Origin of the sequence: Nostoc sp. C117 (genome assembly GCF_043099735.1) — a bacterium.
Taxonomy (GTDB): Bacteria; Cyanobacteriota; Cyanobacteriia; order Cyanobacteriales; family Nostocaceae; genus Nostoc.
Genome location: NZ_CP170991.1, coordinates 5539972 through 5597642 on the forward strand (window position 1 = coordinate 5539972; position 57671 = coordinate 5597642).

Here is a 57671-nt window from a genome sequence, read left to right on the forward strand (position 1 = left end):
CCACAACTTCGCGCTTCAAAGTCGAAGCATCGATTAGCTGGGGCAAAATTTTGGCTGGGCGTAAATTGGCAAATAATCCCAAACCCGCACGTAGCCCCAGCAAACCTGCCTCTGGGCGTAAATTTGAAGGTAGAGAATCCCACTTGTAGCCACCAATGGCAGCGAGTAATACAGCATCACTATCGCGGCAAGTATCTAAAGTCGCAGAAGGCAGAGGTTCGCCTGTGGCGTCAATTGCTGCACCACCGATGAGAGCTTCTGGGAATTCAAACTGAATATCAAATTGCTTCCCTACGACTTTCAGCACATCTACCGCCACTGCCATAATTTCAGGGCCAATGCCATCGCCGGGTAATAGTGTAATGCGGTAGTTCTGGGTCATAGCTCGTTTCTATTGGGTAAATGCTTGCAGATCAAATATCATACCGAGCAAAACGTACCGATGGAGTTTTTAATTTATTTAGATGTTTGCTGCCTGAATCCCTGCGTCAGTAACCAAACACAATAACCCATTAGTTTACAAGCCCAGACAATACCGCTGATTTTGGCTAATTTTCAACCTGTTGACGTACTCAAAACTCAATTATCCTTTGTCACTGGATGTAGTTGTCTCCCTAATCAAGCTTTTAAACACTCATCCAATCATTTCATCAGTTGTAGTGTGATTTTTGAGAGTGCTTAGTGAGTTCAAACCTAAGCACAGAAGCTTTTATAGATAATTTCAAAAAAACTTTCTGAAACCCCTTGACACCTCTTGTAGTATTTTGTAGCATAAATGTAATGAAGCGAAAGACAAGCTTCTCAAGAGTCAAAGTGATGTTCTACATACAACTAAAGGACAGGCGTTGGAATAAACCAAAGTCCCCAATCAACAAAGCGGCTTCTACTTGCAAACCATTGGAAGTAGAGGCAAGAAACGAAAAAAATTCTCAGTTTGCACTGTTACAAACTACTGAATACATCAGGAATATCCAACAGATTTATTACCTAGAATTTCCGTTGCTTTCCTAAGATTTTCTAACAGTAAAAGCTAATTTATCTGAACCTTGAAAACTGAATAATAAATGGGCAAGTTCACCAACAAAACATGTGCCTAAAAACCAAAAATTTTAGGCACAGATTCCCAAAAATCGGGGTGTAGCTCAATTGGCTAGAGCGTTCCGTTGTCTGCGGAAATGTTGCGGGTTCAAGTCCCGTCACCCTGGTTGAAGTCCCGTAGGCGAATAGTTGAAGCCGTCAGCCTCTCAAGCTGAAGACTGCGAGTGCAAATCTCGTCGGGACTCCCAAACGGCTGAGTAGCCAAGTGGTTGAAGGCATTGGTCTGCAAAACCGACATCGTGAGTTCAAATCTCACCTCAGCCTCTGGTGTCGCAGTGTAGCTTAACGTAAAGCCCCTGGCTCATAACCGGGTCGATGCGGGTTCAAATCCCGCCACTGCTACCAAATGCAGGGATGGTGTAACGGCAACACCTCGTGACTCCAAATCCGATGTTCTGGGTTCAAATCCTAGTCCCTGCGTCAATCATGCCCCTGTAGACGAATGGTTAAGTCGCTGTTCTTTCAAACCAGAGATTGCGGGTTCAAGTCCCGTCAGGGGAATCATTATGGGTCGATGGCCGAGTCTGGTTGAAGGCGACAGTCTGTAAAACTGTTCTTTTTTGCACGCAGGTTCAAATCCTGCTCGACCCACTGTGGAGAGGTGGCTGAGTGGCTCAAAGCGTCCTCCTGCTAAGAGGAAGCGGATAGTTAATATCCGTCGCAGGTTCAAATCCTGTCCTCTCCGTTTTGAGAGTGTGGTGTAACTGGATAACATCTCAGTCTACGAAACTGAAGATTTGAGGGTTCAAATCCCTCCGCTCTCGTTACATGGGAGAGATGATGGAGTGGCTGATTCGAGTTGAATTAAACCAGTCCACTGGGTAAAATCCATCTCTCCTCTTTATCCTCCGGTAGCTCAGTTGGTAGTTAGCGCCTGTCTGAAGAACAGGAGGTCGTCGGTTCGATTCCGACCTGGGGGGCTTCGTTGCCTCATAGCTCAATGGCAGAGCAAGCGGCTGTTAACCGCGCGGTTGTAGGTTCAAGTCCTACTGAGGCAGCCTTGAAGAGGACAAGGGGACAAGGGGAGGGGGTGACAAGGGGAGATGATTTGCTCCCTCTTCTCCTTGTCTCCCTGTCCCCTTGTCCTCTCATTGCCGGGTGGACGAATTGGTAAGTCGCATCGCTCTGAACGATGAGGTTGCAGGTTCAAACCCTGCCCTGGCAATAAAGCCCTGTGGTGTAATTGGCAACATAGCGCCCTTTGAAGGCGAAGATTCCAGGTTCGAGTCCTGGCGGGGCTGCCAAACTTGCTCTTGTAGCCCAACTGGAAGAGGCTGCCGTCTCAAAAACGGTAAGTTGTGGGTTCGATTCCCACCAAGAGTACCAAAATTTGCTCCTGTAGCCCAATTGGAAGAGGTGGCAGACTTAAAATCTGTTTCGTTGTGGGTTCGACTCCCACCAGGAGTACCAACGGGGTGTAGCGCAGCTTGGTAGCGCGTCTGCTTTGGGAGCAGAATGTCGCAGGTTCAAATCCTGTCACCCCGATATGCCCCTGTGACGGAACTGGCATACGTGCTGGAATCAGAGTCCAGATTTTGCAGGTTCAAATCCTGTCAGGGGTACTAAGCTCTCGTGGCGGAATGGAAGACGCACTAGACCGAGGATCTAGTTTTTTGCAGGTTCAAATCCTGTCGGGAGTACCAAGTTTGCCCTTGTAGCCCAACGGAAGAGGCGCTTCGCTTAGAACGAAGAGGTTGCTGGTTCAAATCCAGTCAGGGGTATTGGTGAATATGCGGGGATGAAGCAAGAGTGGCTTGGAGGTCTCATAAGCCTCATATCAGCAGGTGCAATTCCTGCCCCCGTCACCAAAATTTAAGCTGGTGTAGCTCAATTGGCAGAGCAACTGACTTGTAATCAGTAGGTTGCAGGTTCAATTCCTGTTACCAGCTTGATTATAAATTACTGAGATAATTTGTAACTAGGAAATCCTATGAAAAAGTATGAAACGAATTGCGATCGCTCAAGACACCCTAAAAATTCTCGAAGCCGGTCACTACTTCTCTCCTGAAGGTAAGCAAATTAATATTGGCCGAGAATTAGTATCCTGTATTGCTGGGACGGAATACTACGAGCCGGAAACTCTTTCAGCGATCGCTCGAAATATTCTCTCAGGTAATTCTCAATTTGCAAAGACTGAATTTACAGTGAGAAATGAGACAACGCTTATGGGAGCCGAACGCACAACGCGATGTCTACGATGGGCTACGCCTAGGCAGAAATTTGAAAGAATTGGAGTTCTCAGTTTTGCTTCTGCTAAAAATCCTGGTGGTGGATTTCTCAAAGGCGCTCATGCTCAAGAAGAAAGCTTAACACGCAGTTCTGCACTGTACAAAAGCTTGTTGAAGTGTCGCGAATACTACGATTTTCATCGCGCTCATAAATCCTTGCTCTACTCAGATCACATCATTTACTCTCCTGGTTGTCCAGTATTCCGAAAAGATGATGGCACTCTGCTCGAAGAAGCTTATTTGGTCGATTTTATTACGAGTTGCGCTCCTAATACTGGTCAAATTTGGAGAAAAGAGCCTGAAAGTGTAGAAAAAATCAGAGAAATCTTGTATAAACGCGGTGAAAAATTATTATCTCTGGCTGCTTCTAAAGGTTGCGATGCCTTAATTTTAGGAGCTTGGGGATGCGGTGTTTTTAGGAACGATCCATCAATGGTTGCTCAGATGTTTGCAGACTTCTTATTAGTAAATGGTCAATTTTGGGGTAAATTTAAAAGCGTTCTATTTTCGGTTCTCGATTCGAGCAAAGAAAGCAGGACTTTCACAGAATTTCAAAGGCGATTTCCCTCGAATTCATAAAGATTTTTCCTCACGAATAGCAACCCCTAAAAGTAATTTTTGATTTTCAATAGTGCGGATATGGTGTAACGGTAGCATTCGAGTCTTCCAAACTCTAGGCACGAGTTCAAGTCTCGTTATCCGCTTTAAAAACTTGCGGGTGTGATGTAATCGGTAGCATCTGAGTACGCCATACTCAGTGCGTGGGTTCAAGTCCCTCCACTCGCTTGCGTAGTCCTGTAACTCAATTGGTAGAGTGTCTTCCTTACAAGAAGAATGTTGCGGGTTCAATTCCTGCCAGGACTACCAAATATTGGGAGTGTAGCTCAATGGAATAGAGCTTCGAGTTTCTACCTCGAAAGTTGTGGGTTCGAGTCCTACCACTCCCGCCTATGGGTCTGTAGCTTAATTGGTAAAGCGTCTAACTGGCTGTTAGAAGGTTGTCGGTTCGATTCCGACCAGTATCCACCAAATATGGGGTCATAGCTCAAATGGCTAGAGCGCCTGCCTTGCAAGCAGGAGGTTATGGGTTCAATTCCCATTGATTCCACTGATGGTGTCTGAAGCCAAAGTGGTCGAGGCGCTGGTTTGTGGAACCAGTCATAGCGGGTTCAAGCCCCGTCAGACGCCCCTCAATGGAAGATGCTGCTGAATGGACGGCAACTGGTCTTGAAAACCAGGGTATGGGCAACTGTAGGGGTTCGATTCCTCCATCTTCCTCTTTTTCCACCTGGAGCCGAAAAGCGAGGCGCTGTGCTGATAACACAGAAATAGGAGGGGCAGTACCTCCCTGGTGGATTTATATCTAAGTTTGGTGTTACAAGGTTTGCGATGTAATGCGATCGCACTTGCTCATTTTTTTATTCAAATTAACCAGGGTGGTTGGCATACCGGCTGTGCAGCGGGCTTTTAACCCGCAGAAATAGGTTCGACCCCTATACCACCCACTAAATAATTCAAAATTCAAAATGACGCGACGCTCGAAGACTCGCTATCGCTTCGCTATCGCGGACTCGCTAACGCTGCGCTAACAAAATTCAAAATTAATAAATGCAATTCTAGGGAGCCTTTTGACGATTGCTAATATACGTTAAGTTATGAATAGGAACTAGCGATCGCCAGTTGAGCATGTTGCAGTAGTATATCTTTATCCAGAGCTTGGACAGGGTATTGCGGTGTTGCTGCCAGTAGTTTCTCAATTCTTTCTTTAGCTGCTTCTAACACTGCTTCATTTAAGCTACCGTTACTCAGAGAATCGGCAAAATCTTCAGCAATCCGATAAGTTCTTTCAATAGATGATGAATTAATATTACGCGAGACAATAAATAGATCGCAGCCTGCATTAAATGACCGCGCTACAGTACCAGCTTTCATAAACATATCTGAAATAGCTTTCATATCCAAGTCATCAGAAACAACCACTCCCTTAAAGCCGAGTTCATCCCTCAGTAGAGTTTTAAGGATAACCTGGGAAAGAGTTCCTGGAACATCAGGATCTATCTTAGGAAATAAGATATGGACAGTCATAATTAAAGGAATCTGCACTTCGATTAAAGCTTTGAAAGGTATAAGTTCTCGAAGTCGCAGTTCTTCTAAAGTCAAATTGAGTATTGGTAGCTCTACATGAGAATCTTGACTGGTGTCTCCATGTCCGGGGAAATGCTTGGCGCATCCGATAATTCCTGACTCTTGCAATCCAAGGTAATAGTCATGGGCACCTTGAGCAGCAGTTTCGGGTGTGCTACCAAAGGCACGAGACCCAATCACAGGGTTATTGGGATGGGAAAAAATATCTGCTACAGGTGCCCAAGATATATTTATCCCCAGTGATTTGAGTTCTAATGCTGTGGCTTTTGCTACTTCGCGGGCGTGCGATCGCAACAAGAACGCATGAGGAAATCGGGTAATCGGTAACGGTGTGCGAACAACACGACCCCCTTCATGATCGAGAGTCATAAACATTGAATTACGTTCAGTATATTCTCGTATCTCATTGTTCAGTTCCTTGAATTTTTGTAGCCAAACCTCATAGGGACTCCCATCCAGAAAATTTTTAGCAAAAAATATTACTCCAATCGGCTTTACTTCACTGAGTATGCGTTTATCGTCATCGCTTAATGTACTACTGGAAATACCCAAAATCAGGTGATGTCCAAATCGCTTTAGCTCCTGCGATCGTGCCATAATCTTTTACCTTATAGTTGTGTAACAAACAACTGGGATGTTCAACTTAAAGCGCATAAAACCTCATCCTACACTTTTATGGAGCATGGGCAGAGCTCTAAGAAACAGTTCCCAATTATCTTTAATCTTTCGGCAAGTCTTTAAAAAATACTGATTTATAAAAACAGTCAGAATCTTTCTTTAGTCAAAATTTGCAGCAAAGCTGGTTTTCGATTTGTAGAAGATCTACTTTGTTTCTATAAAGAAATTACTCCTACTCATCAAGATTGTTTAATATTACAAATAGAATTTGCTTAGAACTAACTATCGGATGCAGCAGGATTTACTAGCAACTTCTGTACTGAAATTAAGGTAAGTTGTGCGATCGTGAATAACCGCTGATGAGAAGCAGCAAATAGCTTTTCATTTAATTTAGTATTCACATATGCAAATCTGTTGCAACAGTTAAAATACTTGATTATTAATTAACGTAGTCTTTATTTTTACATTGATTCTCTTTTTGCTGAAGGAAAGTAACCAGGAAATTAATTAGCGGTCTTTAACCAATGCCCAGAATTTTCCTCAAAGGAAATACACGGATTCTCAAAGAAATCAACTACTTTGAGACAACAGTTAATAACTACTTATTTCAATCAAAAGAATGACTTTTATTTCTCTACATCTGGTAGTCTAAAATCTAGATAAAATAAAGGCTGCGAAGCCATTGTCAACAAGGGTTATCTTGGTAGGTGTGCGCCAGGCAAAATTCCCTTTTACAGAAGTTTTTGGGGAAAGCGATCGCACAACGACTACTAAATGTAACGGATTGCAACGTATAATGAGAACGGCAAAACCATTAAGAAATATTGAAGGGCATTAGGGTTAAATGCGAGTAGCGATCGCGGGTGCTGGTCTAGCAGGACTTTCCTGCGCGAAATATCTCACAGACGCAGGTCACACTCCCATTGTCTTGGAAAGCCGGGACGTACTGGGTGGTCTGGTTGCGGCGTGGAAAGACTCTGACGGCGACTGGTACGAAACCGGGTTACACGCCTTCTTTGGGGCATACCCGAATATGCTCCAACTGCTTAAGGAGTTGGGCATTGAAGATAGACTCCAGTGGAAAGAACATACTTTGATTTTCAATCAACCGGACAAACCTGGAACACTCTCACGTTTTGATGTTCCAGATATTCCCTCACCTTTCAACGTGATTGCGTCAATTCTTCGCAACAAAGACATGTTGACTTGGGAGCAGAAAATTCGATTTGCAATTGGCCTACTACCAGCAGTGGTTAGGGGTCAAAAGTATGTTGAAGATATGGACAAATACAGCTTCTTAGAGTGGTTGAAAAGGCAAGGTGTTGACGAGCGAGTAACTAGTGACGTTTTTATCGCCGCATGTAAAGCACTCACCTTTATCAATCCCGATGAAGTTTCCGCAACGATTCTCTTAACTGCACTCAATCGCTTTCTGCAAGAACGATATGGCTCCAAGATTGCATTTTTGGATGGTTCTCCCACAGAACGGCTATGCAGCCCTATGGTCGATTACATCACAGAAAGAGGCGGAGAAGTGCGGTTAAATGCCCCGTTGAAAGAGATTTTGCTGAATGCCGATGGCACAGTGAAAGGATACTTGATTCGGGGGTTAAATGGGGCAGAAGATGAAATTTTCACGGCTGATTTTTATGTATCTGCCATGTCAGTTGACCCTCTGAAGGTGATGTTGCCTAAACCTTGGAAGCAAATGGAGTTTTTCCAGAAGCTAGAAGGCTTAGAAGGCGTCCCTGTGATTAACCTACATCTGTGGTTTGACCGGAAACTTACAGAAATCGATCACTTGCTATTTTCGCGATCGCCCCTCCTCAGCGTTTATGCTGATATGAGCAATACCTGCCGTGAATACGCCAACCCAGATCGGTCAATGCTGGAATTAGTTCTAGCACCGGCAAAAGATTGGATTGCCAAATCCGATGAGGAGATTGTGGCTGCAACAATTGCCGAGTTAGAAAAACTCTTTCCCGATCACTTTGGGGGAGACAATCCAGCAACATTGCTGAAATCTCATGTGGTGAAAACGCCGCGTTCAGTTTACAAAGCGACCCCTGGTCGTCAACAGTACCGTCCAGCACAAGTTACGCCGATTGCCAACTTCTATCTTGCCGGAAGTTATACCATGCAACGCTACTTAGGCAGTATGGAAGGTGCCGTACTTTCTGGTAAGCTGACAGCGCAGGCGATTTCTGAGGCCATCCCGCTAGCAAATCCCTCAAACCTGCAAACGCTCACCCGACCGCCTGCAACGAATGCTGCAACTGCCTGAATCCAAAGCGCGCATGAAAACGCTGGTCTCTGTGGACGAGTCCTACGAACTTTGTCGTCATCTCATAGCCAAGTATTCCACGACTTTTTACCTCAGCACTTTGCTCCTGAGCAAGGAAAAGCGTCCTGCTATTTGGGCAATTTATGCTTGGTGCCGTCGTTTAGATGAACTGGTAGATGGTCCTGCATCTGCCATTACCACGCCAGAAACCCTAGATCTATGGGAGAAGCAGCTAGAATCCATTTTTGCTGGACGCCCATTGGATAATTTCGATGTAGCTTTGGTAGATACTGTTCAACGCTTCCCGATGGACATTCAGCCCTTTCGGGATATGATTGCCGGTCAACGTATGGACTTATACCGCAGTCGCTATGAAACCTTCGATGAGCTATATCTCTACTGTTACCGTGTCGCCGGCACTGTAGGCTTGATGTCAACAGCAGTTATGGGGTTGGATACTAGCAACAATACAGCACCGTGGAACGGAGAACAACAGTTATATATTCCCACCGATGAAGAAATAGCCTTGGGAATTGCCAAGCAACTCACCAATATCTTGCGGGATGTCGGTGAAGATGCCCGACGTGGGCGAATTTATATTCCTTTAGAAGATTTAGCAAGATTTAACTATACCGAGCAAGACTTATTCGCGGGTATAGTGGACGATCGCTGGCGTTCGGTGATGCGCTTTCAAATCGATCGGGCAAGACAGTTTTATCGCAAAGCAGAAAAAGGAATCTCCTACCTATCTTCTGATGGTCGTTGGCCTGTGTGGGCGGCTCTGATGCATTACAGTGGGATTTTAACCGTAATTGAACGCAACGATTATAATGCCTTCACTCGACGCGCCTACGTGCCCCAGTGGCAAAAGTTATGTTCTTTGCCAGTGGCTTGGATGCGATCGCAAGTTCTTTAAGGAAGTTAGTCATTTGTCATTGGTCATTTGTAAATAACCAATGCCCAATGCCCAATCACAAATGACTATTGACTTCTCCAAATAAATCTGCTAATATTTTTATTCGTGACCCAGGAGAGGTGGCTGAGTGGTCGAAAGCGGCAGATTGCTAATCTGTTGTACGGCAGGCAACTCCGTACCGAGGGTTCGAATCCCTCCCTCTCCGTTTTCCAGATTTTGATACATACAGAGCATAACTGTGTGAGGCAAAAATACTAATATTAAGAGTAATAACTTTTACTCCTCCAGAGGGATGATATGATTTATCCTTTGGAGTCCTGAGAAAATCAAACTAATTTGCAAATCTAGTTTGAATACTACTTTTAGGCTCCTAAGTATTTTGAGGAGTGAAAGTAACCTATGCAAAGAATTATTCCAGCTTTAACCTTGAGTATAGCTACTCTAGCAAGTGGCTTAATCTTGGGTGCTTGTCAAGATTCTGGCGGAAAGAATCCTACAGCTAGCGGACTGAAAATTGGTTCTCTGTTGCCAACAACAGGTGATTTAGCATCCATAGGACAGCAGATGGCACCGGCTGTTCCCTTACTAGTTGAAACCGTCAATGCCTGTGGAGGCGTGAATGGTCAACCTGTTACCCTTGTTGCTGTAGATGACCAAACAGACCCCAAAGCAGGTGCTGCCGGTATGACTAAACTGGCATCTGTAGATAAGGTTGCAGGGGTTGTTGGCTCTTTTGCCAGCAGTGTTTCCACAGCAGCCGTCTCAATTGCTGTTCAAAATAAAGTTATGCTGATTTCACCAGGTAGCACCAGCCCTGTGTTTACCGAAAAAGCCAAAAAAGGTGACTTCAAAAGCTTTTGGGCGCGTACAGTCCCACCTGATAGCTACCAAGGACCAGCTTTAGCCGAAGTCGCCAAGAAAAGAAATTTGAAGCGAGTATCCACTATCGTGATTAACAACGACTACGGTGTGGGTTTTGAAAAAGCATTTGTCCAAGCTTTTGAAAAATTGGGTGGAACCATAGTCAACAAAAACAATCCTGTCCGCTACGACCCTAAAGCAACTACTTTTGAAACTGAAGCCACTGCTGCTTTTGCTGGTAAGCCGGATGGAGTTCTGGGAGTTTTTTACGTCGAAACCGGTAGCCTACTGCTCAAGTCAGCATATCAGCAAGGTGTGAGTAAAGGGGTGCAGGTAATGCTGACAGATGGCATGAAGTCAGATGAATTTCCGGCTCAAGTTGGCAAAACCAATGATGGTAAATACATTGTATCTGGAACGATTGGTACAGTACCTGGTTCTGATGGTAAAGCATTAGATGCTCTCAAAAAGCTCTGGAAAGAGAAAAAAGGTGGTTCACCAGGGGAATTTGCCCCCCAAACTTGGGATGCTGCTGCTTTGTTAGTTTTGGCGGCGCAAGCTGCTAAAGAAAATACGGGCGTTGGTATAGCTAGCAAAATCCGTGAAGTTGCTGATGGTCCTGGTACAGAAGTTACTGATGTCTGCGAGGGACTGAAGTTACTTAAAGAAGGTAAAGACATTAATTACCAGGGAGCTAGTGGCAACGTAGATGTTGATGCTAACGGTGATGTCGTCGGTGTTTACGATGTCTGGACAGTGGGAGATGATGGCAAAATCAAGGTAATTGACAAAGTTACCCCTAAATAGAAAGTTAGGAGTTAAGAGTTCAGAGTTATAAATATTAAAATTAAACTCATAACTCCTAACTCCTAACTGTTAAAAGCCTGTGAAGTTGTAACCAACACCTAACATCAAACCTATATCAGTTTGATCGAAAAATCCCGCATTCACAGCAGCTGTTGCCGTAAACTGAGAACTTAGAGGCACATCAATGCCACCAGATACTAAAAAAGCAAATTTGGAATTATCACCAGTTTTGTAAGCTGCACCCACTCCTACATAAGGCGCAATGGCTAAGGGTTCGCTAAAGGCATCTGCTGACTTAAACGAAAAATCGTAGGTGATGGGAACTAAAACTGTAGTATCGTTACCAAATACAGCTGATGGCCTCACCGATATAGAATTTGTCAGTCCAACTTTGCTGATGACTGCGAAGTTGCCATCGCCTAAAGCAGAGTCTCCACCACTCAAACCAATATTACCAGCAACGCCAATATAGCTACTACCGCCACGGGTAGCTGTACCTAGTTCAATATCTGATTGTGCCACTTTGGGAGCAGATGGTTGAGAAATAGGTTGAGAATTTGGTTGCCCAGACTCAGAATTAAGCATTGCAGAGGAAGTTGCCACTGTCCCTGGAATGGGTGTGAGGGTTAGACTGGCGTTTTCCTGTGTCGCAGTGTTGGGTAACTGCTGTATTTTAGTTACATTAGTTTCTGTAGATGGCTCAGTTGTTTCCGTAGAGAAATTTTGGCTTTCATTCTCCAATTTAGTACTTAACTGATTTGGAGACGCTACAGTTGCCGAAGACTCGGTTCCTGGCTGACTGTTTCCGATGTCGGCTGTTTGAGCAATTGCAGATAAGCCGCTACTCAGGACTGTAAGAGCAGCGATACCTGGTAACCAAAAAACACCTTTAAGAAAAATAGTACTCACGTTCACTCCTAAAACACTATTGCCACGAAAGATAAAGGTTTTTGTTGATTTAAGTCAACAAATTCGGGCAATACTCAAAATTTAACATCAAAAAATCGGTTTTTACATCCTGGGTTTATGGATTTATTTACTTAAAATTGAGTAGCAAAAAATTCAATATATATCGTCAAATACCCTGAATTTGACAGATGACAAAATTCTTCTGACTGTAGACAGTTTTATGATTTTTACACTTGACTTGCGTAAGATTTAAATCCTTAATTAAGACGTTAATAACTGTTGATTTTTCATTGATTTAATCTGAGAATTTTCCTTATGTAACAAAAAAATCTAAATATGAAGTTATGTTACGAAGCTTGCAAAAATATTTAGAAATTGTCTACAAGACAAACATAGCTCTAAGGTAGAACCTATAGGAGAGACTTGAGGCAAATATGATGAGCGGAAATAATATTCAAAGCTATCGCTATGTCTGTACCCTGACCTTCGGTGATATATACGGTCAAATAATTGTTTGGTTAATTACAATTACCATAAGTTTGGCATCAGCGTTGGCGCTAATGGGTGCCAAGAAACCAGTATATGCTTTAGCAACAGTAGGTCTCGTCGTTCTGCTATCGCTGCCTTTTTTACTGTTTGCGTTTGTGACTACATTGTTAAATCATATTGAATTAATTCCTGTAGGAGCGGGAACTAAAACGGAACCTATCCCAGGTAATGTGTCTCAGCAACAACCTGTACAAGTCGCTAGCTAAATAGTTAGGAGTCATTCAATTTTGGATTTTAGATTTTTCCTTCAATCTAAAATTTAAGATTGGCAGACTTATGAGTTATGAGTCACTCCATCTGCCCCTAACTTTTCATTCCTAACTGCAAAATTTGTAATCATATCCCTGTCTATAGGCAGGGATTTTTTTGTAGAGATGCGATCGCAGTTATTATAACTACCTGATTAATCGCATCTCTACAATAGAACAGCAGTGGTTTGCAGTCGAGGGCTAATTATGCTGGAACACGATGTGATTATTGTTGGTGGTGGATTGGCGGGATGTCGCGCTGCTGTGGAAATTGCCCGCACCGATCCCAGTTTAAATGTTGCTGTGGTTGCCAAAACCCACCCAATTCGATCGCACTCGGTGGCGGCTCAAGGTGGTATGGCTGCGTCGCTGAAAAATGTTGATTCGGAAGATAGCTGGGAAGCACATGCTTTTGATACTGTCAAGGGTTCTGATTATTTAGCAGACCAAGACGCTGTGGCCATTCTCACTCAGGAAGCGCCTGGCGTGGTAATTGACTTAGAACATATGGGCGTTTTATTTTCTCGTTTAGCGGATGGGCGCATTGCTCAACGGGCTTTCGGCGGACATTCTCATAACCGCACTTGCTACGCCGCAGACAAGACAGGTCATGCAATTTTGCACGAGTTGGTTAACAACCTACGGCGTTATGGAGTGCAAGTATATGAAGAGTGGTATGTGATGCGTCTCATTTTGTCAGAAAATGAGGCTAAGGGTGTGGTGATGTTTCATTTGTTAGATGGACATATTGAGGTGGTGCGGGCTAAGGCGGTAATGTTTGCCACGGGTGGCTATGGTCGCGTTTATAATACCACTTCCAATGATTACGCTTCTTCGGGTGATGGTTTGGCTATGACGGCGATCGCCGGTTTGCCTCTAGAAGATATGGAATTTGTCCAATTCCACCCCACTGGTTTGTATCCGGTAGGGGTGCTGATTTCGGAAGCAGTGCGCGGTGAAGGGGCTTATCTGATTAATTCCGAGGGCGATCGCTTTATGACCAACTATGCACCTAGTCGGATGGAATTGGCTCCTCGTGATATTACCTCAAGAGCGATCGCTTACGAAATTCGTGCCGGTCGTGGTATTCATGCCGATGGTAGTGCCGGAGGTCCTTTTGTCTATCTCGATTTGCGACACATGGGCAAAGAAAAAATTATGAGTCGCGTTCCCTTCTGCTGGGAAGAAGCCCATCGCCTAGTAGGTATTGACGCTGTAACTCAACCGATGCCAGTCCGCCCAACAATTCATTATTGTATGGGTGGTATCCCAGTGAACACCGATGGTCAAGTCCGCAGTAGTGGCGATGGTTTAGTTGAAGCTTTCTTTGCGGCTGGGGAAACAGCTTGTGTTTCCGTACATGGGGCGAATCGGTTGGGGAGTAATTCACTGTTAGAGTGTGTAGTTTATGGTAAACGAACTGGGGCGGCGATCGCCCAATTTGTGCAAAAACGTAAGTTCCCCTCTGTGGATGAACAACGCTACCTAAAAGAAGCCCAGCAAGAAATTCAAGCTTTACTAGAACAACCAGGAGAGTATCGCATTAACCAAGTCCGGCAAGCCTTCCAGGATTGTATGACTGATTACTGTGGCGTTTTCCGCACTGAGGCATTAATGAGTGAAGGGTTACAAAAATTAGCAGAAATCCAACAGCAATATCCGCAAATTTATTTAGATGATAAAGGTACTTGCTGGAATACCGAACTCGTGGAGGCTCTGGAACTGCGAAGTTTGATGGTAGTGGGGCAGACAATTTTGGCATCAGCCCTAAATCGTCAAGAAAGTCGGGGCGCACACTTCCGCGAAGATTATCCCCAGCGCGATGATGCTAACTTTCTCAAGCACACAATGGCTTACTATTCACCAGCGGGAATTGACACTCAATATCGCCCAGTGGCGATTACTATGTTTGAGCCGAAAGAGAGGAAATACTAGCCAAAGCTAAAAATCTTTCTATTAGTCCGTCAAGAATTGATGGATAAATTCCCTGTAGAGACAGCGATTTATCGCGTCTCTAGTATATTCTTTTACTTACTGTTGGGTAAAAAAATTGCACATAACCAAGAGAAATGTGCTACACAGCCGTTGAATATGGTAGCTTAATTCCATCGCTTGATGCGTTACAGACTATTTATTTACCCGTATCATTGCTGAGTACATGGCAGTTAACCGCCGAACGATTTGATCGATCTCCAAATCTAATATGCTGTAATCAATGACTGCCTGACGAATCGGTGTATGTCCTTGATTCACAGCTAACTCTTCTATCCGGGCTGTACGCAGTGCTTGCAGGTGCGGCTGGATTTTTTGCAATGTTTCTTCCAAGTCAGGTAAAGGCGGTGGGGGAATTTCCTGCTGTACTGAATCAGCTAACTGCTCTAACGCTAGCGAAATTTGGCGGACAAAGGTTTCTAATTCCGGGAGTGGTACTGTTGCTCGGAAATGTTCGAGATGTACTGCCAAAACTGTCACAGCGTTAGTAAAACGTCCCATGTACAGCAGCAGCGTCATTACTGGTTCTACTAATTCTTGATGCATTTGGGGTTCGCGCAGCAATCCTTGGAAGGAGGCTTGGGCATTGCCAATTGCTAGTCCAGTTTGTCGCCGTTGACTGATAATGCTAGAATCACGCTCCTTTGTACCCTGGTAAACAGCCATCACATCCTGAAAGTATTTGTGACATTCTCGTAGCGCTGTGGCGAGTTGACTGGGTAAGCGATCGTGTTCCCAGTTTGGCCATAAAAAGTAATGACTCGCAAAAGCTAGTCCCGCCCCAATTAATGTATTCAACACCCGAAAGCCAGCAAATTGCCAACTAATAGGATGACCAATATCGATAATCAGTAAGACAAATATTGAGAAGAAAACTACTGAATAACCATAGTTGAAACCGATCAGGGAAACACCAAAAAATACTGTCAGCAGAATGATGATGTCTAATACAGGCTTACTTGCGATAGTTGCAAGTATAACAGCAGCTAAGACAGCTCCCAAAATCGTCCCGCCAACTCGTTGGAAAAACCGTTTGAAAGTTGCACCCAAGTTTGGTTTCAGGACTAACATAATTGTCAGTGTTACCCAATAGCCCATTGGTAAATTTGTAACGCTGTATAATATCACGCCTACAGTTAGACTCACACCAATGCGGAGAGCATGGCGAAAGATTGCTGAGTCTAAGGTGAGGTTTTCTTTGAGTAAACTTAAGAGCGATCGCTGTTCTTCTTCAAATAAAAGAAGTCTATCTATATCTCGTTGACTCATTTTGCTGCGATCTGCCAGAGATTTAGCTGTCTGAGCTGTGTATTGCAATTGCTCAATCAGCTTTTTGAGCGTCAGCACCAGGTTAGTGAAAGCAACGAGGGTTGTGTAGTCGGTTTCACTCCCAGCAATTGCTTTTCTTTGCAGACTTTCTTGTTCTTTCAGTGCTTCAGAGATGCGCTTGAGATTTCCCAAGTCAACGCTAGCAGGTTTACGAGATATGACTTTGGCTATGGCTTGAAGAATGACTGATATTTCTGCGAGTGCATCGTCTACTAATTGCTGGACTGTATGATATTGCTGTTGTTGGAACTGAGTTTCTAGTAATTCTGTTAAGGCAATAACTAAACCAAGCAAGCGATCGCCATCCTGAATAAGCAGTAAAAATGGCTCATTTATCCAACTCCGAGACGACTGTCCAATCCGTAATGTACCTAAAGCAGTGCGTGCTGTTTCTAATGCTTTTCTAATTTCGAGAATATTTTCAGCTGTTGCTACTTTACCTACAAATGCCTGAATGTAGTTGGCGATCTCACAGAAGCACTCAGCCAAAGCTAGCCGGATTGGATCGTAAGGTCTAAAAGGCCACATTACTAAGGAGAGTAGCATCGCCCATCCACCTGCAATTAAGCATAGCAGCGATCGCATAAGTGCAACTTCCAAGTTTCCTGGCTGGGCGATCGTGGTAATAAATGATATCCCTACCACTAGTCCGACATTGGCACCAGCATTACCGTACAGTGAGGCAAAACCGGAAGCAAGTCCCCAGAGAAGTGTCAGCATTACAGCTAGTAATGGAACTTGAGCAACTAGAGTACCCACAAATACTGAAGCAGCTATTCCCAAAGTAGCCTGTGCCATCGTCTTCGCTTTGATCTGGTAAGGGCCACCAACATTGGCTAAGTTGACAAAGTGAGCCATTAAACCAACCAATAGTCCGCTTTCTCTTTGGTTGATGAGTTGCCCAATTAGCATGGGAACCCCCAACGCTAACGCAGCTCGTAAACCGTTCGATATTGCTGGTTTTCCTGGCTCTGACTGGAGCAAAAATCTGAAGAAATTACTTCGATTCAACTGCATTGTTTTTGTTATAAAAAGAGTGAACGTTCACTTACAAGTAAGAATCTTTGGGGAATCTACCCAACTCCTCATCCAGAAAAACCAGAGCCCATTAGTGACGAGAAACTTCAGATTGCACTCAGTAGTAACTTATCAAAGTGGAAAAAAGTAGTTAGTCCGTTGTCTGAAGACTCAACTAAAGTGCGTGTTGAAATTTTTCGCCTACAACTTCAAAACTTTCCGCTATGCCATCGAATTGATGAATCAGGTTGCACCTGGCTGTGACATTGCACTGCACCATCCTCGCTGGGAAAATGTTTGGCGAACAGTTAGAGTCTATCTAACAACTTGGGATATTGGCCATCAAATCTCCGATCGAGATATTCAGTTAGCAAAATATTTTGATAAAGCTTTTTCTGATTTTCCGGGAGCTAAGCTAGATCGCTAGGCATTGATGTAAAATCCTGGAGATAGTAAAAGGCGATTAACAGAGTTTCAATACAATGGCGCAAGATAGGAAGTCAACAGTTGTAATCACAGGTGCCTCTTCAGGGGTGGGTTTGTATGCTGCCAAAGCTCTTGTTGAAAGGGGGTGGTACGTTGTGATGGCCTGTAGAGATATAGCGAAGGCTCAACTTGCAGCCCAATCTGTGGGAATTCCCCACCAGGGGAGCTACACGATCATGCATATCGATCTTGGCTCATTGGAAAGCGTTCGACAGTTTGTGAATAACTTCCGGGCTAGTGGCAACTCCCTAGACGCTTTGGTGTGCAACGCCGCAATTTATATGCCTTTGTTAAAAGAGCCACTGCGAAGCCCAGAAGGATTTGAGTTAAGTGTTGCGACAAATCACCTGGGACATTTTCTTTTGTGCAACCTGATGCTTGAGGATCTGAAGAAGGCATCTTCAGAGCCAAGGCTGGTGATTTTAGGAACTGTCACCCATAATCCAGACGAGCTGGGTGGGAAAATTCCTCCGCGTCCAGACTTAGGCGATTTAGAGGGCTTTGCAGCCGGATTTAAAGAGCCAATTTCGATGATTGACGGCAAGAAATTTGAACCCGTGAAAGCCTACAAAGACAGCAAAGTATGCAATGTGTTGACCATGCGGGAATTGCATCGACTTTATCACGAATCAACCGGTATTATTTTCAGTTCTCTCTATCCGGGATGTGTTGCAGAAACGCCACTATTCCGAAACCACTATCCCCTGTTTCAGAAACTTTTCCCATTATTCCAGAAGTACATCACTGGAGGATATGTATCTCAGGAATTGGCGGGAGAACGAGTTGCAGCCGTTGTTGCCGATCCTGAATACAATCAATCTGGTGTCTATTGGAGTTGGGGAAATCGTCAGAAGAAAGATGGCAAATCCTTTGTGCAAAAGGTTTCTCCTCAAGCCCGCGATGATGAAAAAGGCGATCGCCTGTGGGAACTAAGTGCCAAGTTGGTTGGACTGGCATGATGGCATAGGATTTGGCGTTACCCTTGTGCATAATTGATCGATCAATCGATCCACTTTTTTCAATCAACATTATGTGCAGGGAACCAATGATTGAGGTGATTATTTAAGTCACCTCTGACTTTATTGATAACTATATTTCACTTCTACTTTTTCCTAGAAACTATAAACTCTGACATAATCCTTAGGAAAGGCAGAGAAGATAGTATAATAAGTCCTGATGGGAAAAAAATTTATTCATCTATAGCCTAATTACTAATGATGATAATGTTAATTTTTCCTTGTTCTATGTAGTGTTTTAGAGAACACTTTAAAATTGTTAACTAATGTCTCCAAAACTGTAGTTCCTCCTAAATTCTCGTTCAATAAGGAGGACTTTGAGAAATTTATTAGCTTCTATTCCCTATTTACCCAACCCTGTTTCCTTGCTGTCACGCTTGCACTGCGGGCATCACAAAAGTAAATTCAGGAATCAAACCGGATTCCTAATTTAATAAAATTATACTATCACCATCTCGATATTTGGCTATATTATGGTGCTAGTAGATTAAACTAAATCAGCTTTATAAAGAAAGTTGAATAAAAAATTCAGAATCAATTTAGTGGCAGATTCAGACTTGCCATTAAAGGAAACTAAATTGAAAATTTAGTGGTGTCTTAAACCCCTTGATTGATTCGCCAGTTCCTTAACCTTCTTCTGAATTCTGATTGCTGAGAGCTGAATTATTTCTTGACAAAATTCAACATCTTTACTGAGGCTGTTTAATTTTCAAAAAGCGAAGCTAGGAAATTCAGCGATCGCATCTTTGCAAGCAAGAAAGCGCATCTTTAATCATGCAACAAAAATAGCGATCGCCTGATTTTGCTTGTGATTCTGTATCTCAAGGTTTAAGGAAAAACAGTTATGCCAGTAGAAGAAGCATCGATTAATCTCATAAAAGATATAAATACCAATGGAGTTTCCTCTAACCCGCAAAATCTGACCAATATCAACGGCACGCTGTACTTCAGTGCCACCGACAGTAGTGGGGGCAATGAACTCTGGAAGAGTGATGGTACTGAAGGTGGTACTATTCGTGTTCAAGATATCTTCTCTGGTACGGGTAGCTCTAACCCGCAAAACCTGACAAATATCAACGGCACGCTCTACTTCAGTGCCACCGACATTAATGGGGGCAATGAACTCTGGAAGAGTGATGGTACTGAAGGTGGTACTGTTCGTGTCAAAGATATCTTCTCTGGTACAGGTAGCTCTAATCCGCAAAACCTGACAAATGTTAACGACACACTGTACTTCGTTGCCAGCGACAGCAGTGGGGGTCGGGAACTCTGGAAGAGTGATGGCACTGAGGCTGGTACTATTCGTGTTCAAGATATCGTCTCTGGTATGGGTAGCTCTAACCCAAAGTCTCTGACCAATGTCAACGGCACACTATACTTCGTTGCCTATGACAGCAGTGGTGGTTATGAATTGTGGAAGAGTGATGGCACTGAGGCTGGTACTGTCCGCGTTAAGGATATCTTCTCTGGTACGGGTAGCTCTAACCCGCAAAATCTGACAAATGTCAACGGCATCCTGTACTTCGTTGCCTATGATAGTAGTGGCGGCTATGAACTGTGGAAGAGTGATGGCACTGAGGCTGGTACTGTCTGCATCAAAGATATCTTCTCTGGCACAGGTAGTTCTAACCCGCAAAATCTCACAAATGTCAACGGCACGCTGTACTTCAGTGCCACTGACAGCAGTGGAGCTAATGAACTGTGGAAGAGTGATGGCACTGAGGCTGGTACTGTCCGCGTCAAGAATATCTTCTCTATAGGTAGCTCTTACCCGCAAAATCTAACCAATGTCAACGGCACACTCTACTTCAGTGCCACCGATAACAGTGGTGGTTATGAATTGTGGAAGAGTGATGGCACTGAGGCTGGTACTGTCCGTGTCAAGGATATCTTTTCTGGCACGGGTAGTTCTTACCCAAACTCTCTGACTAATGTCAATGGCACTCTGTACTTCAGTGCCACCGACAGCAGTGGTGGTACTGAACTTTGGAAGAGTGATGGTACTGAGGCTGGTACTGTCCGGGTTCAGGATATCTTCTCTGGCAAAGGTAGCTCTAACCCGCAAAATCTGACCAATGTTAACGGTGCGCTATACTTCAGAGCAACTGACAACAGCAGTGGCTCGGAACTGTGGAAGAGTGATGGCACCGAAATTGGTACTGTCCGCGTCAAGGATATTAATACTGCAACAATCTCCTCTCAACCATCTTTTCTGACCAATGTCAATGGCACACTATACTTCCGAGCCACTGACAACAGTAGTGGCTCGGAACTGTGGAAGAGTGATGGCAATGAGGCTGGTACTGTCCGCGTCAAGGATATCTTCCCTAGTATCGGTAGCTCTAACCCGCAAAATCTGACCAATGTCAACGACACGCTGTACTTCGTTGCCTATGACAGCAGTGGAGGGAATGAACTGTGGAAGAGTGATGGCACTGAAATTGGTACTGTCCGCGTTAAAGATATAGTTTCTGGCACAGGTAGCTCTGACCCGAACTTTCTGACAAATATTAACGGTATGCTGTACTTCGTTGCCACGGATAGCATTGGGGGTCGTGAACTGTGGAAGACTGATGGTACTGAGGCTGGTACTATCCGCATTAAGGATATTGTCTCTGGCACAGGTAGCTCTAGCCCGCAAAATCTGACAAATGTCAATGGCACTCTGTACTTCAGTGCCATTGATAGTACTGGGGGTCGGGAACTGTGGAAGAGTGATGGCACCGAAATTGGTACTGTCCGCGTTAAAGATATAGTTTCTGGCATAGGTAGCTCTTATCCACAAAAACTGACCAATGTCAACGGTACGCTATACTTTGTTGCCTATGACAGTACTGGAGATAATGAACTGTGGAAGAGTGATGGCACTGAGGCTGGTACTGTCCGCGTCAAGGATATCTTCGCTGGCACGGGTAGTTCTAATCCGCAAAATCTGACCAATGTCAACGGTATTTTATACTTCAGTGCTACCGACAGTACTGGAGACAATGAACTGTGGAAGAGTGATGGTACTGAGGCTGGTACTGTCCGCGTCAAGGATATCTTCTCTGGCACGGGTAGTTCTAACCCGCAAAATCTGACCAATGTCAACGGCACGCTGTACTTCGTTGCCTATGACAGCAGTGCGGGCAATGAACTGTGGAAGAGTGATGGCACTGAAACTGGTACTGTCCGCGTTAAGGATATCTTTTCTGGTATCGGTAGTTCTAACTCGCAAAATCTGACCAATGTCAATGGCATCCTATATTTTACTGCCACCGACAGCGATGGGGGCAATGAACTGTGGAAGAGTGATGGCACTGAGGCTGGTACTGTCCGCGTCCAAGATATCTTCTCTGGTATGGGTAGCTCATACGCTAACAACCTAACTTACGTCAATGACAAACTCTACTTTTTTGCTGACAACGGCAACACTGGACAAGAACTTTTTAACCTTGACCTGAACAGTACTCCCACTGACCTGAGTCTGAGTACCACCACTGTTAACGAGAATGTTCCTAGCAACACAATAATTGGCAACTTTAGCACAACTGACGCTGATACAGAAGATACCCACACCTATACCTTAGTTTCAGGTACAGACAGCACTGATAACAGCGGCTTCACGATTGTAGGTAATGAGTTACACGTTAATGTCTCACCCGATTACGAAACCAAGAATATCTACAACATCCGTTTACGCACCACAGATCGGGGTGGCTTATTCTACGAGAAAGCGATCGCCATTGCAGTCAACAATATTAATGATGCGCCAACACTGGAAAATCCCATTGCCGATCAAATAGCAACACAAGACAGCACCTTTAACTTCACTCTACCAGTAAATACCTTCGTAGATGCCGATGCCGGAGATAACCTCACCTATAGCGCCACCCTGGAAAATGATTACCTAATCCCCAGTTGGTTAACTTTGAACGGCACGACTTTCAGCGGTACTCCCACAAATGATAATGTTGGTAGCCTCAATATCAAAGTTATCGCTAGTGATGGAACGACAACTACCAGCGATGTTTTTACCCTGACAGTGGTTAATACCAATGATACTAGCGTCGTTAATAGCGACGGCATCACTACAAATGAATTAGATGGTAGTTCAGGTAATGAGACATTGTTCAGTGGTGTAACTAACGATGTATCTACCGGTGGAACTAGTCCACATAGCTTTAACCTGACTAATACCAGCACTGGAGGCTATGATATCATTACTGATTTTACTGTTGGCAATGATACTATCTTGGTTTCCAAGGCAGAATTTGGACTTAGCCAATCTCAGGATACGATACTTGATTCGAGTTTATTCCAACTTGGAACTAGTGCCACAACTGCAAGCGATCGCTTTATCTACGATCAAACTACTGGTAACCTATTCTTCGATCGAGATGGAGTTGGTGGTGCAGCACAAGTTCAAATAGCACAATTATCGAATCAGCCATTGCTTAGTAGTGCAGATATAACTGCGATCGCCTAACGCGACTAGATAGTTACTTTCATTGACTTCTACTCAGCAGAAATGTATAATTGATTCGCGTAGAAGGGGAGTAGCTGCTGGCTAAAAATTAAAAGCCAGTACATCTGAATCAACATACTGGCGATGAGCCTGGTTCAGGTGGCAAATAATAAAGTATTTGAAAGCGAGACCTTCACTAAGTTCACACCGAAAAGTGTAAACTTGGTGAGGTCTTTTTGGTTCTCATCAAGCTTCACATCGGTAAACGATTCTTCAGGAGCTTGAGAGAGTGTTAACAGCTTTTACCGCAGGTTTATTATTAATTACAGTTTCAGAACTAGGCGATAAAACATTTTTTATTGCTGTGATTTTGGCAATGCACCATCCCCGCCGCCTTGTATTTGTAGGCGTGACAGCTGCTTTAGCAGCAATGACAATTCTTTCCGTACTATTTGGCCAAGCAGTATCTTTGTTGCCAAAGTTTTATATTCATTATGCGGAAATAGCTTTATTTATCGCCTTTGGTCTCAAGTTGCTGTACGACGCTAGTAAGATGTCGGCTGCTGCTTGTGATAAAGAAGTTGTAGAAGAGGCAGAAGCCGCGGTAAAACAGGCAGATTTGCAGCTACCAAAGCAAAAAACTTCCTCTTCTATTTTAATTGAAGCCTTTGTCTTGACATTTATGGCAGAGTGGGGCGATCGCACCCAAATTGCCACCATTGCCTTAGCCGCAGGTAATAACCCAATTGGAGTCAGTATAGGTGCCATTTTAGGACACGCCATTTGTGCTGCGATCGCTGTTATCGGTGGCAAAATGATCGCCGGTCGCATTTCTGAGCGTCAACTCACCTTGATTGGCGGATGCCTGTTTTTGGTTTTTGGTGTCGTTGCTGCCATTGAAGGAGCGTGAGGGGCGGAGGGGATGAGGAGATGAGGGAGATGAGGGAGATGGGGGAGACAAGGAAATAAACAAAACTCCTAACTCTTAACTCTTAACTCAGCACTCCTAACGCCCAATGCCCATTACTTAGGTTTACTTTCCGCTGAAGGTGGGGGAGATACAGCAGGATTAGGAATGGGAGATGCAGTTGCGGCTTTTTTAATTTCGTCTCTGTATTGAGCGGGTGCTAAAGCTGCGGCACTCTCAAATAAAGGTTTTGCATCTGCGTTTTTGCCCTGTTGTTTCAGGAGCATGGCTTTGGCGACAACGGGGCGAAAATCCTTGGGATCTTTCTTAATTGCCCGATCGTATACAGAGGCAGCTTGAGCGTAGCGTTTCTGGGAAGCGTGAATAGAACCTAATAGCACTTCCACGGCTACTGTATCAACGCTTCCAGGCTGAATTGTATTTGCTTGGGCGGCGTTAGTGAGGGTTTCTTGCAGCAAACCAATGGCTGCTTCGGGGCGTTGCTGACTCATCAACAGAGCCACCATTCCTTGCAAAGCCTTCAAATCACCAGGTTTAGTATTCAAAACCGAGCGATAAGCTTGGGCGGCTCCTTCGCGATCGCCTCTTTGCTGTTTGACTTGAGCCAGTAGCACCGTATACCTGGAATCTTCGGGATTGAGTTTAGCTAGCTTTTCTAGAGATTCAATCACTGCTTGAATATCAGATGCTTTATCCTCACCTTTTTCTTTTTGACTGAGTAGTTGTAGCCGCAAGTCTATTAAGGCTTTGAGCGCAGTCTGATTTTCTGGTTCCCTTTGCAAAACCAGTTCATATCCCCGTACTTGGTCTTCTAGTTTTGATTTTTCGTCAGAGGAAGTCAAAGTACCTCTGGTGCTTGCGGTATTCTGGCTTGAGGATGGCGTATTATTAAATGCTCCAAACAGAGGAATCACTGAAACACCTACAAAAGCAAGAATTGCCACCACCAAGATAACTTGAACTATCCAGCGATTGCGCGGTTGAGACACAGTTTTGTCTTTCTCCTAAACTCTAATGACATTATGATTTACCTGAATTAGTGCTGAGTGCTGAGTAAGGGAAACTATTTCGTACTGATGTACGCAGGTATTTGCCCCGATTCTTATGGGCGGTTTTTTAACTCAGCACTCTTTGGGCTATCCACTTCTTGAAAATAGACATTCTGGTCAAAGTTTTGTAAAGTTAAAAATTTCCAAAACTTTGCGGAATACCGCTTATTGTCTGTGAATTTTATAACAATTAACTATCCACACTGCTAAAGTAAGTGATGACTTTAGGAGGAGCCGTCAAAATTGTCGCTATGATATGCTTCCGAAACTAGTGTGTGGGCGCTAGATTAGACTTTTAGTGTTTACACACTAAATTTAGCGCCTTTAGTATTGTTTAGAGTACTCTAGTGTGACTTTGTGAAAAGTAAATATACTTTCATCAACCACACAAATGCTCTTTCCAGCTGCCTTTGTAAAATCCCACAATGGGATGTGTCTCCGCCGCAAGGAGTTTTTATGAATTCCGACCTGATGCCGTTGCCTGAATCTTCCAATTCTTCTGCCTCTAATCAAGGCCCAAATAAAATAGAGGCAGCCGCTAATGTTAATACAGTAGCAGTCCAGCCCTCTAAAGTTGAAAATTCGTCTGTTAATCCCATTGAGACCGACTCAAATGGGAACTTAGTCAATCGACAGCAACCGATTCCGCCTCCCAGTGAGCCGATGCAATATCGAGCGATCGGGTTAGTCCGGGGTCGCTATCATGCTAGCAGCGAACAATTTACTCAAGGTACGCTCCTCACTACGGATGGTGTAGAGCTAAATGCCGTCCTTCTAGGGCGGATTATGAGTTTAGTCAAGAATCACTTAGACTTAGAAAAAGAACATTTGTGGGTGGTATATCCACGTACAAGGCAAGAAAACGATACTTTGCACATCCAAATAGTTGGAGTTTGGGAGCCAGAAAATCTGGCTAAAAACTTAACAGATGAAGATGAGCCAGATTCCGAGCCACAAGAGTTAGAAACGCCCGATGATGGCTTATCCGAAAACTCTGAACTCAATACAATTGCCGTAATACCCTCATCAGAAGTTGTAGATGGTGGTTTTTCTGTTCGTGGTGAGGTGGTATATCAGTCTTTTGATGCTAAGAGCTTGGTAGTCAAAATTAGGCAAGCTCCACGCAAACCAACTGACAAACCCAAATATTTTAAGTTGAAATTGAGGGGTGTGCTGACCACCAAAGCAGTAGGAAAATTCTGGGACTTCCAAGCTAAGCGAGAAGCTGATGTTTTAGTCGTAGAAAAAGCCGAGGCGATCGCTGACTTGCCCAAAAAGCGCAGACCACCATTCAAAGGTGGTCCTCGTGCTGGCGGTCCTGGTGGTGCTGGTGGTAGAAAACCATTCCCCCCCAGACGCAGTGGGGAAACCCCTCGTCCCATCAAGAAAACAGGCGCAGGTGGCGACACTTCTGTAGTGTCAAAACCTATACCTAAAACACCTGCTCCTAAACCGATCAAGCGACCGAAACCGACTGAAGAGTAGGGAATGGGGGATTAGGTATTGGGGATTAGGTATTGGGAATTAGATTAAATATCAGTTTCAACTAATTTTTCCCAGTCCCCAATCCCCATTCCCCAGGTCAAAAATCCGTCCAACGGTCTTGGGGTAAAAAGGAACGCTCCATCGGAATCGGAGAAACCGGTTCTGTAAGGGTGAACTTACCTGCTTCAATCCACTGTTTTAACTCTAGGGCGACTTGCCTAGAAAAAAACAAACTCGCTAATGGGGCAGAGCGTACTGCTTTGCCCTCAATGACGATCCGCCCAGATTTGAGTTGAGCATAGCTTACTAAGCCAAAGGTAGGACGAACACGGCGAGGAATAGAAAAGTCTACGATTGGGGCTACTAAGTCTTGATCTTGTATGGCACAGTGTTCAACTACTTGTTCGTTTAATACAGGGAGTGGTATGCCAACGCCTAACATCAATGAAGGTCCGTAGCTTTTGAAGTAACAACCCCGCACCCAATGAGCATCCATTTGTTTGGCATCGCCAATTAAAGCTAAGGTAGCCGAAGGGCCAATGGGCGTGCGATTAGCGAGACGCTTTTGTAGGGGAAAGTGCTGAGTGCCTTCCCAGGCGACATAACCAACACCACCGCCTAAAAAAATTCTTGTACCTATACCAATAAGTTGCAAATCTGGGTCGTTAATTAACGGGGAAATAGCACCGGGATTAGAGTAGACAGCATTCCCCAAGCGCGGTTGTAATGGCCCAAGATAAGTAAAGAGAGGGCGATCGCCACCATTCACACCAACAATAAAATTTTGATAAAGATTACGCGGATTAAATAAATAAAACTGATTAATCGTTTCGCTGGTAATTGTAGTTTCAAACGTCGCTCTGGGGTAACAATCTGTTACTTGTCCTTGCGCTCTCACATGTATAGATTTACCAGCGATCAAATCCTCGATGACATGACCGCCACCACGTTCTCGGAGTTCTTCTCCGTCCATTGCTTCTACAGCACAACTGGCACCCAAATATAAATCTACTGCCCCAAAACCAGAGTATGCGGGAACCCCATCTAGCCAGCAACGGCGAATTTTGATGGGCGGATCGGTGTGTCCAAGATTGATGATTGCACCACTTGATTCCATCGGCTCAAAGGTGCCAGTGGTAATTACATCAACTTCTTTAGCAACTTTAGCAACACCGATTTCTATAACTCGTGCTTTTAATTCTTCTACTGTCAGCACCACTGCACGTTGGCTGCTAATTTTGTCGTTAATTTCTGCAATTGTTCGCATCTTATCAGTGCTAACGCCTTTTTTGTCTTAATTCATACGATTCGATAGTCCAATACACTTATGTATGGAGTTTCTCTTCTATCCCCATCTATTCTGCTCTGAGAGTGTCTTAATTTGACTGACAAATTCCCAAATGGCGATCGCAAGCATTAGGGATTTCCAATAAAAAAATATTCCATCATTGTGTATGCAGAGGAGGTAGAGGAAGCAGAGGAAGCAGAGGAGAAAGAATCTGCCACTATGAAAATGGGATAATTTATTTTCTGGAAGTCCCTTAGGCTCACAAGAGCATAACAATTATTGGATAGACATTTGAAACCCATGTAGGTGGTTTTTTTTGTAGGTAAGAATTCTATAGGCTACATCAATAGCACCATAGATAGGGTGAAAATCCTCAAAAAAATTCAAATACTTTTTGCAGCGACAACTCTATATGTATCTAAATTATCTTATAAAATATCGTAAAATTACTTACAAAAAGGTCTTGCATTATCAATCAAATATATGTATCTTTAGGATACTTAAATGATTTTCCATCAACTCAAATAAATATTTCTGAATTCTTCTTCAACTGTTAATTAATTGAGTAAGAGACAATGACTACTTCCGAATTAACTCATCTTGAGCAGAAAAAGCAAATTAAAATATCTGAGCAACTTGAAAGTCTGTCTTCTCCCTCAGGAGAAAAAAAGTTATTTTCCTTGAAGGTAGTTGAGTATTTATTACTTGCAGCTTTGTTCTCTTCTGCTCTGTTTATTATTTTTTTTTCAACTGATAAAACAGTTGTAATTTATGGGACGATATCTCTAACTATTTTGTTCTTTTTGTTATTAATCAATAGACAATTTATTCAGGAATCGAAGAAGGCGGCTGATAAGTCGGATATTACCAAAAAAGCTGAACTCTATACTTACCTATTAACTAATAATAATTCTTGGGATAAAAATACTCTGACTTTGGCTAGAGGAAAGGCTTTACAGTACTGCCAAGACTTGATTGAGGATTATAAAAGTATTAGGAGTGTATCAAGAAACCTTTATTATAGCTTGCAGCTATTAACAGTTGTTTTATCAGGAGTCACACCAATTCTAGTTTTGGTAGACAAATTAGAAGCAGGACAAGCTTGGCTGAAGTGGCTACCTGTTCTCTGCCCTGCTCTGGCTTCTATAATCGCCAGTATAGTTACTTCTTTTCCTTTTCAAAAGAACTCTATTGCTGCTAATACAGCCGTTGAATTATTAGAAGCTGAACAAGAGAAATTTATATTGGGAGTGACTCAGCCTTATCGTTGCTATGATGTTTCTGATGAAATTCAACAGCAACAAAAAGCAAGTCAGGCTTTAGAATACTTTATTGTTCAAGTGAATAATATTCATCTGAACCAAGTGCAACAAGGGAGTGATACACAATCAGAAAAGAAAGAATCGGCTCCATCTAATGAGTCAAATAAAGACGTAACTAATTAGAAAAAAAGGGAGCATCCCAAAAGTGCAAAAACCTTGATAGCCCTCATCCCCTAACCCCTTCTCCCATGTTTGGGAGAAGGGGAAATAGAGTTATGTCTCCCCTCTCCCATGTTTGGGAGAGGGGCTGGGGGTGAGGGAAAAGATTTAAGCTTGCATTGGGATGCTCCCGAAAAAAACCTAATGAAAAACTCCATCCTCTTCTGGATGGAGTTTTTGGGTATCGGGCATGAGAAAGAAGCTACCAATCCCCAATCCCCATTAATCGTCTTTGGGTAAAGCATCATCAATTGGTCGGTCTGGGTTTTCTGATGTCCAATTATTATTTACTCTGGCAGATTCAGAAACTATGACAAACTCAGTTTCTTTGGGATGATGATTTCCCCATTCATCTAAAACATCTTTAATCAAAACTTCTTGCATCCAAATTTTAGCGACAACGGTTAAGGGTAATGCCAGAAATAATCCTAAAAACCCAAAGAAAGTTACGAAAAATAACTGGGAAATTAAAGTTATAGCTGGTAGTAACGAGACTTGATGCGCCATGACAACAGGCGTGATGAAATTACTTTCAGTTTGCTGAATAATAAAGTAAAGAATCAAAACAGCGATCGCTTTCCAAGGTTCATCTAAAAGAGCGATCGCCATTGCTGGTACAACACTCAATGTTGGTCCGAGGTTGGGAATTAAGTTCAAAAATCCTGCCAAAACTCCCAAAGCCAGTGCTGCTTTTACACCCAAAATGGATAAGCCAATTACACTCATCAATCCTACTACACCCATAGCAATCACAGCGCCTGTTACCCACCCCTCTAAAGAAACTTCGCATTGATCTAAAATCCCTTCGACTCGTCGCCGATAAAATGAAGGGAAAAGCCTTACAAATACTTTGCGATAAGCCACTGGATCGGCTAATAACATTCCTGTTAAAACCAATACTAGTAAAACTTTGAGGACAACTTCTAAAGAGCCAGATACAAAGGCGAAGGAATTTCCTAATACTCGATTTACAATAGGTTGTGCTTGTTGGATGAGGCTGTTGAAATCTGGGATGTAGGGTACCAATTCATTCGGAATGCGGGTTCTTAAGGCATCTAGCCAACTATTAAAGCGCCCAAATCCTTGGGGAACCCGATAGGTTAGTTCTTGAAACTGCTGGGCAAAGGGTGGCACAATTAGCCAGAAAAAACCTATAATTCCGGCAAAAAAGATAGCTACTGCTAGGAGGACGGCGAATCCACGTTTCATTCCATAACGTTGGAAGCGTTTCGCTAGCCGATTTAAGGTAGTGGCTAAAACAACTGCGGCAAACATCAGCAAAAGTACTTCCTTAATTTGCCACAGGATGTATAAAGAAAGAAGTATGGCGATTAAGCCAATCCATTGACCGAGATTCACAGGCTGACTCCCAATGGTTGGTAAAATGCAATTTTCTGGTAATTCAGCTAGGTTAGCTGATTTTAAGGACTTGTGCCCAGATGATTTGGGTTAAGTTTGTTTGTATGCTTGGAATCGCCAGAGGAGAGCGATCGCCAAAATTGCGATCGGCGATAAAATCATTATCAACGCATTAGTTGCAGTTGCCGGAATTGATAAACTAGGCGCTGCATATTTAATTAATATCGATAACAAAGCTGAGAGTAAAAGCAGTTTCAGAACCAATCCTAGTTGATTTTCCATAACAATTAAGGCATACAAATTTTTGTGGTACACGCTAATTTGCGCTGTACCGCCTAGTTTCTACAATAAACCTATAGATACAATCCTTTGCAACTTTCTTTGGAAAACGAGAAGGCTTTTTTACGTCAAACTCAACCAGCCAAAAACTTGTTCTACAGTCAGTTCTAATTCGATACCCTCAAGAATGGGTAATTTATCAGCACCTTCGTATAATTCCAGCCGTTGTCCCGGAAAAATCCCCAGCACACTTTCGTCTTCTGGGTTGATTAACCAGCCGAGTTCAGTACCATTGCGCGAACAATGCAATAATTTACTCAATACTTTGGTGAACCTTTGGTCTGGGGAAAGAATTTCAATTGCCCAGTCGGGATGAATTTCAAAGCGATTAACAATTCTGCCAGATGGAGTTTTCGGAATTCTATCCCAGCGAAACACAGACACATCAGGGACGATAGAAGCACCGCCGAAGGTGCAGCGAAGTTCTGGTAAAGCTAAAGCAACTTTTTGGCTTTCTGCCAATTTATTAATCACTTCAAATGACTTACCTCGAAGTAGACTATGTTCACCTTCAGGCATTGGTTTTTGAATGATTTCTCCGTTGATATAATCTGATGCTGGTTCAGTTTCCGGCAGTTTGAGGAACTCGTTTAAAGTTAGTTGGGGGTTAGTGGCGATCGCCATAAACAAATAGCATAGAGGGGAATATTTTAATTATGTGCATTAGCTTGCCTCTGAGACATTTTAGATTTTGGATTGTGAGATTACGTCCAACTCAGCCAACCAAAAACCTCTTCAGCTGTTAATTCCAACTCGATACCCTCAAGAATAGGTAATTGATCAGTACCTTCGTATAATTCCACTCGCTGTCCAGGAAACACTCCCAGCACACTTTCATCTTCTGGGTTGATTAACCAACCGAGTTCAGTACCATTGCGCGAACAATGAAATAATTTACTCAACACTTTTTTTAACCTTTGGTCTGGAGAGAGAATTTCAATTGCCCAGTCAGGATGAATATCAAAGCGTTTAGCGAGTCTGCCAGATGAAGTTTTAAGAATTCTATCCCAGCGAAACACCGCCAAATCAGGAACGATAGAAGCACCGCCAAAGGTACAACGCAGTTCTGAGAAAGCGTAAGCAATTTTTTGGCTTTCCGTTACGTTATTAATGACGTTACCAAGTTTCATCTGTAGTCGGCTATGTTCAGCTTGAGGCATTGGTTTTTGAATGATTTCTCCGTTGATAAAGTCTGATGCTGGTTCAGTTTCCGGCAGTTTGAGGAACTCGTCTAAAGTTAGTTGGGGTTGAATTGCGATCGCCATAAGCAAATAACATAAAGGAGAATATCTTAATTATGTGCATTAGCTTGCCTCGCATCCTTCGTTCCTGACAGGTGCAATTATATTTTTGCGAAACCCACGAGGCGTTGAACTTGGACGGATACATCAACAAAGGCTAGGGGGGAAATAGTACCTGTGGTTAATGTTAGTTCTGTTGTGTATTGCCCATTTTTTTAGTCTCGAAATACAAGCAACTGAGAATTTTTGAGATTGACAACCCAATATTCAGCAATGCCTGCTTCTGCATAGATGTCTTTTTTATCACCTAAGTCTTTGCTCAAGGTGGAGTGAGAAAATTCGATAATCCAGAAAATGTCTTCAGGGTAAGGGTGGTGTACTAAGTAGACCTCGCCTAAAGGTTTGACAATAGCCACATCGGGGACGGGTTCTGAGTCGTTGGGTAAGGTGATGGGTTTGGCATCGCGGATTTTTGCCCGTTTACCTAGCAGTGTGCGGAGATAAATAGCTTTAGTTTGATTTTAGTTGATTGCTAAGTTACAAAGATTTTTGCCTTCCCACCCTACTGACTAATTACGAATTACGAATTACGAATTAGCCTAGCCCTCAACCCGCCGCAACTCCTCCAATTCTTCTGCTGTGAGTGGATTATTTCCTGACTTCAGTGCTTCTATCCAGCGTAGCCGTCGCTGTATCACAAAGTAATCAAGGGCGCCACTGTCTACACCAACCTGAAAATCTTCTAATGCCCCTACCAAGTCGCCAGTCAGAACTCTAGCCAGCCCTCGACTGTCTTGATAGATTTTATTCTCAGGGTCTAAGGTAATAGCTTTTTCACCAAAGCGGAGAACAGCCTTAGCGTAGCCGTGTAAACAGCCAACCCAGCAGATGCTATTCCAAAATTCAGCAGAGTTTCTCAAACTGTCATCAAATATTTGGGCTTGCTTGAAAGCTTCCTGTGCTTCTTGAATTTTGCCTTCTCTCACCCAACTGAGCACAAGCGTTCTACGTCCTTAAATTCTGAACTCTCAGCCAACAACCCCATAAAATATTCCACAATCTCAGGGGTTAAATTACCATAGCCAAATAAATCGTAAATCTGCCTGTCCATTGCGAATGTAGTAACCAAGTCTTCTTCGCGCTGACGCTTGCTTACCTTGACTGTCCAATCTACAAAGCTTTCTAGTAACCGTTCTGCGAATAAAAACTCGCAAAAACTCTTGTGGACAAATTCCACGGAGCCGCCTCGATCCCCTGAAGCGGGTTTAATATAAAATGCCGTCAATAGATTATTGAGTAGCTTATCTTGTTGATTTTTTTCTGAAGCATTTTCCTGTCTGGCATCCTGAATTAACTTTGCTGCTGGGTTGTTGCTGTTTTTGAGCCGTGATTCTAGCATCGTTACTCTGGCAGATTCATTCCCCGACTGCACGACACACAAAGCGGCTTCCGTGAGAAACTGCCGCAAATCTTCACTCTCAAATCCAGTCAAGCGGGAGTTATCATTCTGGTTTTCACTGTCACGCTGTTTTTCTAGTACCCACTTCACTGATTCGTCGTAGATGCGGATTTTTGCTTTAATACGGTCTGCACCTTTAAACATTTCGGAGTTGAGACGGTTGTCTCGGTGCATCCGCGCTAGTAAATAGAGTAGTAAGGGTTCCCGTGCTAGGTTATCTTTGACTTCATCGGGGCAAGCCTGTAAAAATTCTTCAAACTCACTCTTGTTAACATGAGCCGCAACTGACCATTTTTCGAGCCATGTTTGCCGAAGCGAGTCATCCATTGGCTGAAGTTCGACGCGCTTCAGACTTTTAGTTTGTGAGAGGAAGCGCTCAATTCCTTGCAGCGCTAGGGGACGACCGGTAACTAAAAACTGATGATGACAAAGGCGGTCTTTTTGAAACTGTTCCACCTGTTCTAAAAATTCCCTCAAGCCGCCAGTTGCTCGTCCTTCTAGTAATAACTCGTCAAACCCATCCAGTAAAAATAAAAAGCGAGTATTTTTATCGGTCAGCCAGCCTGAATCACTGGTGACAAAATCAAGGTGTTGTAAATAGTTCTCTAGAGTATCAGTTAAGTTATCTTTTAGTACACGCAAGTCTCGCAACCGAATCAGAATTGGCGTAAAAGTGGGATGTAATTCGCGCTGTACCCAATCGGCAAACATCCGACAAAAGACACTCTTACCCCGTCCGGCTTCCCCCTGAATAAACAAAACTTGTTTGTGTTTTGTATCTGTATCATTCAATATTGCTTTAACCCATGCTTCTAATTCCAGATTTGCATCGTCTTTGGCATCCAGTTCTTTGACTTTCAACGGTACATACAAATCCCGGAAGGTAATATCGGTTTCATCAAAAACCTTTTCTTCTGGCTTTGGTTTAATTACCTGTTCCAAATAATCTGCAATATTCAGATTTTTCTCTAGCTTTTCTTTTCCTCCAGCGCTATACCACTTCCAAAGTTTTTCCGCTTTCTCGCCGACTTCTACCAATGCGTCTTGCATATATTCATCGGTATGACGCGCTACCCGTTCAGTTAAGGTTTTTGCTTGTGTTTCGGTTAATCCGGCTTCTTGCAAGCGTTGCTGTAAAATCTGATTAAATGATTCTGCTAGTTGAGATTCGTGGAAATAGAGAATGGCTTTTTTGACTTCCCGCTCATCAAATTCTTGCTCACCTAATTTCTGAATTTGCAACGCTAAAGCATGAGATGCGGGAAGGTTTGGATCGATTTTATTCAGTAATTCGGAATCTTGTTTGAGAATATCCTGAAAGCTATCTATGTAGGCAGCCTGACTAACTAGTAGGACACAGTTTTCTAAAGTTGGCTCTTTGTGGGTTGCATCAATAATGAACTTTAGGATAGTAATGGCGATGGGTGCAAAGGGAATTACTTCTTTGGTAATTTGACCGAGAGGAGAATTAAATACATCTAATAACGATGAAATCTGTTCTAGATATGGTTTGAAGTTTTGAATATTGGGTTTTTGCTCTTTAATTGCTTTTGCCAAGTCAAGCACGGCTTTAGCAGCTTCGGCTCCAGTTTTTGTTACCTCTACGCCTTGTCCCCAATTCAAATCCTGAATGTTTCGCAAAAACTTCCAGAGTTTCGTCATCGCCATAGACTATTCTCCAATACCATCAATTTGGTAAAAAGGCACGTGGTATTACTTAACTCAGAGTCAACCAGCCAAAAATTTGTTTAACTGTCAGTTCTAACTCGGTATCATTGAGTATAAGCAACTGATCGGCTATTGTATATAATTTCATTCCCTAGCTGGAAAAAGCTCTCAGGAGCCTATTACAGCATTTTTTATATATTTGACCATACTCTTGCTTTCTTCTTTGCGCCTTTGCGGCTTTGCGTGAGGAAAAAAGAGGGTTATAAATTTCACGCAGAGGCGCAGAGGCGCAGAGAGTTTTGAGAGTTTGTTGTCCACGAGTATCAAAGACTCGTTAATGAAGCTCAAAGCCTCATTAATGGAGTTCAAAGACTCATTAATGGAGTTCAAAGCCTCATTAATGGAGTTCAAAGGCTCATTAATGGAGTTCAAAGGTTCATTAATGGAGTTCAAAGGCTCTTTAATGGAGTTCAAAGACTCATTAATGGAGTTCAAAGCCTCATTAATGGAGTTCAAAGACTCATTAATGGAGTTCAAAGCCTCATTAATGGAGTTTCCTAACTCCTAACTTCTCTGCCAAATTTTAATTGTCTTATCCAAACTCCCGCTTACTAACATCTCGCCGGAAGCTGTGAAGGCTAATGCTGTGACTATATTTCCATGACCTGTAAAGGTACCCAGCAATTCCCCGGTTTGGAGATGCCATAATTTGATGGTTTTATCAGCACTACCGCTGGCGATTATTTGTGCATCGGGACTTAAGGCGATCGCATATACTCGATCTCGATGTCCTTTGAGAGTGTGGAGTAGTTCCCCTGTCTCCAATTGCCAAATTTTAATCGTTTGATCCCAGCTACCACTCACCAGCAGTTTACCATCTGCACTGATTGCCAAGGAACCAACGATGTGAGAATGACCCATGAGGGTATGCAGCGGTTGTGCATCCTTTAAACTTTTGACTCCCGTCTGGGGTGAGGTACGCCAAACTTTGATTTTGCGATAGCTACCTGTCACCAAAGTTTCGCCGTCTCGACTCAAAACCAGGGAATGAGCTGCTGTATCATCTAAAGAAAGGGCGATCGCTACCTGACGTTGCATCAAATCCCAAAAGAGAATTTTTCTGTCATCTCCGCCTGTGGCTAACATTCTCCCATCTGGGGTAAACGCAGCACACCGCACCATCCCATTATGTTTGTGCAAGATATCGATCAAGTCTAGAGCCCCGACGTGCCAAAGCTTAATTGTCGAGTCTGCACCGCAACTCACTAAAGTTTGTCCATCGGAACTAAAAGCTAGGGAATTGACTTCATCCACTAGCCCAGATATCACCCAAGGATATTCTGATAATGTATCGATTAATTCACCTTTGCTTAAATCCCATAGCTTTGTTTCACCACGGCTACCACTTGCCAATATGGGTAAGCTGTTGCCATTATTACACCTGTAACTGAAAGCTAAGCAATTAATTCCTCTGGTATGCCCTTGTAAAGTTTGCCAGCATTCCCAATCACCGATTATGCTTTTGAGACAATGCTCTGAACTCAGAGTTTGTATTGTCTCTATCATCCTTTCATTAATTACTGGCAACGTCTCTTTTTTGCCAATAAGCGATTCTAAATACCAACTCAATCCCCCTGCATATAACAAGTTACTAGGAGTAATATATATTTTTGGATCGGTAAATTCAATTTGATTTGTTGGTAAGAAGCCTGTGATGATACTTTGCTTCTCGTAACCTAATTTACCTGTGTATGGATGAAACAAACACAGAAAAATTAATACTTGGTGATTTCTCAAATCTTCTTGAGTGACCGACCATCTAATTTTGTCTTTCTTAATACCATTAAAACTTTCACCATCAGCAACGTAAACTTGAATACTTAACTTGGGATTTTCTTTGAGTACATAAGGAAATTTGCTTTCCCCAGATAAATTTCCCTCATCATCTAAACTGATGTTTTGCAAGGTATCTTGTGGTATTTTTTTTACCAATTTGCCGAGGCGTTCAGTGATGATGCGATCGACAATTTGCTCTCGCAAAAGATAATCTTGGGCTTGCTGCTGAAAATATGTCGGAAAAGGTATCGTCCAATCCGGCGGTTCAGGATATTCAGGCGGCGTTGGCGGCGGATTTTTGGCCAGAACTTCTGCTTGTTGGCGAGAAAGCTCTAGGAGTTTTGCCAATGGCTCGCCCCAAAATGCCATAATTTCCGTGTGACAACCTTTGACTTGACTTTCCAGCAAAGACAAATCATAAGTTCTCGGTTTTTTCACACGTTGAAGGAAATCAGTTTGTTGAGCTTTAAGTAAGCTAATCCAATCCATCTGCATGAGAGCGGCACACTATTGCATACCTAAGGTAAGCTACACCAAGCAATTACTCAAGTTTATAATTTTTAGATAATTAAAAATTCGGTAATTTTATTAGTCTCATAAAACACAAGTATTAATCTATGGATAGCACTTAGACATTTAATTAACAGATGTAGGTGAACTACATAGACTGAGATGATGTCAGTTAATTCTAATGGATATAGTAAAGAAGATACTGTTTCTACGGAAACAGTTTTAGTAGTCAATAGGAATCTGAGTAGCTAATTTAAAATTAATTATGACAACTGTATCTTCTATTTTTCTGGCTGGAGCTAGTCGCGGTGTTGGTAGAGAAATTGCCCAATACTTGAGGGCGCAACAGCTACAGGTAAAAGCGCTCCTGAGAACTGCAACAGCTGCTACTGAACTAGAAAAAATCGGCATTCAAGTAGTTCAAGGAGATGCATTGAATGTTGACGATGTGGAACGGACAATGCTGGCAGATGAACCTATTGATACAGTTATTAGTACAATTGGCGGTTTACCAACAGAGGTAGAAAGAGCGGATTACCCCGGTAATCGAAATCTAATTGACGCAGCAGTTAAAGCTGGAGTAAAAAAGTTTATTCTTGTGTCTTCTATTGGTGCTGGTAATAGCGTTGTGGCTTTATCCCCCCAAGTTTTAGCAGCATTGGGGACAGTTTTAGCTGAGAAAGACAAAGCTGAACAACACTTAATTGCTAGTGGACTGACCTACACCATTGTGCGTCCCGGTGGACTGAAGTCAGAACCAGCAACAGGTAATGGCGTTTTAACTGAAGATCCACACATTATTGGCAGCATAAATCGTCCAGATGTGGCGCAGTTAGTTTGTCGCTGTTTAAATAGCCAACGTACCAATAATAAAATCCTGTCAGCCATCGACCGAAATATGCTATTCGCACAAACAAAATTTGCCGAATTTACTTTGGAGTAATTCTAAGCACGCCACCGGAGTATCTGACCCTTGACAGGATTCACAAATTCTCGTCCTTCAGCTACAGATCGGGCATATTCCCGCTTTAACTGGTAGTACCACTGCGCTTGCACATCTGAGTCCTTAATCAGCCGCAGCACAGGATTATACTTGAGGCCAATTTGCTGCTTTTCTACAACGGTTCGATCTTGGCCAATGAAAGTTCCCGCAAGGATATGTAACAGTGGTTTGAAAAATCCCACCCAAGGAAGTGTCCAATAAAGAGCAAAAGTTACTTCGGTTTCTGTGTCTGAAATCGGTGTAACTGCTGTTAAATTAACGACTCGATTGTTTCCAATGGTGGTTTCTTCTATTCTGACTCCAGGTAAACGAAAAGAAATCTCGGTTTCCGGCACACCACCACCAATCAGCCAGTATAATCTACCCCCATTGGCTGGTAATCGGTGTCGTCGCATGGTGAAGCCGTATGGTGAAGCATCAAATTGTTTTACTTCTTCATGCAATTGCTCATTTCGCCACCACCAAGCGCGATGAACATAAGGTGAATGAGCCGGGTCCATCAAACCTACCACCGCATGATCGACAAAACAGGGGAATTTTACAACCGTTAAGAATTGGGGCGATCGCTCACCAAATCCTGGAATCACCGGAATCTCCATCTCAGAAGCAGGCCGAGGGTTATCGCGATCGGCAATATATATCCAGATATTCCCTTGGGCTTCCCGAATTGGATATGACTGGACATCGAAGCGCCTCAAATCCATCTGCTGTTCTTCCACAAGAGAGGGGATCGCAGTACAAGCCCCAGCCGAGTTAAAGCGCCAACCGTGGTAACAGCATTCGACTTCCTGTCCATCAAATCTACCGCAACTTAGGGGCACACCACGATGCGGACAAATATCTGTCATCGCAGAGACTTTGCCATCGCGATCGCGAATTAACAGCACTGGTTCTCCTAAGAAAACACGGCTCAGCATCCTGCCTGGCTTAATCTGATTACTAGGCACAGCATAATACCAAGTATTACGCAACAAAAAGTTATCGTTATTTTTCATAACTAACTGCGTCTACTTTTGACACAATAAAAGTCCTGGTTTGTAGAAAGAAAGCTATCCTGAGAAACATTCTTTCAGGTTTGTAATAGCTGTAAGTAAATTCAACTGATGATGCAATTTTTACTTAAGCTCGTAATTTTTCACTTTTGGGTTCTTCTGGGAGCATTTTAGATCTGAAGTTGCATTATTCACCAGAGATTTGTACAAATATAGTTCTTTTACGCGGTCCATCCAACTCAAAAAACAAGACAGATTGCCATGTTCCCAAAGCTAATTTTCCATCCACAATTGGAATTATCTCATTAGTGGTGAGCATCATTGCCATTAAGTGAGAATGAGCATTAATCGGTTCATCTTCTGGAACATCTCTTAAGTGCAAATCATTATGCAAATAGCTGTCTGATTCAGGGGCTAATTTTTGCAAGAACGCTTTTACATCTTCTAACAATCTGACTTCATTTTCGTTGATAGCTAAAGCTGTTGTCGTATGCCGAGAAAATACTAAAACTTGTCCATTCTTAATTGATGTTGAATCTAGAAAATCTTTGATTTTTGGCGTTATATTATGAATATTAATTTTAGGTTCCGTTTCGATTTCAATTAACTTATTAATAATTGGCATCTCTTCAATAATTTGGTTTTTAATTTCAGAGTGATTACTTTAACATAGTGTAACGCCTTCACAAATTTAATATTACAGTATAATTGATAATTCAGGAGTCAGAATTGACTATACCCCATTGCTTTAACAAGATTTGAGACGAATCATTGAGTACTTCCCCGTCCTTGAAATCTGTTATAACTCCTAACTTTCAACAATGTTTTGCAAACCTTGCACTAATCTATATATACCTTCTTTGGCTGTCTCTTGTTGTAGCGCACCATAGGCAACACGCAAATAACATCCATTATCTATACCAAAGGTTGTACCTGGAATAACTGCTACTTTATATTCCTGGATCAGTCTTTTAACTAATTCAAAAGCATCTATTTCGGTATGAACTTTCAGAAAAAAATAAAAAGCACCATTAGCAGACGTAATAGTACATAAACCTTGTAGACCTTTAAGAGATTCTAATACTAGTTCTCGCACTTGAGCAATTGCCCCAATATTCTCCTGCAAATACTCCTCTTTTGCCTGTAATGCTCCTAAAGCTGCATATTGGGAAACTACTGGCGGACAAATCAAAATGGTATCCTGGACTTTTTTGACAGCGACAAGTAAGTGTTTAGGAATCACCATGTAGCCAATGCGCCAACTCGCAAAGCCGTAAGCTTTGGAAAGGCTATAGAGAGAAATGGTGTACTTGCTACTACCAGCCAATGCAGCCGGTGAAATATGTTTTACTCCATCATAGGTAAAGTATTCATAGGCTTCATCGCTGACGTGATAAATGCTGCGAGTCCTACACATTTCATTGACCTGGCGCAATGTTGCTTCAGAATAGACAACCCCAGTAGGATTATTTGGTGAAATTGTGACTACAGCCCGTGTTTTGGGAGTAATTGCTTGAGCGATCGCTTCTGGGTGCAGTTGGTAATTTTCATCGGTTTCTACTAATACTGCACGACAACCAGCCATTGCGATCGCCATTTCGTGATTGAAATAGTAAGGCGTATTCAAAATAATTTCATCACCTGGGTTGGTAATAGCAAGAATGGCATTCATAAATCCCATATTGCTCCCGGCTGTGACGACGATGCAGTTTTCCTCGTTAATTTCAATCCTGTTGAAGGATTGCAATTTTCCTGCAAGTGCTGTTACCAAAGGGGGAATTCCCTCAACTGATTTGTATAGATTGTTTCCAGCATCAGTGAGGAATTTAGGCAAAAATTCGATTGCTTCAGGTGGAGGACTATAAAAAACAACACCTTGTCCTAAAGAAATTGTTCCAGGAGAATTTTTAATTAGTTCCCCAACCACAGGAATAATCGGCGACTGTACCCCCTGCATACGAGAGGTTAGGGATTCCATACGTTTAGTTAGCTTTAGTATTTTTGGATGGGGAGAAAGCGACTAGTTGCGATCGGCTGATATCTGCCTAGATCAAATATTTTCGCGCTCAGGCTATCCAGGTTCAAGATTCAAAAATCCCAGCTAGTTTTTGACCTTAGAATCTTAATAACTTTCAGGCAAAATATACAATTTAAATGCGTAACAGCTTATTTATGTAATCGATCGCAACTAGTCGGGCATATTTATAATCAAGTTATTTTTTGCCTAATTGTTTCTAGTAAATTTTAACGGTTTAGTCTTGCCTAACTAGAAAACAATTTGCTATACTAGGAGCTTATGTTTATCAAAAATCTTCTTTTTTTGACCAACTACCTCGTGAGTTATCCTCTCGTGGTTTGGCTTTGTTAACTCTAAGTTGACGACCCATCCATTCTGCACCATCTAATTCTGTGATGGCTGCGTCTTCTTGAGCATCTTCATTCATATCAACAAAGGCAAAGCCCCGGAGTCGTCCTGTTTCCCGGTCAGTAGGTAAGACAACTCTTTTGACCTCGCCGTAGTCTGCAAACACTGCTCTTAAGTCTGCTTCAGTAGCGCGGTAGGAGAGATTTCCAACGTAAATAGTCATGTGAGATCGGGTAATTTTCAACAGAGAGCAATTAGTTCAGCGGAAAAACAGATTTAACAAGATTGCAAATATTGCATATTCCTCTCTGATTCACCAAAGGCATGGTGAATGTTTAAGGGGAGGAGTAAATCACGTGGGATTGGCTGAACTTACGCATACGCTCATATAATAACTGATTGTGACATTTTTCAAAGTACGAGATTTTACAAACTCTGATTAGGGACTTGCAAATAAAAAATATCCAATTAACTCTTGTGGGGTGGGGCGTCTTACTCGCCCACCCGTAGCCAAGAGCGGACAAAATGTCTACCCCACAAAATTGAATAATTTATTTGTTGGAAGTCCCTGATACCAATTTTTTATGAAGCTGCATATAATTCGATCCCCCCTAGCCCTAGGGTGTTGACTTTGTGGGAAATTAAGCCAAAATTTTTCATGCAATTTCCGTGTCGTTATTTGAGGCAGTAAACACGGTTCTTCTCTTTGAAAGCATAGATTGACCGAAAACTTGAGCGGACCAGGCTTCAAGATCAATATACCGAACTGTTTCTAAGGCAATTTTTACAACAGATCCTGTCAACTTCATAGTAGATAAAGAAATGCTCAAAATCATCTGACCTATCTGTTTAAAAGGACATCGAGAAGAAAACTGTTTATATTTGCCAAAAAGCGATTCAATCACATCAGAAGTAGCAAGGATTGTCTGTTCTGAATGAATTTTAGAACTTTCAATTGTCAAATAATCTATAATTTTTAGTTGGAAATTAACTAGAGAATTGGCTCCTATAGTTAATTGCTGTAACTTCAAGACGCTGCTTAATTTTTGATTCAGCCCACAAGTTTTAAGGTGAGTCTCTACAGTTCGAGTCATTTGAACCATTTGGCTCCAAATACTAAGCGGCTCTTGATAATTGATTAACCATCCTAATTTGGATTTTAATTTTTGCCTCAAAATGGCAGGTTCAATATTTGGTAGCAGTTCTACCCTGTATGTCTATTGGAGAATCTAAAAGTTTAATAGCCCAATTAATTAGCCTTTCGATATTGAAATAACGACATTGAGAACGTTGAGATGGTGGAGATAAAAAAGATAGCTCTGTTTGTTGTAGTTGTTGTCGGCATCGTGTACATTGCTCGATGAAAGACTGATATTTTTCATCGGCTACTAGCTCATGCTTGAGCAGTAAAGCCATTGCATGAGTCACATCATACGTGTAAATCACTTCTGGATAATTCTCTTGGTACAGCTTGATACCTTTTTGGATATCACTGCCGCGATCAGCTATTATTTGTAATGGACGACCAACTTTTGAAGTTAGCTCAGAGAGCTTCTGCGATATGTATTCTCCCTTAGTGGAGTACATAATTTCCAATGCAAGAAGTTCTATATCTTGATGTCCTAATCCTCGTTTTAAAGGAAAAATTTCTGATTCAAGTAGTTGTTGTGGAACCCCCAAAATTACCAGAGCTTTTTCTGCCCCTAGTTCTACAGTCAAATCTACAATAAAGATCCAATCACTTCGATATTCTTTTTCTCTATTGAGTTCGTACAGACCAATTCGCCCTAACCATTTTCTAATACTACTAAAGCTTGGAGTACCCTGGTTACAAAAATCAGCGTACAATTCAAAAGTCTTTTCGACTCCTCGCAAACTACTACCGCACTTGATAACTTGTTCTAATGATATTTGAATTGTTTCGACTGAATAATGATGTCCCTTCGCTACCTTGTCAAGAGCCTGTCCACTTGTTTGCAACTTAGTTAGAGTGTTTGAAATTAACTCTTTTTTTTTCCCTCGCTCGTCTCAATGTTCTGTTTGAGTAACTTTGATTCAGCAATTTTTGCTCTGCTTTTCCAATAGTCTCGTGAGGTTGATAAATCTCTGACTTTTATTTCTAATGCTCTGAGTTTTTTCTGTTTTTCCAAAGCTCTCTCTTTCCAATTGTCTCGACCATTGCGAAACAATCTTGCTAATCGGCTGGTTGGGCTTTTAAACTCTTGCATTAACTTCTATGCAGCTACGTACTTCTTGCATGAAAATTTACCACTTTAAAACCCTCAGAGTCAACACCCTACCCTAGCCCTCCTTAAGAGGGGGGGAACCAGAAAAACATCTATTAAAGTCCCCCTTTTTAAGGGGGATTTAGGGGGATCGAGATATGTGCAACTTCACGTTAAATTGGTATTAGATGAAAAACTTCAACCCAAAACTGAGTTGAAGTTTTTGGGTATGGAGGATAGTTACAAATGCTCCAAGCTGCGGGGTAGCTATCCTGACTTTTCAGTGGAAAGTGAGATCCAAAGTCTTGTGTTGCGATCGAATACTTTTCGGTTAAACCCAATAATCTCTTTTTTGGTCTGGGGAAAGGTTAAAGGGCAATGGGGAAAGGGAAATTCAAACCCTTTCCCTTTCCCCTTTCCCCCAAAACCCGAAAAGTATTGTGTTGCGATCGCTAAATTCAGGTATTTTAATTCGTCGCAGTATAGAACAGACAAGCAACAGAGTATTATGCTGTCGCAAAAGTTTACCTAATTTAAGTAGTTCCTATGAGCAACTAGTCTGGTTAATTGAGATTGTACTGAGATTTAGACCGTACAGTACTAGTATTTTCTCAGGTAACTGTAATAATATTCTACAATAGGCTACGTTAACATACGGCCGCGTAGATAATCAATGGTACTATCAACGCTCAACCCCCCTCAGTAACTTCACGGCAGAGTGTGCAATGTGCCACGTCAATTTCCCTGCTAGTCTTACCTCAGACCGGGTGGGAGCGCTCATGCTCAGAGTGCCGATCGCAAGGTCGGAAAGAGCATTCCGTCGAATTAAAAGTGAGCTTTAGTTAATATCCGACGGAATACCGAAAGTTCCTGAAAATCCCACACTATATGTTTGGCATCAGTGTGGGAAGATATCAATCAATGGAAATCTGCTGAGGACCAGTAGATTTACCATTTTGTGCGTCCGTTGTATGAGTAGTGTAACTATTTGAGCGGATCTGTTGATCCAGCCAACTTTTAACGGGATCATCTGCAAGGTTGAGTCGAAGCACACCAGAGAATAACCCACCAAGAAATGACACTGGATGATGAGTAAATTCTCTGAATATAGGTGACAATTCACTAATGAACATTAGAAGTCTCCTGGCTTTGCCGTAAAAAATTATTATTTCTTAATTGATCGTAACGTGTTTGGGCATGGGGCATTAGGAGTGCTGAGTGCTGTACATGGATAGCGCGACGTTTAGCCCGTGCTGAGTTAAGAGTCAGGAGTTACAAGTTTTGTTTATCTCCTTATCCCCCAGTCCCCAGCGATGCACTGAGCTTGTCGTTGACGCAGCCTCTCGCAGAGAAGTGTCCCTAGTCCCCAGTCATTGGTTGCTGATCGGGAAACATGCACTTATCAGAGTCGCAACCACTAGGGCCAGCCTCTGTCATTTCTCCTAAATCGTAACGGCTTAGGACTGCACAGAAATCATCTGTTTTGCGCCGTGCTTTCACTTCTTGATTTAAGCGATCGCAAGTTTCTTTATCTATTGGTTCAAATGGCAGACGTGGGAATGATTGTAGGTCGTCAAAACGGGCTAAAAGTGCAGCTGAAATATATCCTTGATCATTTTGGATGGTTTCGTAGATGCGCTGTCCCAGAATTTCGACTTCATCAGAGCGAAGTTCTAAAGTAGCGGATGTGTTGTGAGTCACATACGATTGCTGAACTTGAAGGACAAAATCAAATTGAGCTAAGACTGAAAACTTAGAAACATCAATTTCATCAGCTCCAGGTATATCAGCCCAAGGTACAGAAACGGGGATTTCTACTAACCATTCACTGACTCGTGGATCGAAAGGATCGTTGAGTAAATTCCCTAGTTCATCTTTGTCTGATTGAGAGGGAATGACGTTGTAACCATAGTCAATACAAGCTAAAGCTACGGGGTCATTTTTGCCGAAAGTGATGCGGCGAATAAATCTTTGCGCCTTGGGAGGATGCCAACCTGAACTAGCATTAGTTAATAAAGCCTTAGTGCCACTAGGTTGGACAGTGGTACAACGATTTGGACGTTTGAGATTGTGGCGATCGCAATAATCCCAAACAACTCGATGCACAGTATCTTTCCAAAAACTTAAATATTTCTCTTCCTCACGCTTAAAAGCTAATCCTTGTGGACTAGCGGGTCTTCCTTCTTCCCACCAGCGCAGCCAATCAACCCCAAAAGCATGAACAAAGAAATCAAATAAGCCTGTAAAAGAAACTCCCACAATTGGGTCTAATTCACGGCTATATTGATAGCGTGGTTCTAAGAATCTGTGATTTAAAAGTGCTGCTACAGATAGCGCCGCCGCCGTGAAAGCCTCCTCTTGTTCTTTATAGTTATATGGGTCTATTTGATTGAGATGAACCTCTGACAAATTGCAGTGGAAGTTAGTGCCGATGATTTCCAATTTTGTTATCCTAGAGGCTTTTTATCCCCTAGTTCTACTGCTTGATTATTTGCAGTAGCTCCGCGTACCTTTTGCATATGTGACTTCAGATCGTAAAAGTGCTTTTCACATATGCCCCCGCACTCTTGGAGAGATTATATTCTAGACACAAATTTGTGGTGTAATCTAGTTTCACTCTCTACGCTGTACGGTATCAAAGACTTTTTAATTCCTTTGATTACCACGGGATTAGCATCTCAGCTTTCCCCGTTTTTGCGAGGTTTTTAACGTGAGGCAAAATCAATTACCACACGGATTTAGCCCATAGCGAGCCAAACGATGTTCTAGCTCATTAGCATCAAGCTGAGGATAGCGTTCTTGCAACCATTCTTTTGCTGTTCCTTGTTCATAAGCTTTCAAGAAATCAATTTTTAAAGCCTGTGTTGGCAACAAATCAACATTTGATCGCGCTACAGCTTCACCAGCCCATTGAATCGCGCCTTCGCCACTGTAATATTGCTTGCGGACAGCATCAATACATTCTTCTAAGGTCGGCTTGCGGTGAAAAACTCTGGTATGATTTGCCATTCTCAGAGCATCACGTTCAGGATCGATTCGCCAGTTGCCACTTTCATCCTGTTGCCATAGGTTATCTTTGGCATCAGCGAACAAACTATCTTCGCTAGAACCTTGCCTCATGCCAGCCGATCGCCTAATATTACCAGCAACAATTGTGACAGCCGCTTGATCGATTAATAGACAAGATTCAACTGAATTTAATTGTCGTCCTTTAGCTTTATTCAGAATGGAGGCACAACGCTGATAAAGTCCAGGTAATTTTACCGGATTGGCAACTCCGCCAAAGCCGTTGAGAGTTTCTCCTGCCTTGCGGACATCGCTGATATCAACTAATACTTCAACATCTTCTGAAAAACGTTGATTAGTAGAGAGTTCTAACAGGGTTTGATATGATTCAACCCAACCTTCACGACTATCTCCAACGTGAATAGTGACCTTGTTGCCTTCTATATGAGTTTCAGTATATTCACGACGCTGAACTTTAACAGTACTACCAATTTCACCTTTTACAGTGACATTCAACTGATTACGGATGGGGGGTAGCTGGTTAATATATTGTGGTTCTAGGACAGCTCCAGTACCACAGCCCATCATTGCTAAATCCATCATTAATCCGAAGGCACTCCAATCTTCGAGATTGGTGGAGGTGCAATTATAAGCCCCGGAAAAGTTCTTTGGTTTGGTTATCCAGTCTGTGCCACCAACCCATAGCCAACGCCCACTGGGCATCGCTTTTAGGTTGCGCTGCATCCGATCCAATATAGCAACTTCTTCTGGTCGGAGTTTTCCCAACTCGATTAAGCCCTGTAAAGTGCGATCGCATACCTCATCCCATGTTTCCCTCAAACCTGCCTTTGTCCGGCGGCTATAGGTTCTAAAAAATACAGGATTAGCAGCAGGGGCAGTCTCTGGAAACCCTACGCTCTGGCGTTTTTTTTCAAGCTTCTGAACCATAATCAAGTCTTGTTGCGTGCGAACAGATTATGACTATACGCCAAGTAGATTTAGTATTAAAGATTGTCAAATTGTCCACTTTACGCTAGCGCCACGCCGTACTAATTACAACAGAAGTTAATGATATATAATAGTGTCTACTCTTACGTAGGTTTTGGTTACTAAGTTTTAATTTATACTTTTACTTTATAAGTATTTTTACCTCTTCAGTCTGATTATCACTCATATTAGGAATCCTAATATAAAGCGATGTGCGACTTATTCTTGAAACCCCACTTCCAAGCCTCTCTCCGTTTCGGAGAGAGGCTTGGATTCTTGCTCCCCAACGCTAGTAGGGAAGGGGTTGGGAGGGTGGGGTTAGGTCTGAGAGAAAGTCGCCGATATTAGCGCTAGAAGTAGTATCTCAAACTTATCGCGGTGAGTACTCTACTAAAAAAGCAGAGTATGCAAAATTAGGGGTTTTGTATTATGTAGTCTACAACCCGAATCGTCGTCGAAAGCCACGCTTGGAAGTATACAAATTAATTAATGGTGGTTACACTGCATTAGAAGATAGTAATTACGTTTGGCTACCAGAGATTGATTTAGGAATTGGCATAGAATGGGGAACTTATGTAGGCATACCACGCGAGTGGTTGTATTGGTACGATCGGCAAGGAAAAAGGCTGTTAACACCAGAAGAAGAGGCAAAAGTTGCCCAACAACGCACCCAATTATTAGCAGAAAGATTGCGATCGCTTGGTGTAGATCCTGATTCTTTGGAGTGACAAAGGGAGTAGAAAATAAAATAAGGATGAAAAAATTTCATCCTTGGTTGTGGGTTTTTGCTTTACTTTCCTAAATTTAGTTAGCAGCACATTTGCCGATCATAACTCGCATTCTCGTTTTGTTACATAATGGCGATAACGAAACATCGCTTCTAGTTGTGCTTGCACTAACCAACCACTGATAAATTCAACTGTTCCTCCACCAGGCATTGAGAAGGAAATATTATCAGTCAGCTTCGTTTTACCATCTTCTGGTTCAAATTCATGTCGATGTATCCAAGACTCAAAAGGACCAGATATCTGTTCGTCAGTAAACAGGCGATATTTTTCACATTCAGTATGACGCGCTAACCAAGTTAAAGGTAATGGCCCCAGAAATAGGCGAAATTCTGTGATCGCCCCTACGTTCAGGCCTCCCTCACGACGGACTATTTGAACTGGCTGCCAAGGGGGATTCAACAGTTGTAAAATATCTGGCCTTTCGTGAAATTTCCAAACTACTTCTAATGGCGCGTTAATTACTGAGGAATATTTAAAGTGCAGCATGGAAAGAAAAACCTAAAATTCAACTTTCTGATTCAGTATCAATCTCGATATCTAGGGTGTCTTCATCAACCCGCACATACAAAATATTTGGGTTACAGCAAACTTGACAATCTTCTACATAGGATTGTTGTCCTCCAGCACTCAAATCAATGAAGGTTAAGTTTGGTTCGCCGCAATAGGCGCAGTAATACTCAGCGGTGTTTTGCATCAAGTTTTCAGCGATGAATTCAATGGTATTGGTTACTGGGTATTGGGTACTGAGTATTAATTTTTAATTTCCAGTCCCTAGTCCCTAGTCCCTAATCCCTAGTCCCCAGTGCTAGCTGTAGTTCTTTTGGGGATGGATTAATATAACTCTTAGCATCAGCCAAATGCTTTAGTAGTGTAGACTGTGACAGAGGTCCTTGCAAGTGGCTCCAGGGCAATATTTGCTCTGTTGACCAATTAGAATGAACGTAGAAATCTAAATCGGGGATTTGTCCTTTGAGTTGCTTAAAAGCGCGTTTGTAGCTACCCAAGGAATCCCCAAAGTTACGAGTCAGTTGGAGAAGTTGGGAGAGTCTGCGATCGCCCCTTGATATCAATGCCTGTATAATCGACCAATTATAGCTCTCTGGACGAAATTCTATCCCCTGTGGTTTGAGCTGCTTTTGCAAAAACTGCAACCGTTTTTCTGCTTGACGATTTACTCCAAACCATTGAAATGGTGTGTGTGCTTTGGGTACAAAGGTACTGCACCCAAAGGTTAGCCGCAATCCCGGTGCAGCTTTTTTGATACTACGCATCATTGCCACAGTTTGTTCTAAATCTTCTGGTTCTTCACCGGGAAGTCCTGCCATTCCGTAGAGTTTTAAGCTTTTTAACCCACCAGCTTTGGCATTTATGGCTGCTTGGATGATTTCATCGTTATGCAGCTTTTTGTTGATGATTTGCCGGATTTTTTCGGAACCACTTTCTACAGCAATGGTAAGCGATCGCGTGTCTCGTTTCGTCAATGTTTCTGCTAGGTGGACTGTGACAGTATTAGTTCGCACTGAGGCAATACTGAGACGAACATCATCATATTTTGGCTGACTAATATAATCTAGCAAAGTCTCAAACTCTGGATGCTGCGTTACTGAAGCCCCTAATAATCCTAGCCGATTTGTAACTTCTAAGCCTCTGGCGATCGCTGGAATTAATGAATCTTCCAGACTAGCCGTTCTAAAAGGCAGAGTGAGATAACTCGCCAAACAAAAGCGGCACATTTCTGGACAACTTCTCACCACTTCCACCATATAAATATTTTCCCATGCCGCTTTTTCAGTGACTACAGTCGATGCTGATAAAGTATTTCCTCGGTAAGTTTGTTTTTGCACGACTGCGGGAATTTCTGGCGAAATTGGTTTAATTGACTTGATTAAACCATCTTTTGTGTGATATTCCACCTCATACAAACTGGGTACATAAATTCCTGGTATTTGTGCAAGTCTTCTTAGTTGAGTTGGTCTGGAGGCATTTCTGACTTCTTTGTAAGCCTCAATAAAATTCCCTAACAGGGTTTCGCCATCCCCCAGCAAAATGACATCAAAAAAATCTGCAAAAGGTTCGGGGTTAGCAGTGAGAACGGGGCCACCACCAAAAATGAGGGGATGAGAATCATCACGATCGGTTCCCTGAATAGGAATTTCTAAAGATTCCAGCAAGTTTAAAATATTTACATAGTCTAATTCCCAGGAAATAGAAAAACCAACAATTTCCGCCTTTCTAGGTAGTTGTTCGTGAGTATCAGTAAATAAACGACTCACCTGTACATCATCACGCATTGCCAAAGTCGCCCAAACTACCTGATAGCCGAGGCTAGTGATACCCACAGTGTACTCATTAGGAAAGGCGAAGATGAGGGGAATAGCGTTGCTGTCTGGGGTAGTAGGTGTAAATAAAAGGCGTTCCGAGTCAAATAGAGATGATGTCATGATAATTGGTAATTAATACACTTAGACAAAGGCGATACAAAAGTAGTTTGCAATTAGTTTTACTAATAATACTTTTTATAGTGTTAGAAGTCTTAGTTATAAGCAGGGTTATCTATATTTAATTTTAAGCCATAGAATTATGAAGTTAAAAAACAAGGTCACGCTATTCGCAAGAATGATTGGTAAAGATTGTAGATAAATTCCATATATTAACCACAAAAAAACTCCAGTCATGAATGTAATTAGCGTAACCAAAGAAACATCTTTTGCTGATTTTGTTTGCCAAGTTTTAAACATCTGTGGCAAAAATGAGATTGTGGTTATTGTGGCGGCAGCTAATCCGAGAATTGTCAGAAAATCCATGCTTAACTATTTATATTAAGTTGCAATACCATAATATATAGCAATTCTATCTAAATTTTTAAAAATCCCAATGTCCTTTCTTCAAGTACTCAGCTTGTTGTTGTGTCCACAACAGAAAGTCTTGGTTGTAGGTCGTTGCCTGATTTATCAGCGATCGCCCTTCTCTGCTTAACGCAACGCTGTACTAGATATTTTACACTGTTGAGCGATCGCTACAACAGATTAACAACAAAATTCCCGACTTATTTAATCAGTCGGGAATCTAAAAATATATCACGGTCTTAGCAAGAATAATCCGTAAAAATTGTAATTTATGTATATTAACCACCAAAAAAGACCGATTATAAATGCAATTAGCATGACAAAATAAAACTCATTCAAGGATATGCGATAAACACTAGCAAAACCTATGAATTAATTCTTCACGAGACAACTGCAACAGTAAAGGCGTAAACTCTTCTGGCGGTAAGGACAATAAACGTTCAATAATTGCTTGAAGCTCATTATCTATTTCACCAAAGCGAACTTTGAGCAAGTTTTCCACTACTAAGCGTTCTCCCTGCTGAATTCCTGCTTGGAGTCCCCGTTGTTCTCCTTCTTGTATCACTTGTTCGCGGTCTTGTTGGTAAAGTGGTGCTAATCGCATAAGCAATTCCCTATCTTCCTCATCTTTATTTTGAGTGACTTGTAAGTTTTGTTGCAAGTTGTACAGCAATTCTAACGCTGCTTTTCGGAAAGGATTATCAGGAGTAAGTGCTTCTAGTTCGTCAATTGCTTGCTTTTGAACGTTTCCCCTACCGATGATTCTCAGCCATAAGGTTTCTGAGATAGATGGCAACTGATGAATTGTTACTATCGCGATACGCAAATATTCTGGCATGAAGTATATTCCAGGGAGGTAGTCATCTTTTGGGTTAGCACCAAATCCTGATAAGAGTTGTGTGGATGCTGTGGGGGTAAGAATCCATAACTTTGGTAAATCAGATTCTAGAATACGAGTTTTATTCCGATTTACTTGTCGTTGTAAATCGCCACGCACCTCTAATAATTTTAAAAGACAATCGCAAATTTCTGTAGCTGAGGCTGCGTTACGAAAGGGTTCAAGTAGAGAAGGGGTAGTGACGATTTGACCTAATAATCCGAGTGTTTGTGGTATGTCCCTTGGTTGTGGTTTGGGAATGAAATAAACATCAATCAATCTGTCTAACTTCTCCTGCGACTCGTCTAGTTGCTTGGACTTCGCCGTAAGGAGTAAGTAATTGTTCGAGGTAGTCTTTGGCAAATTGGTCATGAATGAATCTGGTCATGCGTTGAAATTTTGGCGATGCAACCCAGTTTACCTACTATTATCTTGCGGCTTTTTGAGATAAGATTTAGCCCAAGCATAACGAACTGCATCTTTTCTTAACAAATAGTCTGCTGCTTCATGTCGTTTATTCTCATCTTTTGTACTCCTGATTACTCGTTTTCTATCATCATCTATATCTTCCGGTTTAGCACCGCGGTTAATTGCTTGTTCATACCAATAATCTCCTTTTGGATAGTCACTTTTGTCATAACATATAGCACCCATTAAGGTATAAGGTTGATGACTATCAGGGTGATATTCCATAGCTTTTTTCGCACAAATCTCTGCATCAGCTAAGTTATCCTTATCTCTGAATGCTGCACCTCTAGTAACTGAAATTGCTGACTTTAGCTTGCTTTCTTTGATTTGGTTTAAGTCTAAGTTAGTAAGTTTTAATGCCTGTTCAGGTTCATCTGCTTTGCGCCAATAACTACTAGCGGTGGGAATATCCCATTTATTTCCAGTGCGGTGAAATTCCTGCTCATAAAACTCTGCTTCTAGCCTGTAATATGCAAGAGCAATTTTCCCGTCAGGAGATAATAGTTTCTCTTCCATAAGCTGCAAAACCAACTTAGGATCTAGCCGTTCTTTTTTCTCTAATTTGACCATGATCGCGTAAAATGGCTCTAGCGGAAGTGAAGGTTCTATCAATCCATATTTTTTCTTGAGAATAGCAAAATGTTTTTGTTGTGCAAGAATAATGATATCTTCCCGCCCATTATTTTTTAGCCACTCAATTTCTAATTCGTTTAGAGTTTCTCCTGATTCTATATTTAACTTGAGAGTATTAGCATATTTTTCGTTAGCAATTTCTATTATCTTAGTCAGCTTACGCTTTTTCAGGAAGTTGATATCCTGTTCACCTAACTGGTTTGAGGATAAATCAAGCCTTTTGAGAATTTTATACAGGTGACTCTTAGGCGATGAATCCTGATACTCAGTTGCTTTATACTTAACTCTCAAGGCAGCAAATTCTCGTGTTTGTTCCAATTCTTGAGCAATGATAATTGTTTCGTTAAGTCCTTGCTGTTCGAGCCAGCTAATTTCTAACTCACTCAAATTATCTTTTGCGTCAATGTTTTGCAGTATTGGATATAGTGGACTCCACAATGATAAATCCAGATGTTTATTAGCTTGGTATTTATCTCGTAATTGAGCAAAGTGAGTTTCTTTTACTGACTCTTGTTGTTGAAAAATTTCTGCTGTTTCCAAGAGTTGGTTATTGAGCAGCCAATTATATTCAGAATCACTTAAACGTTCTGTAAGCTCTAACTTTTTTAGTATTTGATACAGGAAACTATCAGGATATGAGTCTTGATATTGACTAGCTTTGTACTTAGATTTAAGTTGAGTAAATCGCTTTACTTCTTGAGCAATTTGATTTGTTTCATATAAACCAGTTCTTCTCAGCCATTGAACTTCTAAATCAGTGAGTAAATTTCCTGATTCAAGTTTCAAAAGTATGAAATACAGATGAGTAGATTGCCAGGAAACGTTATAATTCGTGGCTTTGTACTTAGACTTTAATTTGGAAAATTCCAATTCTAGATTTCTGAATTCTTGTACTTTATGTTGCTGCTCTTGCTTGATAGCTTCTAAAGTCTCCTCAAGCTGAGACTCTCCCAACCAATTAGATTCTAAGTCAAGGAGTTCAATTCCTAAGTCAATTTTTCGTAGTATGAGATACAGCAAACTAGGGGGTAATGAATCTTGATATTGAGTTGCTTGGTATTTGGACTTTAAAGCAGCAAAGTGTTCTAAGCAATTTTGAGATTCTTTGTCCATATTGCTAACAGATGCGATCGCACTTAGATTAATGTGTTATCCGCTACTATAGCAATACCCAAAAAAAAGGGCGAGTAAAATACCCACCCTCGAAGCATAAATATTTTCTGACAGTCAAAGTAGAATTCCTATAACACCTTACACTGTCCATGATGGCGTAACAAATGGTCACATAACACCAGTGCCACCATCGCCTCTACCATTGGAACTGCACGCGGTAACACACAAGGATCGTGTCTTCCTTTTGCTGCTAATAGGGTTTCTTCACCTTCACGAGTTACTGTCTTTTGCTCTTTTCTAATTGTCGCTGTGGGCTTAAATGCAACTCGTAAAATGATATTTTCGCCGTTAGAAATTCCTCCCTGAATCCCACCAGAACGGTTAGTTACAGTGCGAATTTCCCCATTTTCATCAATATAGAATTCGTCGTTATGCTCAATTCCCGTTAACAGCGTTCCGCCAAAACCTGAACCGATTTCAAAGCCTTTGCTAGCAGGGAGAGACATCACACCCTTAGCGATATCAGCTTCCAATCTATCAAATACTGGTTCGCCCAAACCTTTAGGCACATTTCGCGCCACGCATTCTACTACACCACCAATAGAATCACCTTGTCTACCAGTTTGTTCAATTAATTCAATCATGCGTTCAGCGCATTCAGCATCAGGACAGCGGACGATATTACTTTCCACTTGTTCTAAGGTGACAGTATTTGGATCGACTACACCTTCCAAGTCTTTGATGCGCTTGACATAACCGATAACTTCGACATTGGCAACTTGACGGAGAATTTTTTTAGCGATCGCACCTGCTGCTACTCTACCAATTGTCTCACGCGCTGACGACCTACCCCCACCCTGCCAATTGCGAATGCCATATTTTGCATCATAAGTCGCATCGGCGTGAGAAGGACGATATTTCTCGGCCATCTCGTCGTAGTCTTGGGGACGAGTGTCTTTGTTCCGCACCAAAATTGATATAGGCGTTCCCAGAGTTTTACCCTCAAATACCCCTGATAAAATCTCGCAGGTATCCGCTTCTTTCCGAGGGGTGGTAATCTTACTTTGTCCCGGACGCCTTCTATCTAGTTCTACTTGAATTTCTTCTGCCGAAATTTCTAGTTGTGGAGGACAACCATCAATTACAACCCCCACACCACCGCCGTGGGATTCGCCAAAAGTCGCGATCCGAAATAGATGACCAAAAGTGTTGCCCATGATATGAGGAAAAAAGGTGAGGCTTATGTATTCTACCTAGAGTTTTTGGAAAAGAAACTTTTTGACTTATCAAAATCTACAAAAACAGAAACGCTCTCTGCAAACAGGGAGCGTTTCCGATTTAACTAAGTTTGAGAATTAAAATAATCAATCGCTTTGGAGAAACAAGGGAGAGGTATTGCTCCTTGTCTACCTTGTCCCCCTTGTCCCCCTTGTCCCCCTTGTCCCCCTTGTCTACCTTGTCTACCTTGTCCCCCTTGTTCCCCTGCTCCTATTGGATGCAAAAATTGAGTAATGTAATTTTTGGATGTCCCTTAACTGTTGATAGCAGGAGCGCTTATTGCTACAGCAGCGGCTTGTGCAGACGCTAAATCTAAGGGGAAACACTGCTTTACATAATTTAATCAAGTTTTCTTAATTGAGCAAAACTAATATAAATCATGAGTTTTACTTATTTAAAGGCATATGATTTTATAAATAATACATATATGGAAATTTCTAATTCTATTTTGGTTCCATTTCCTACTTAGCTGGGAATAATAACTTTGTAGATTACCGCTATTCCAAAAAAATTAACCCTCAGCTTACTACTGAGGGCTTTTTTTGTTTGGCAAAATGGCATATCTGTAAATTACAAGCTTGGTATGGTATTGGAGTAGGATACATTCCATGCGAAAGTACTGACTTGCATTACCCCTGGCTAACTACCAGGGGTTTTTATTGAAACAAGGCAAATTACCAATTATGGTAGAGTTTTTCAGCATAGAACATAATCTCTTCATTTGGCAATCTAATTTTTAGTTTTTGCCAGGGATACAAACTTTCAACTGCACCTGTATCCTGTTCTATGATTGTAGCTACTGCTTGTAAAACTGAGTTTTTAAAGAACAATTTCATCAAAGGATTATTCACTTGAGAATACATAAGAATAAACGTCTTAGTTGTTTTTTCTGTTTCTGGGTAGAGAATGTGAATTTGAGCAAAATGACCAATAGGGATTTTAAGCTGATGCGCGTCTAAAATATATAAATACTCTTGATGATCGTTGACTGTTGACTGTTGACGATTAAAAGTCATAAGTCATCAGGTAAATGTACAAATTAAATGTGTAACAGTTTACCTAAAAAATCTGTCGTGCAAGGAAAAGCGTATTCGAGTGTGTTACTTAGGGTTCTAGGGAAGATTCCTAAAAGATGATGGATGATGCCAATTTGGGATATTTAATTAAAATAACAATTCAGCATTTTGCAACGTAGACAAACATTACGAATTTCGCACAGTGCTGCTAGCCTTCAATTTAGGATAAGCGATACGTTTGTGATTAAATTGCTGCCAAACATCCACAAATATCTGGGCAATTTGTGACATTTCTTCCCGTGTTAATCCTGAATCTACAAGTTGATTGTCTTGCCATCTGGCACGTAGAATATTATTCAGCATTGTTAAAGCTTGTTCGGTGGAGACATCTTTATGCGATCGCTTTTCTTCTCCCGCAGATGTCTCGCTTACCTTGCTTTTCACAGGTACGGGACGTTTTGCTGATGCTTCGAGCGATCGC

At 42.1% G+C, this 57671-nt stretch carries 44 protein-coding genes, 30 tRNA genes and 4 pseudogenes (2 of these 78 only partly in view); 46 read left to right on the forward strand and 32 right to left on the reverse strand.

Features of this window, described 5'->3' with window-relative positions; all coding sequences use genetic code 11:
- Positions 1 to 382: the start of a 3-isopropylmalate dehydrogenase gene (gene leuB, locus ACFG4S_RS23835; protein WP_392531454.1), read on the reverse strand. 707 nt of this gene lie to the left of the window's left edge; the window shows 382 of its 1089 coding nt (coding positions 1-382); the start codon lies at positions 380 to 382; the stop codon falls past the left edge of the window.
- A gap of 749 nt (positions 383 to 1131) precedes the next feature.
- Here leuB and ACFG4S_RS23840 point away from each other — a divergent pair.
- From ACFG4S_RS23840 to ACFG4S_RS23985, 30 genes are all read left to right on the forward strand, one after another.
- Positions 1132 to 1205: transfer RNA gene (locus tag ACFG4S_RS23840), tRNA-Asp, on the forward strand.
- Positions 1206 to 1209: 4 nt separating this feature from the next.
- Positions 1210 to 1286 (forward strand) — tRNA-Glu (locus tag ACFG4S_RS23845).
- A 3-nt stretch (positions 1287 to 1289) separates the two neighbouring features.
- Positions 1290 to 1362, forward strand: a tRNA-Cys gene (locus ACFG4S_RS23850).
- A 7-nt stretch (positions 1363 to 1369) separates the two neighbouring features.
- Positions 1370 to 1443: transfer RNA gene (locus ACFG4S_RS23855), tRNA-Ile, on the forward strand.
- A 3-nt stretch (positions 1444 to 1446) separates the two neighbouring features.
- Positions 1447 to 1518 (forward strand) — tRNA-Trp (locus ACFG4S_RS23860).
- A gap of 9 nt (positions 1519 to 1527) precedes the next feature.
- A tRNA-Glu gene (locus ACFG4S_RS23865) sits at positions 1528 to 1599 on the forward strand.
- A gap of 7 nt (positions 1600 to 1606) precedes the next feature.
- Positions 1607 to 1689 (forward strand) — tRNA-Tyr (locus tag ACFG4S_RS23870).
- Positions 1690 to 1693: 4 nt separating this feature from the next.
- Positions 1694 to 1783: transfer RNA gene (locus ACFG4S_RS23875), tRNA-Ser, on the forward strand.
- Between the two features lie 4 nt (positions 1784 to 1787).
- Positions 1788 to 1862 (forward strand) — tRNA-Arg (locus ACFG4S_RS23880).
- A gap of 81 nt (positions 1863 to 1943) precedes the next feature.
- Positions 1944 to 2018, forward strand: a tRNA-Phe gene (locus ACFG4S_RS23885).
- 6 nt (positions 2019 to 2024) lie between these two features.
- Positions 2025 to 2096: transfer RNA gene (locus tag ACFG4S_RS23890), tRNA-Asn, on the forward strand.
- Between the two features lie 94 nt (positions 2097 to 2190).
- A tRNA-Gln gene (locus tag ACFG4S_RS23895) sits at positions 2191 to 2263 on the forward strand.
- Between the two features lie 3 nt (positions 2264 to 2266).
- Positions 2267 to 2342: transfer RNA gene (locus ACFG4S_RS23900), tRNA-Gln, on the forward strand.
- A 5-nt stretch (positions 2343 to 2347) separates the two neighbouring features.
- A tRNA-Leu gene (locus ACFG4S_RS23905) sits at positions 2348 to 2424 on the forward strand.
- A 6-nt stretch (positions 2425 to 2430) separates the two neighbouring features.
- A tRNA-Leu gene (locus ACFG4S_RS23910) sits at positions 2431 to 2508 on the forward strand.
- 1 nt (position 2509) lies between these two features.
- Positions 2510 to 2583: transfer RNA gene (locus ACFG4S_RS23915), tRNA-Pro, on the forward strand.
- Between the two features lie 3 nt (positions 2584 to 2586).
- Positions 2587 to 2660: transfer RNA gene (locus tag ACFG4S_RS23920), tRNA-Leu, on the forward strand.
- A gap of 4 nt (positions 2661 to 2664) precedes the next feature.
- A tRNA-Leu gene (locus ACFG4S_RS23925) sits at positions 2665 to 2741 on the forward strand.
- A gap of 5 nt (positions 2742 to 2746) precedes the next feature.
- A tRNA-Leu gene (locus ACFG4S_RS23930) sits at positions 2747 to 2819 on the forward strand.
- Between the two features lie 95 nt (positions 2820 to 2914).
- Positions 2915 to 2987 (forward strand) — tRNA-Thr (locus ACFG4S_RS23935).
- A 51-nt stretch (positions 2988 to 3038) separates the two neighbouring features.
- Complete coding sequence (locus ACFG4S_RS23940; protein WP_392531455.1) at positions 3039 to 3905, forward strand: TIGR02452 family protein; 867 nt, start codon at positions 3039 to 3041, stop codon at positions 3903 to 3905.
- A gap of 54 nt (positions 3906 to 3959) precedes the next feature.
- Positions 3960 to 4030: transfer RNA gene (locus ACFG4S_RS23945), tRNA-Gly, on the forward strand.
- Positions 4031 to 4040: 10 nt separating this feature from the next.
- Positions 4041 to 4112, forward strand: a tRNA-Gly gene (locus ACFG4S_RS23950).
- A gap of 5 nt (positions 4113 to 4117) precedes the next feature.
- Positions 4118 to 4193 (forward strand) — tRNA-Val (locus ACFG4S_RS23955).
- Positions 4194 to 4199: 6 nt separating this feature from the next.
- Positions 4200 to 4273: transfer RNA gene (locus tag ACFG4S_RS23960), tRNA-Arg, on the forward strand.
- Positions 4274 to 4278: 5 nt separating this feature from the next.
- Positions 4279 to 4355, forward strand: a tRNA-Ala gene (locus tag ACFG4S_RS23965).
- Positions 4356 to 4360: 5 nt separating this feature from the next.
- A tRNA-Ala gene (locus tag ACFG4S_RS23970) sits at positions 4361 to 4434 on the forward strand.
- Positions 4435 to 4440: 6 nt separating this feature from the next.
- Positions 4441 to 4514: transfer RNA gene (locus ACFG4S_RS23975), tRNA-His, on the forward strand.
- Positions 4515 to 4521: 7 nt separating this feature from the next.
- Positions 4522 to 4604, forward strand: a tRNA-Ser gene (locus tag ACFG4S_RS23980).
- Positions 4605 to 4760: 156 nt separating this feature from the next.
- Positions 4761 to 4831: transfer RNA gene (locus ACFG4S_RS23985), tRNA-Lys, on the forward strand.
- Between the two features lie 148 nt (positions 4832 to 4979).
- Here ACFG4S_RS23985 and ACFG4S_RS23990 read toward each other — a convergent pair.
- Together ACFG4S_RS23990 and ACFG4S_RS23995 are read right to left on the reverse strand one after the other, a co-directional pair.
- A complete protein-coding gene (locus tag ACFG4S_RS23990) occupies positions 4980 to 6068 on the reverse strand; it encodes a glycoside hydrolase family 3 N-terminal domain-containing protein (RefSeq protein WP_392531456.1) in 1089 nt (362 codons plus the stop codon).
- Between the two features lie 299 nt (positions 6069 to 6367).
- The gene (locus ACFG4S_RS23995; protein WP_392531457.1) at positions 6368 to 6490 is read right to left on the reverse strand and encodes a hypothetical protein; all 123 of its coding nucleotides are present in this window, start codon (positions 6488 to 6490) and stop codon (positions 6368 to 6370) included.
- Between the two features lie 443 nt (positions 6491 to 6933).
- On the opposite strand from ACFG4S_RS23995, the gene pds reads away from it, so the two are divergent.
- From pds to ACFG4S_RS24015, 4 genes are all read left to right on the forward strand, one after another.
- Entirely contained in the window at positions 6934 to 8373 is a 1440-nt protein-coding gene (gene pds, locus ACFG4S_RS24000) for a 15-cis-phytoene desaturase (protein WP_392531458.1), read from the forward strand.
- Positions 8357 to 9289 carry a 15-cis-phytoene synthase CrtB gene (gene crtB / locus ACFG4S_RS24005; RefSeq protein ID WP_392531459.1) on the forward strand — a complete coding sequence of 311 codons (933 nt, stop codon included), beginning with the start codon at positions 8357 to 8359 and terminating at the stop codon, positions 9287 to 9289. The genes pds and crtB overlap by 17 nt, the downstream gene beginning before the upstream one ends.
- Before the next feature lie 113 nt (positions 9290 to 9402).
- Positions 9403 to 9494 (forward strand) — tRNA-Ser (locus ACFG4S_RS24010).
- A 194-nt stretch (positions 9495 to 9688) separates the two neighbouring features.
- Positions 9689 to 10957, forward strand: coding sequence for an ABC transporter substrate-binding protein (locus tag ACFG4S_RS24015; RefSeq protein WP_392531460.1), 1269 nt, complete (start codon positions 9689 to 9691; stop codon positions 10955 to 10957).
- A 69-nt stretch (positions 10958 to 11026) separates the two neighbouring features.
- Here ACFG4S_RS24015 and ACFG4S_RS24020 read toward each other — a convergent pair whose 3' ends face one another.
- Positions 11027 to 11866 (reverse strand): hypothetical protein, encoded by an 840-nt coding sequence (locus ACFG4S_RS24020; RefSeq protein WP_392531461.1) that lies wholly within the window; start codon positions 11864 to 11866, stop codon positions 11027 to 11029.
- Between the two features lie 437 nt (positions 11867 to 12303).
- On the opposite strand from ACFG4S_RS24020, the gene ACFG4S_RS24025 reads away from it, so the two are divergent.
- Both ACFG4S_RS24025 and ACFG4S_RS24030 read left to right on the forward strand, forming a co-directional pair.
- Positions 12304 to 12621: a hypothetical protein gene (locus ACFG4S_RS24025; protein WP_392536065.1), complete on the forward strand. Its 318-nt coding sequence runs from the start codon at positions 12304 to 12306 to the stop codon at positions 12619 to 12621.
- A 249-nt stretch (positions 12622 to 12870) separates the two neighbouring features.
- On the forward strand, positions 12871 to 14598 hold the full coding sequence (locus ACFG4S_RS24030; RefSeq protein ID WP_392531462.1) for a succinate dehydrogenase/fumarate reductase flavoprotein subunit: 1728 nt from the start codon (positions 12871 to 12873) through the stop codon (positions 14596 to 14598).
- 192 nt (positions 14599 to 14790) lie between these two features.
- On the opposite strand, the gene ACFG4S_RS24035 is transcribed toward ACFG4S_RS24030, so the two are convergent.
- Complete coding sequence (locus ACFG4S_RS24035; protein WP_392531463.1) at positions 14791 to 17001, reverse strand: FUSC family protein; 2211 nt, start codon at positions 16999 to 17001, stop codon at positions 14791 to 14793.
- Between the two features lie 184 nt (positions 17002 to 17185).
- Here ACFG4S_RS24035 and ACFG4S_RS24040 point away from each other — a divergent pair, with 184 nt between their 5' ends.
- The 4 genes from ACFG4S_RS24040 to ACFG4S_RS24055 all read left to right on the forward strand — a co-directional run bounded on the left by ACFG4S_RS24040 (position 17186) and on the right by ACFG4S_RS24055 (position 23860).
- Entirely contained in the window at positions 17186 to 17428 is a 243-nt protein-coding gene (locus ACFG4S_RS24040) for a 4a-hydroxytetrahydrobiopterin dehydratase (protein ID WP_392531464.1), read from the forward strand.
- A 55-nt stretch (positions 17429 to 17483) separates the two neighbouring features.
- A complete protein-coding gene (locus tag ACFG4S_RS24045) occupies positions 17484 to 18446 on the forward strand; it encodes a protochlorophyllide reductase (protein ID WP_392531465.1) in 963 nt (320 codons plus the stop codon).
- Positions 18447 to 19347: 901 nt separating this feature from the next.
- Entirely contained in the window at positions 19348 to 22971 is a 3624-nt protein-coding gene (locus ACFG4S_RS24050; protein WP_392531466.1) for an ELWxxDGT repeat protein, read from the forward strand.
- A 268-nt stretch (positions 22972 to 23239) separates the two neighbouring features.
- Positions 23240 to 23860 (forward strand): TMEM165/GDT1 family protein, encoded by a 621-nt coding sequence (locus ACFG4S_RS24055; protein WP_392531467.1) that lies wholly within the window; start codon positions 23240 to 23242, stop codon positions 23858 to 23860.
- 113 nt (positions 23861 to 23973) lie between these two features.
- Here ACFG4S_RS24055 and ACFG4S_RS24060 read toward each other — a convergent pair whose 3' ends face one another.
- On the reverse strand, positions 23974 to 24867 hold the full coding sequence (locus tag ACFG4S_RS24060; protein WP_392531468.1) for a tetratricopeptide repeat protein: 894 nt from the start codon (positions 24865 to 24867) through the stop codon (positions 23974 to 23976).
- A 516-nt stretch (positions 24868 to 25383) separates the two neighbouring features.
- Here ACFG4S_RS24060 and ACFG4S_RS24065 point away from each other — a divergent pair.
- Positions 25384 to 26412 (forward strand): hypothetical protein, encoded by a 1029-nt coding sequence (locus tag ACFG4S_RS24065; RefSeq protein WP_392531469.1) that lies wholly within the window; start codon positions 25384 to 25386, stop codon positions 26410 to 26412.
- Positions 26413 to 26509: 97 nt separating this feature from the next.
- Here the strand turns inward: ACFG4S_RS24065 and ACFG4S_RS24070 are convergent, their stop codons facing one another.
- Positions 26510 to 27679: a homocysteine biosynthesis protein gene (locus ACFG4S_RS24070; protein ID WP_392531470.1), complete on the reverse strand. Its 1170-nt coding sequence runs from the start codon at positions 27677 to 27679 to the stop codon at positions 26510 to 26512.
- 596 nt (positions 27680 to 28275) lie between these two features.
- Between ACFG4S_RS24070 and ACFG4S_RS24075 the strand changes: the two genes are divergently transcribed.
- Positions 28276 to 29145, forward strand: coding sequence for a DUF4231 domain-containing protein (locus ACFG4S_RS24075; RefSeq protein WP_392531471.1), 870 nt, complete (start codon positions 28276 to 28278; stop codon positions 29143 to 29145).
- 258 nt (positions 29146 to 29403) lie between these two features.
- Here the strand turns inward: ACFG4S_RS24075 and ACFG4S_RS24080 are convergent, their stop codons facing one another.
- The 7 genes and pseudogenes from ACFG4S_RS24080 to ACFG4S_RS24110 form a co-directional block, all read right to left on the reverse strand.
- Positions 29404 to 30540, reverse strand: coding sequence for an AI-2E family transporter (locus tag ACFG4S_RS24080; RefSeq protein WP_392531472.1), 1137 nt, complete (start codon positions 30538 to 30540; stop codon positions 29404 to 29406).
- 90 nt (positions 30541 to 30630) lie between these two features.
- Positions 30631 to 30822, reverse strand: coding sequence for a hypothetical protein (locus ACFG4S_RS24085; RefSeq protein ID WP_392536066.1), 192 nt, complete (start codon positions 30820 to 30822; stop codon positions 30631 to 30633).
- 120 nt (positions 30823 to 30942) lie between these two features.
- Entirely contained in the window at positions 30943 to 31503 is a 561-nt protein-coding gene (locus ACFG4S_RS24090; protein WP_392531473.1) for a Uma2 family endonuclease, read from the reverse strand.
- 80 nt (positions 31504 to 31583) lie between these two features.
- Positions 31584 to 32144, reverse strand: coding sequence for a Uma2 family endonuclease (locus ACFG4S_RS24095; RefSeq protein WP_392531474.1), 561 nt, complete (start codon positions 32142 to 32144; stop codon positions 31584 to 31586).
- Between the two features lie 77 nt (positions 32145 to 32221).
- Positions 32222 to 32641 (reverse strand): annotated as a pseudogene (locus ACFG4S_RS24100) (Uma2 family endonuclease); the annotation flags it as partial.
- Between the two features lie 78 nt (positions 32642 to 32719).
- Positions 32720 to 33118, reverse strand: coding sequence for a tetratricopeptide repeat protein (locus tag ACFG4S_RS24105; RefSeq protein ID WP_392531475.1), 399 nt, complete (start codon positions 33116 to 33118; stop codon positions 32720 to 32722).
- Positions 33103 to 35247, reverse strand: a complete 2145-nt coding sequence (locus tag ACFG4S_RS24110) for an NACHT domain-containing protein (RefSeq protein WP_392531476.1) — start codon at positions 35245 to 35247, stop codon at positions 33103 to 33105. The genes ACFG4S_RS24105 and ACFG4S_RS24110 overlap by 16 nt, the downstream gene beginning before the upstream one ends.
- Positions 35248 to 35584: 337 nt before the next feature.
- Here ACFG4S_RS24110 and ACFG4S_RS24115 point away from each other — a divergent pair, with 337 nt between their 5' ends.
- Positions 35585 to 35815: a hypothetical protein gene (locus ACFG4S_RS24115; RefSeq protein WP_392531477.1), complete on the forward strand. Its 231-nt coding sequence runs from the start codon at positions 35585 to 35587 to the stop codon at positions 35813 to 35815.
- Here ACFG4S_RS24115 and ACFG4S_RS24120 read toward each other — a convergent pair.
- Positions 35812 to 37578 (reverse strand): WD40 repeat domain-containing protein, encoded by a 1767-nt coding sequence (locus ACFG4S_RS24120; RefSeq protein WP_392531478.1) that lies wholly within the window; start codon positions 37576 to 37578, stop codon positions 35812 to 35814. The genes ACFG4S_RS24115 and ACFG4S_RS24120 overlap by 4 nt on opposite strands.
- Positions 37579 to 37858: 280 nt before the next feature.
- On the opposite strand from ACFG4S_RS24120, the gene ACFG4S_RS24125 reads away from it, so the two are divergent.
- Entirely contained in the window at positions 37859 to 38536 is a 678-nt protein-coding gene (locus ACFG4S_RS24125; protein WP_392531479.1) for an SDR family oxidoreductase, read from the forward strand.
- 2 nt (positions 38537 to 38538) lie between these two features.
- Here ACFG4S_RS24125 and ACFG4S_RS24130 read toward each other — a convergent pair whose 3' ends face one another.
- The 8 genes and pseudogenes from ACFG4S_RS24130 to nrdJ form a co-directional block, all read right to left on the reverse strand.
- Complete coding sequence (locus tag ACFG4S_RS24130; protein WP_392531480.1) at positions 38539 to 39591, reverse strand: Rieske 2Fe-2S domain-containing protein; 1053 nt, start codon at positions 39589 to 39591, stop codon at positions 38539 to 38541.
- 184 nt (positions 39592 to 39775) lie between these two features.
- On the reverse strand, positions 39776 to 40213 hold the full coding sequence (locus ACFG4S_RS24135) for a secondary thiamine-phosphate synthase enzyme YjbQ (protein ID WP_392531481.1): 438 nt from the start codon (positions 40211 to 40213) through the stop codon (positions 39776 to 39778).
- A 183-nt stretch (positions 40214 to 40396) separates the two neighbouring features.
- Complete coding sequence (locus tag ACFG4S_RS24140; RefSeq protein WP_392531482.1) at positions 40397 to 41566, reverse strand: pyridoxal phosphate-dependent aminotransferase; 1170 nt, start codon at positions 41564 to 41566, stop codon at positions 40397 to 40399.
- Between the two features lie 325 nt (positions 41567 to 41891).
- On the reverse strand, positions 41892 to 42176 hold the full coding sequence (locus ACFG4S_RS24145; protein ID WP_392531483.1) for an RNA recognition motif domain-containing protein: 285 nt from the start codon (positions 42174 to 42176) through the stop codon (positions 41892 to 41894).
- Between the two features lie 433 nt (positions 42177 to 42609).
- Positions 42610 to 43056: a hypothetical protein gene (locus ACFG4S_RS24150; RefSeq protein ID WP_392531484.1), complete on the reverse strand. Its 447-nt coding sequence runs from the start codon at positions 43054 to 43056 to the stop codon at positions 42610 to 42612.
- Between the two features lie 82 nt (positions 43057 to 43138).
- Complete coding sequence (locus tag ACFG4S_RS24155) at positions 43139 to 43933, reverse strand: hypothetical protein (protein ID WP_392531485.1); 795 nt, start codon at positions 43931 to 43933, stop codon at positions 43139 to 43141.
- A 1159-nt stretch (positions 43934 to 45092) separates the two neighbouring features.
- Positions 45093 to 45311, reverse strand: a complete 219-nt coding sequence (locus tag ACFG4S_RS24160) for a hypothetical protein (RefSeq protein WP_392531486.1) — start codon at positions 45309 to 45311, stop codon at positions 45093 to 45095.
- A 226-nt stretch (positions 45312 to 45537) separates the two neighbouring features.
- Positions 45538 to 48132, reverse strand: a pseudogene (nrdJ, locus tag ACFG4S_RS24165) (ribonucleoside-triphosphate reductase, adenosylcobalamin-dependent).
- A gap of 365 nt (positions 48133 to 48497) precedes the next feature.
- Between nrdJ and ACFG4S_RS24170 the strand changes: the two are divergent.
- Positions 48498 to 48899, forward strand: a pseudogene (locus tag ACFG4S_RS24170) (Uma2 family endonuclease); the annotation flags it as partial.
- Positions 48900 to 48998: 99 nt separating this feature from the next.
- On the opposite strand, the gene ACFG4S_RS24175 reads toward ACFG4S_RS24170, so the two are convergent.
- From ACFG4S_RS24175 to ACFG4S_RS24190, 4 genes are all read right to left on the reverse strand, one after another.
- Positions 48999 to 49445, reverse strand: coding sequence for an SRPBCC family protein (locus ACFG4S_RS24175; protein WP_392531487.1), 447 nt, complete (start codon positions 49443 to 49445; stop codon positions 48999 to 49001).
- A 19-nt stretch (positions 49446 to 49464) separates the two neighbouring features.
- The gene (locus ACFG4S_RS24180) at positions 49465 to 49653 is read right to left on the reverse strand and encodes a CPXCG motif-containing cysteine-rich protein (RefSeq protein ID WP_012411100.1); all 189 of its coding nucleotides are present in this window, start codon (positions 49651 to 49653) and stop codon (positions 49465 to 49467) included.
- Between the two features lie 91 nt (positions 49654 to 49744).
- Positions 49745 to 51400, reverse strand: a complete 1656-nt coding sequence (locus ACFG4S_RS24185) for a B12-binding domain-containing radical SAM protein (RefSeq protein WP_392531488.1) — start codon at positions 51398 to 51400, stop codon at positions 49745 to 49747.
- Between the two features lie 108 nt (positions 51401 to 51508).
- Complete coding sequence (locus ACFG4S_RS24190) at positions 51509 to 51763, reverse strand: SemiSWEET transporter (RefSeq protein WP_392531489.1); 255 nt, start codon at positions 51761 to 51763, stop codon at positions 51509 to 51511.
- Positions 51764 to 51865: 102 nt separating this feature from the next.
- Between ACFG4S_RS24190 and ACFG4S_RS24195 the strand changes: the two genes are divergently transcribed.
- The gene (locus ACFG4S_RS24195; protein WP_392531490.1) at positions 51866 to 52048 is read left to right on the forward strand and encodes a hypothetical protein; all 183 of its coding nucleotides are present in this window, start codon (positions 51866 to 51868) and stop codon (positions 52046 to 52048) included.
- Between the two features lie 112 nt (positions 52049 to 52160).
- On the opposite strand, the pseudogene ACFG4S_RS24200 reads toward ACFG4S_RS24195, so the two are convergent.
- The 5 genes and pseudogenes from ACFG4S_RS24200 to ACFG4S_RS24220 all read right to left on the reverse strand — a co-directional run.
- A pseudogene (locus tag ACFG4S_RS24200) lies at positions 52161 to 53070 on the reverse strand (hypothetical protein).
- 29 nt (positions 53071 to 53099) lie between these two features.
- Positions 53100 to 54896: a hypothetical protein gene (locus tag ACFG4S_RS24205; protein ID WP_392531491.1), complete on the reverse strand. Its 1797-nt coding sequence runs from the start codon at positions 54894 to 54896 to the stop codon at positions 53100 to 53102.
- Between the two features lie 128 nt (positions 54897 to 55024).
- The gene (gene aroC / locus ACFG4S_RS24210; protein ID WP_392531492.1) at positions 55025 to 56113 is read right to left on the reverse strand and encodes a chorismate synthase; all 1089 of its coding nucleotides are present in this window, start codon (positions 56111 to 56113) and stop codon (positions 55025 to 55027) included.
- A 735-nt stretch (positions 56114 to 56848) separates the two neighbouring features.
- Positions 56849 to 57190, reverse strand: coding sequence for a hypothetical protein (locus ACFG4S_RS24215; RefSeq protein ID WP_392531493.1), 342 nt, complete (start codon positions 57188 to 57190; stop codon positions 56849 to 56851).
- A 186-nt stretch (positions 57191 to 57376) separates the two neighbouring features.
- On the reverse strand, positions 57377 to 57671 hold the end of the coding sequence (locus tag ACFG4S_RS24220; RefSeq protein ID WP_392531494.1) for an HD family phosphohydrolase. The gene runs 2531 nt beyond the window's last position; only the last 295 of its 2826 coding nucleotides appear in the window; the start codon falls outside the window, past its right edge; it ends in the stop codon at positions 57377 to 57379.

Coding starts and splice junctions, on each gene's coding strand:
- ACFG4S_RS23940 (WP_392531455.1), top strand. CDS start 3,039: ATGAAACGAATTGCGATCGCTCAAGACACCCTAAAAATTCTCGAAGCC.
- ACFG4S_RS23990 (WP_392531456.1), bottom strand. CDS start 6,068: ATGGCACGATCGCAGGAGCTAAAGCGATTTGGACATCACCTGATTTTG.
- pds (WP_392531458.1), top strand. CDS start 6,934: ATGCGAGTAGCGATCGCGGGTGCTGGTCTAGCAGGACTTTCCTGCGCG.
- crtB (WP_392531459.1), top strand. CDS start 8,357: ATGCTGCAACTGCCTGAATCCAAAGCGCGCATGAAAACGCTGGTCTCT.
- ACFG4S_RS24015 (WP_392531460.1), top strand. CDS start 9,689: ATGCAAAGAATTATTCCAGCTTTAACCTTGAGTATAGCTACTCTAGCA.
- ACFG4S_RS24025 (WP_392536065.1), top strand. CDS start 12,304: ATGAGCGGAAATAATATTCAAAGCTATCGCTATGTCTGTACCCTGACC.
- ACFG4S_RS24030 (WP_392531462.1), top strand. CDS start 12,871: ATGCTGGAACACGATGTGATTATTGTTGGTGGTGGATTGGCGGGATGT.
- ACFG4S_RS24035 (WP_392531463.1), bottom strand. CDS start 17,001: ATGCAGTTGAATCGAAGTAATTTCTTCAGATTTTTGCTCCAGTCAGAG.
- ACFG4S_RS24045 (WP_392531465.1), top strand. CDS start 17,484: ATGGCGCAAGATAGGAAGTCAACAGTTGTAATCACAGGTGCCTCTTCA.
- ACFG4S_RS24050 (WP_392531466.1), top strand. CDS start 19,348: ATGCCAGTAGAAGAAGCATCGATTAATCTCATAAAAGATATAAATACC.
- ACFG4S_RS24065 (WP_392531469.1), top strand. CDS start 25,384: ATGAATTCCGACCTGATGCCGTTGCCTGAATCTTCCAATTCTTCTGCC.
- ACFG4S_RS24070 (WP_392531470.1), bottom strand. CDS start 27,679: ATGCGAACAATTGCAGAAATTAACGACAAAATTAGCAGCCAACGTGCA.
- ACFG4S_RS24075 (WP_392531471.1), top strand. CDS start 28,276: ATGACTACTTCCGAATTAACTCATCTTGAGCAGAAAAAGCAAATTAAA.
- ACFG4S_RS24085 (WP_392536066.1), bottom strand. CDS start 30,822: ATGGAAAATCAACTAGGATTGGTTCTGAAACTGCTTTTACTCTCAGCT.
- ACFG4S_RS24090 (WP_392531473.1), bottom strand. CDS start 31,503: ATGGCGATCGCCACTAACCCCCAACTAACTTTAAACGAGTTCCTCAAA.
- ACFG4S_RS24095 (WP_392531474.1), bottom strand. CDS start 32,144: ATGGCGATCGCAATTCAACCCCAACTAACTTTAGACGAGTTCCTCAAA.
- ACFG4S_RS24110 (WP_392531476.1), bottom strand. CDS start 35,247: ATGGCGATGACGAAACTCTGGAAGTTTTTGCGAAACATTCAGGATTTG.
- ACFG4S_RS24115 (WP_392531477.1), top strand. CDS start 35,585: ATGAAGCTCAAAGCCTCATTAATGGAGTTCAAAGACTCATTAATGGAG.
- ACFG4S_RS24120 (WP_392531478.1), bottom strand. CDS start 37,578: ATGCAGATGGATTGGATTAGCTTACTTAAAGCTCAACAAACTGATTTC.
- ACFG4S_RS24125 (WP_392531479.1), top strand. CDS start 37,859: ATGACAACTGTATCTTCTATTTTTCTGGCTGGAGCTAGTCGCGGTGTT.
- ACFG4S_RS24130 (WP_392531480.1), bottom strand. CDS start 39,591: ATGAAAAATAACGATAACTTTTTGTTGCGTAATACTTGGTATTATGCT.
- ACFG4S_RS24135 (WP_392531481.1), bottom strand. CDS start 40,213: ATGCCAATTATTAATAAGTTAATTGAAATCGAAACGGAACCTAAAATT.
- ACFG4S_RS24140 (WP_392531482.1), bottom strand. CDS start 41,566: ATGGAATCCCTAACCTCTCGTATGCAGGGGGTACAGTCGCCGATTATT.
- ACFG4S_RS24145 (WP_392531483.1), bottom strand. CDS start 42,176: ATGACTATTTACGTTGGAAATCTCTCCTACCGCGCTACTGAAGCAGAC.
- ACFG4S_RS24150 (WP_392531484.1), bottom strand. CDS start 43,056: ATGGTTCAAATGACTCGAACTGTAGAGACTCACCTTAAAACTTGTGGG.
- ACFG4S_RS24160 (WP_392531486.1), bottom strand. CDS start 45,311: ATGTTCATTAGTGAATTGTCACCTATATTCAGAGAATTTACTCATCAT.
- ACFG4S_RS24175 (WP_392531487.1), bottom strand. CDS start 49,445: ATGCTGCACTTTAAATATTCCTCAGTAATTAACGCGCCATTAGAAGTA.
- ACFG4S_RS24180 (WP_012411100.1), bottom strand. CDS start 49,653: ATGCAAAACACCGCTGAGTATTACTGCGCCTATTGCGGCGAACCAAAC.
- ACFG4S_RS24185 (WP_392531488.1), bottom strand. CDS start 51,400: ATGACATCATCTCTATTTGACTCGGAACGCCTTTTATTTACACCTACT.
- ACFG4S_RS24190 (WP_392531489.1), bottom strand. CDS start 51,763: ATGGATTTTCTGACAATTCTCGGATTAGCTGCCGCCACAATAACCACA.
- ACFG4S_RS24205 (WP_392531491.1), bottom strand. CDS start 54,896: ATGGACAAAGAATCTCAAAATTGCTTAGAACACTTTGCTGCTTTAAAG.
- aroC (WP_392531492.1), bottom strand. CDS start 56,113: ATGGGCAACACTTTTGGTCATCTATTTCGGATCGCGACTTTTGGCGAA.
- ACFG4S_RS24215 (WP_392531493.1), bottom strand. CDS start 57,190: ATGACTTTTAATCGTCAACAGTCAACAGTCAACGATCATCAAGAGTAT.